At 67.3% G+C, this 56,250-nt stretch carries 53 protein-coding genes (2 of these 53 cut by a window edge); 23 read left to right on the top strand and 30 right to left on the bottom strand.

All coding sequences use genetic code 11. The features are described from left to right. On the top strand, nucleotides 1-226 hold the end of the coding sequence (gene kynU, locus ASD71_RS27245; RefSeq protein WP_056571938.1) for a kynureninase. Its footprint begins 1,025 nt before the window's first position; the window shows 226 of its 1,251 coding nt (coding positions 1,026-1,251); its start codon lies off the left edge, out of view; it ends in the stop codon at nucleotides 224-226. Between the two features lie 79 nt (nucleotides 227-305). Then, nucleotides 306-1,712, top strand: a complete 1,407-nt coding sequence (locus ASD71_RS27240; protein WP_056571897.1) for an amino acid permease — start codon at nucleotides 306-308, stop codon at nucleotides 1,710-1,712. A gap of 42 nt (nucleotides 1,713-1,754) precedes the next feature. Here ASD71_RS27240 and ASD71_RS27235 read toward each other — a convergent pair whose 3' ends face one another. The 4 genes from ASD71_RS27235 to ASD71_RS27220 all read right to left on the bottom strand — a co-directional run bounded on the left by ASD71_RS27235 (nucleotide 1,755) and on the right by ASD71_RS27220 (nucleotide 4,493). Next, nucleotides 1,755-2,171, bottom strand: coding sequence for a VOC family protein (locus ASD71_RS27235; RefSeq protein WP_056571894.1), 417 nt, complete (start codon nucleotides 2,169-2,171; stop codon nucleotides 1,755-1,757). A gap of 69 nt (nucleotides 2,172-2,240) precedes the next feature. Then, on the bottom strand, nucleotides 2,241-2,930 hold the full coding sequence (locus ASD71_RS27230) for a YafY family protein (RefSeq protein ID WP_056571893.1): 690 nt from the start codon (nucleotides 2,928-2,930) through the stop codon (nucleotides 2,241-2,243). Between the two features lie 94 nt (nucleotides 2,931-3,024). Next, nucleotides 3,025-3,879: a hypothetical protein gene (locus ASD71_RS27225; RefSeq protein WP_056571890.1), complete on the bottom strand. Its 855-nt coding sequence runs from the start codon at nucleotides 3,877-3,879 to the stop codon at nucleotides 3,025-3,027. Between the two features lie 146 nt (nucleotides 3,880-4,025). Continuing rightward, nucleotides 4,026-4,493 carry a CopD family protein gene (locus ASD71_RS27220; RefSeq protein ID WP_056571886.1) on the bottom strand — a complete coding sequence of 156 codons (468 nt, stop codon included), beginning with the start codon at nucleotides 4,491-4,493 and terminating at the stop codon, nucleotides 4,026-4,028. Nucleotides 4,494-4,676: 183 nt separating this feature from the next. On the opposite strand from ASD71_RS27220, the gene ASD71_RS27215 reads away from it, so the two are divergent. The 9 genes from ASD71_RS27215 (at nucleotide 4,677) to ASD71_RS27175 (ending at nucleotide 14,206) form a co-directional block, all read left to right on the top strand. After that, the gene (locus ASD71_RS27215) at nucleotides 4,677-5,186 is read left to right on the top strand and encodes a sigma-70 family RNA polymerase sigma factor (RefSeq protein ID WP_056571883.1); all 510 of its coding nucleotides are present in this window, start codon (nucleotides 4,677-4,679) and stop codon (nucleotides 5,184-5,186) included. Next, nucleotides 5,165-6,175 carry a FecR domain-containing protein gene (locus ASD71_RS27210; RefSeq protein ID WP_056571880.1) on the top strand — a complete coding sequence of 337 codons (1,011 nt, stop codon included), beginning with the start codon at nucleotides 5,165-5,167 and terminating at the stop codon, nucleotides 6,173-6,175. Before ASD71_RS27215 ends, ASD71_RS27210 begins: the two co-directional genes overlap by 22 nt. 160 nt (nucleotides 6,176-6,335) lie before the next feature. Beyond that, the gene (locus ASD71_RS27205; protein ID WP_056571877.1) at nucleotides 6,336-8,960 is read left to right on the top strand and encodes a TonB-dependent receptor; all 2,625 of its coding nucleotides are present in this window, start codon (nucleotides 6,336-6,338) and stop codon (nucleotides 8,958-8,960) included. An 82-nt stretch (nucleotides 8,961-9,042) separates the two neighbouring features. Then, on the top strand, nucleotides 9,043-10,089 hold the full coding sequence (locus ASD71_RS27200) for a hemin-degrading factor (RefSeq protein ID WP_056571874.1): 1,047 nt from the start codon (nucleotides 9,043-9,045) through the stop codon (nucleotides 10,087-10,089). A 21-nt stretch (nucleotides 10,090-10,110) separates the two neighbouring features. Beyond that, complete coding sequence (locus tag ASD71_RS27195) at nucleotides 10,111-10,941, top strand: hemin ABC transporter substrate-binding protein (RefSeq protein WP_056571871.1); 831 nt, start codon at nucleotides 10,111-10,113, stop codon at nucleotides 10,939-10,941. 22 nt (nucleotides 10,942-10,963) lie between these two features. Then, nucleotides 10,964-11,938 carry a FecCD family ABC transporter permease gene (locus tag ASD71_RS27190; RefSeq protein WP_369819011.1) on the top strand — a complete coding sequence of 325 codons (975 nt, stop codon included), beginning with the start codon at nucleotides 10,964-10,966 and terminating at the stop codon, nucleotides 11,936-11,938. Beyond that, nucleotides 11,938-12,723: a heme ABC transporter ATP-binding protein gene (locus ASD71_RS27185; protein ID WP_082579085.1), complete on the top strand. Its 786-nt coding sequence runs from the start codon at nucleotides 11,938-11,940 to the stop codon at nucleotides 12,721-12,723. The genes ASD71_RS27190 and ASD71_RS27185 overlap by 1 nt, the downstream gene beginning before the upstream one ends. Nucleotides 12,724-12,799: 76 nt before the next feature. Beyond that, complete coding sequence (locus tag ASD71_RS27180; RefSeq protein WP_056571865.1) at nucleotides 12,800-13,282, top strand: YajQ family cyclic di-GMP-binding protein; 483 nt, start codon at nucleotides 12,800-12,802, stop codon at nucleotides 13,280-13,282. A gap of 18 nt (nucleotides 13,283-13,300) precedes the next feature. Continuing rightward, the gene (locus ASD71_RS27175; protein ID WP_056571861.1) at nucleotides 13,301-14,206 is read left to right on the top strand and encodes a LysR family transcriptional regulator; all 906 of its coding nucleotides are present in this window, start codon (nucleotides 13,301-13,303) and stop codon (nucleotides 14,204-14,206) included. Between the two features lie 22 nt (nucleotides 14,207-14,228). Here the strand turns inward: ASD71_RS27175 and ASD71_RS27170 are convergent, their stop codons facing one another. Beyond that, nucleotides 14,229-15,674: an AlkA N-terminal domain-containing protein gene (locus ASD71_RS27170; protein WP_056571858.1), complete on the bottom strand. Its 1,446-nt coding sequence runs from the start codon at nucleotides 15,672-15,674 to the stop codon at nucleotides 14,229-14,231. Nucleotides 15,675-15,820: 146 nt separating this feature from the next. Between ASD71_RS27170 and ASD71_RS27165 the strand changes: the two genes are divergently transcribed. From ASD71_RS27165 to ASD71_RS27155, 3 genes are all read left to right on the top strand, one after another. Continuing rightward, on the top strand, nucleotides 15,821-16,381 hold the full coding sequence (locus ASD71_RS27165; protein ID WP_082579084.1) for a methylated-DNA--[protein]-cysteine S-methyltransferase: 561 nt from the start codon (nucleotides 15,821-15,823) through the stop codon (nucleotides 16,379-16,381). Between the two features lie 83 nt (nucleotides 16,382-16,464). Then, complete coding sequence (locus ASD71_RS27160) at nucleotides 16,465-17,550, top strand: tartrate dehydrogenase (RefSeq protein ID WP_056571855.1); 1,086 nt, start codon at nucleotides 16,465-16,467, stop codon at nucleotides 17,548-17,550. A gap of 305 nt (nucleotides 17,551-17,855) precedes the next feature. After that, the gene (locus ASD71_RS27155; protein WP_056571853.1) at nucleotides 17,856-18,836 is read left to right on the top strand and encodes a tripartite tricarboxylate transporter substrate binding protein; all 981 of its coding nucleotides are present in this window, start codon (nucleotides 17,856-17,858) and stop codon (nucleotides 18,834-18,836) included. 64 nt (nucleotides 18,837-18,900) lie between these two features. Here the strand turns inward: ASD71_RS27155 and ASD71_RS27150 are convergent, their stop codons facing one another. The 7 genes from ASD71_RS27150 to urtA form a co-directional block, all read right to left on the bottom strand. Then, on the bottom strand, nucleotides 18,901-19,506 hold the full coding sequence (locus tag ASD71_RS27150) for a phosphatase PAP2 family protein (RefSeq protein ID WP_056571850.1): 606 nt from the start codon (nucleotides 19,504-19,506) through the stop codon (nucleotides 18,901-18,903). Between the two features lie 306 nt (nucleotides 19,507-19,812). Beyond that, a complete protein-coding gene (gene arsC / locus ASD71_RS27145) occupies nucleotides 19,813-20,241 on the bottom strand; it encodes an arsenate reductase (glutaredoxin) (protein ID WP_056571847.1) in 429 nt (142 codons plus the stop codon). An 84-nt stretch (nucleotides 20,242-20,325) separates the two neighbouring features. Further along, complete coding sequence (gene urtE / locus ASD71_RS27140) at nucleotides 20,326-21,024, bottom strand: urea ABC transporter ATP-binding subunit UrtE (protein WP_056571844.1); 699 nt, start codon at nucleotides 21,022-21,024, stop codon at nucleotides 20,326-20,328. 2 nt (nucleotides 21,025-21,026) lie between these two features. Next, nucleotides 21,027-21,866 (bottom strand): urea ABC transporter ATP-binding protein UrtD, encoded by an 840-nt coding sequence (gene urtD, locus ASD71_RS27135; RefSeq protein ID WP_056571840.1) that lies wholly within the window; start codon nucleotides 21,864-21,866, stop codon nucleotides 21,027-21,029. Continuing rightward, a complete protein-coding gene (gene urtC / locus ASD71_RS27130; RefSeq protein ID WP_056571837.1) occupies nucleotides 21,863-22,990 on the bottom strand; it encodes an urea ABC transporter permease subunit UrtC in 1,128 nt (375 codons plus the stop codon). Before urtC ends, urtD begins: the two co-directional genes overlap by 4 nt. Next, entirely contained in the window at nucleotides 22,987-24,618 is a 1,632-nt protein-coding gene (gene urtB / locus ASD71_RS27125) for an urea ABC transporter permease subunit UrtB (RefSeq protein WP_056571834.1), read from the bottom strand. Before urtB ends, urtC begins: the two co-directional genes overlap by 4 nt. A 36-nt stretch (nucleotides 24,619-24,654) precedes the next feature. Then, nucleotides 24,655-25,908: an urea ABC transporter substrate-binding protein gene (gene urtA / locus ASD71_RS27120; protein ID WP_056571831.1), complete on the bottom strand. Its 1,254-nt coding sequence runs from the start codon at nucleotides 25,906-25,908 to the stop codon at nucleotides 24,655-24,657. A gap of 371 nt (nucleotides 25,909-26,279) precedes the next feature. Here urtA and atzF point away from each other — a divergent pair, with 371 nt between their 5' ends. From atzF to ASD71_RS27105, 3 genes are read left to right on the top strand one after another with little or no spacing between them, the layout of a single operon-like run. Continuing rightward, on the top strand, nucleotides 26,280-28,112 hold the full coding sequence (atzF, locus tag ASD71_RS27115) for an allophanate hydrolase (protein ID WP_056571828.1): 1,833 nt from the start codon (nucleotides 26,280-26,282) through the stop codon (nucleotides 28,110-28,112). A 50-nt stretch (nucleotides 28,113-28,162) separates the two neighbouring features. After that, on the top strand, nucleotides 28,163-31,801 hold the full coding sequence (uca, locus tag ASD71_RS27110) for an urea carboxylase (RefSeq protein ID WP_056571824.1): 3,639 nt from the start codon (nucleotides 28,163-28,165) through the stop codon (nucleotides 31,799-31,801). Next, complete coding sequence (locus tag ASD71_RS27105) at nucleotides 31,798-32,526, top strand: GntR family transcriptional regulator (RefSeq protein WP_082579083.1); 729 nt, start codon at nucleotides 31,798-31,800, stop codon at nucleotides 32,524-32,526. The genes uca and ASD71_RS27105 overlap by 4 nt, the downstream gene beginning before the upstream one ends. 16 nt (nucleotides 32,527-32,542) lie before the next feature. On the opposite strand, the gene ASD71_RS27100 is transcribed toward ASD71_RS27105, so the two are convergent. The 12 genes from ASD71_RS27100 to ASD71_RS27045 form a co-directional block, all read right to left on the bottom strand. Further along, nucleotides 32,543-33,358, bottom strand: a complete 816-nt coding sequence (locus ASD71_RS27100; protein WP_056571821.1) for an anti-sigma factor — start codon at nucleotides 33,356-33,358, stop codon at nucleotides 32,543-32,545. After that, on the bottom strand, nucleotides 33,355-33,885 hold the full coding sequence (locus tag ASD71_RS27095) for an RNA polymerase sigma factor (RefSeq protein ID WP_056571818.1): 531 nt from the start codon (nucleotides 33,883-33,885) through the stop codon (nucleotides 33,355-33,357). The genes ASD71_RS27100 and ASD71_RS27095 overlap by 4 nt, the downstream gene beginning before the upstream one ends. A gap of 24 nt (nucleotides 33,886-33,909) precedes the next feature. Further along, nucleotides 33,910-34,278 (bottom strand): hypothetical protein, encoded by a 369-nt coding sequence (locus tag ASD71_RS27090; protein WP_056571815.1) that lies wholly within the window; start codon nucleotides 34,276-34,278, stop codon nucleotides 33,910-33,912. Nucleotides 34,279-34,379: 101 nt separating this feature from the next. Continuing rightward, entirely contained in the window at nucleotides 34,380-34,844 is a 465-nt protein-coding gene (locus ASD71_RS27085; protein ID WP_056571812.1) for a GNAT family N-acetyltransferase, read from the bottom strand. 95 nt (nucleotides 34,845-34,939) lie between these two features. Continuing rightward, a complete protein-coding gene (locus ASD71_RS27080; protein ID WP_056571810.1) occupies nucleotides 34,940-36,316 on the bottom strand; it encodes a DUF1501 domain-containing protein in 1,377 nt (458 codons plus the stop codon). Further along, nucleotides 36,313-37,863 (bottom strand): DUF1800 family protein, encoded by a 1,551-nt coding sequence (locus ASD71_RS27075; RefSeq protein ID WP_056571807.1) that lies wholly within the window; start codon nucleotides 37,861-37,863, stop codon nucleotides 36,313-36,315. Before ASD71_RS27075 ends, ASD71_RS27080 begins: the two co-directional genes overlap by 4 nt. Before the next feature lie 130 nt (nucleotides 37,864-37,993). Beyond that, entirely contained in the window at nucleotides 37,994-38,698 is a 705-nt protein-coding gene (locus tag ASD71_RS27070) for an SDR family oxidoreductase (RefSeq protein WP_056571804.1), read from the bottom strand. 83 nt (nucleotides 38,699-38,781) lie between these two features. After that, entirely contained in the window at nucleotides 38,782-40,098 is a 1,317-nt protein-coding gene (locus ASD71_RS27065; protein WP_056571801.1) for a sorbosone dehydrogenase family protein, read from the bottom strand. Between the two features lie 9 nt (nucleotides 40,099-40,107). After that, on the bottom strand, nucleotides 40,108-40,536 hold the full coding sequence (locus tag ASD71_RS27060) for a universal stress protein (protein ID WP_056571798.1): 429 nt from the start codon (nucleotides 40,534-40,536) through the stop codon (nucleotides 40,108-40,110). Between the two features lie 9 nt (nucleotides 40,537-40,545). Beyond that, nucleotides 40,546-40,971 (bottom strand): universal stress protein, encoded by a 426-nt coding sequence (locus tag ASD71_RS27055; RefSeq protein WP_056571794.1) that lies wholly within the window; start codon nucleotides 40,969-40,971, stop codon nucleotides 40,546-40,548. 87 nt (nucleotides 40,972-41,058) lie between these two features. Further along, on the bottom strand, nucleotides 41,059-41,877 hold the full coding sequence (gene murI / locus ASD71_RS27050) for a glutamate racemase (protein ID WP_056571791.1): 819 nt from the start codon (nucleotides 41,875-41,877) through the stop codon (nucleotides 41,059-41,061). Between the two features lie 86 nt (nucleotides 41,878-41,963). After that, on the bottom strand, nucleotides 41,964-42,884 hold the full coding sequence (locus ASD71_RS27045; protein ID WP_056571788.1) for a LysR substrate-binding domain-containing protein: 921 nt from the start codon (nucleotides 42,882-42,884) through the stop codon (nucleotides 41,964-41,966). A gap of 136 nt (nucleotides 42,885-43,020) precedes the next feature. On the opposite strand from ASD71_RS27045, the gene ASD71_RS27040 reads away from it, so the two are divergent. From ASD71_RS27040 to ASD71_RS27030, 3 genes are all read left to right on the top strand, one after another. Then, nucleotides 43,021-43,599: a chromate transporter gene (locus tag ASD71_RS27040; RefSeq protein ID WP_082579082.1), complete on the top strand. Its 579-nt coding sequence runs from the start codon at nucleotides 43,021-43,023 to the stop codon at nucleotides 43,597-43,599. Further along, nucleotides 43,596-44,120: a chromate transporter gene (locus tag ASD71_RS27035; protein WP_056571782.1), complete on the top strand. Its 525-nt coding sequence runs from the start codon at nucleotides 43,596-43,598 to the stop codon at nucleotides 44,118-44,120. Before ASD71_RS27040 ends, ASD71_RS27035 begins: the two co-directional genes overlap by 4 nt. Before the next feature lie 69 nt (nucleotides 44,121-44,189). Further along, a complete protein-coding gene (locus ASD71_RS27030) occupies nucleotides 44,190-44,942 on the top strand; it encodes a DUF1345 domain-containing protein (RefSeq protein ID WP_200949495.1) in 753 nt (250 codons plus the stop codon). Between the two features lie 32 nt (nucleotides 44,943-44,974). Here the strand turns inward: ASD71_RS27030 and ASD71_RS27025 are convergent, their stop codons facing one another. After that, entirely contained in the window at nucleotides 44,975-45,733 is a 759-nt protein-coding gene (locus ASD71_RS27025; protein ID WP_056571779.1) for an SDR family oxidoreductase, read from the bottom strand. A 163-nt stretch (nucleotides 45,734-45,896) separates the two neighbouring features. Between ASD71_RS27025 and ASD71_RS27020 the strand changes: the two genes are divergently transcribed. From ASD71_RS27020 to ASD71_RS27010, 3 genes are all read left to right on the top strand, one after another. Further along, nucleotides 45,897-46,835, top strand: a complete 939-nt coding sequence (locus tag ASD71_RS27020) for a GlxA family transcriptional regulator (RefSeq protein WP_056571923.1) — start codon at nucleotides 45,897-45,899, stop codon at nucleotides 46,833-46,835. A gap of 223 nt (nucleotides 46,836-47,058) precedes the next feature. Then, the gene (locus tag ASD71_RS27015; RefSeq protein WP_056571778.1) at nucleotides 47,059-48,297 is read left to right on the top strand and encodes an MFS transporter; all 1,239 of its coding nucleotides are present in this window, start codon (nucleotides 47,059-47,061) and stop codon (nucleotides 48,295-48,297) included. Nucleotides 48,298-48,312: 15 nt separating this feature from the next. Next, complete coding sequence (locus ASD71_RS27010; RefSeq protein ID WP_056571775.1) at nucleotides 48,313-49,557, top strand: arsenic transporter; 1,245 nt, start codon at nucleotides 48,313-48,315, stop codon at nucleotides 49,555-49,557. 88 nt (nucleotides 49,558-49,645) lie between these two features. On the opposite strand, the gene ASD71_RS27005 is transcribed toward ASD71_RS27010, so the two are convergent. The 5 genes from ASD71_RS27005 to fdhF form a co-directional block, all read right to left on the bottom strand. Continuing rightward, nucleotides 49,646-50,770, bottom strand: a complete 1,125-nt coding sequence (locus tag ASD71_RS27005; protein ID WP_056571773.1) for a class I SAM-dependent methyltransferase — start codon at nucleotides 50,768-50,770, stop codon at nucleotides 49,646-49,648. Nucleotides 50,771-50,910: 140 nt separating this feature from the next. Further along, nucleotides 50,911-52,578 carry an OFA family MFS transporter gene (locus ASD71_RS27000; protein WP_056571770.1) on the bottom strand — a complete coding sequence of 556 codons (1,668 nt, stop codon included), beginning with the start codon at nucleotides 52,576-52,578 and terminating at the stop codon, nucleotides 50,911-50,913. A 128-nt stretch (nucleotides 52,579-52,706) separates the two neighbouring features. Beyond that, the gene (locus tag ASD71_RS26995) at nucleotides 52,707-52,964 is read right to left on the bottom strand and encodes a formate dehydrogenase subunit delta (protein WP_056571767.1); all 258 of its coding nucleotides are present in this window, start codon (nucleotides 52,962-52,964) and stop codon (nucleotides 52,707-52,709) included. 18 nt (nucleotides 52,965-52,982) lie between these two features. Next, entirely contained in the window at nucleotides 52,983-53,804 is an 822-nt protein-coding gene (gene fdhD, locus ASD71_RS26990; RefSeq protein ID WP_056571765.1) for a formate dehydrogenase accessory sulfurtransferase FdhD, read from the bottom strand. Between the two features lie 26 nt (nucleotides 53,805-53,830). Continuing rightward, nucleotides 53,831-56,250, bottom strand: partial view of a formate dehydrogenase subunit alpha gene (gene fdhF, locus ASD71_RS26985; RefSeq protein WP_056571762.1) — the 3' portion only. Its footprint extends 457 nt past the window's final position; the window shows 2,420 of its 2,877 coding nt (coding positions 458-2,877); its start codon lies beyond the right edge, outside the window — the gene reads right to left on this strand; its stop codon occupies nucleotides 53,831-53,833.

Below are 56,250 nucleotides of genomic sequence, written 5' to 3'. Positions count from 1 at the left end.
CAGCCATGTCAGCTTCCGTCATCCCAACGGCTTCGAGGTCATGCAGGCGCTGATCGCGCGCGGCGTGATCGGCGATTACCGCGAGCCCGAAGTCCTGCGGTTCGGCCTGACGCCGCTGTATTTCGGCTACGCCGATGTCTGGGACGCGGTCGACATCCTGAAGGACGTGCTGGACACCCGCGCGTGGGACAAGCCCGAGTTCAAGCAGCGTTCCGCCGTGACCTGATTCCGGGTTCAACCCCTCATCGCGCCGGCCCCGCAAGGGGCCGTACATCACACAACAATGCGCAATACAGGAGGAGACAATGCAACAACAGAAAGGGTTCGGCCAGATTGCCGAACGCGAACAGGGGCTCAAGCGCCGGCTGACGCCCGGCCAGATGAGCATGATCGCCATCGGCGGGGCCATCGGCACGGGCCTGTTCCTGGGCAGTAAATTCGCCATCGGCTTTGCCGGGCCCAGCGTGCTCATCAGCTATGCCATCGGCGGCTTGATCACGCTGCTGCTCATGGCCTGCCTGGCCGAAATGACCGTGGCGCATTCCACGTCCGGCTCGTTCGGCGCCTACGCCGAGCATTACATCAGCCCGCTTGCGGGCTTTTTGGTGCGCTATGCGTACTGGTCCTGCGTGGTGCTGGCGGTGGGCACGGAGGTCACGGCGGTGGCCAAGTACATGGCTTTCTGGTTTCCCGGCGTGCCGGGATGGCTCTGGGTGTGTATCTTTTCCGCGGCCCTCATCCTGATCAATGCGCTGAGCGTCAAGGCGTTCGGCACGATCGAATACTGGTTCTCGACCATCAAGATCAGCGCCATCATCGGATTCATCTTCCTGGGCGCCTATGTGGTCTGGGGCAGTCCGCAGTACGGCACCGTGAACTACACCGCGCATGGCGGATTCTTTCCGAACGGCATGTGGGGCATGTGGATCGCGGTCGTGATCTCGATCTTCAGCTACCTGAGCGTCGAGATGATCGCCGTGGCGGCCGGCGAAGCCGAGGATCCCGAGCGCGCCGTCAAGCAGGCGTTTCGCGCCACCATCGTCCGGCTCGTCGTGTTCTATCTGCTGACGCTTGCGCTGATCCTGGCCATCGTGCCGTGGGACCAAGCCGGCAAGGGCGACAGTCCCTTCGTGCAGGTAATGCTGGTGCTTGATATTCCGGGCGCGGCGGGCGTCATCAACTTCATCGTGCTGGTGGCCGCGCTGTCCGCCATGAACAGCCAGCTCTATATCACCACGCGCATGATGTTCAGCCTGTCGCGCGCGGGCCATGCGCCGTCGGCGATGGGCCGGCTGTCCAGCAATGGCACGCCGCTGAACGCGCTGCTGCTGTCCACCAGCGGCATTGCCATCGCCACGGTGCTGAACGTGCTGTATCCCGAGACGGCCTTCACGCTGATGATGGCCATCTCGATGTTCGGCGCGCTCTTTACCTGGATGATGATCTTCGTGACGCACTACTTCTTCCGCCGCCGCTGGGTGCGCGAAGGCGGCGCGAAGCTGTCGTTCCGCATGCCGGGCTTTCCGGTGCTGACGCTGCTGGGCGCGGGCGTGATGCTGGCAATTTTGCTGACCACGTACTTCACCGCCGTCTTCAAGCTGACGCTGGTGTTCGGCGTGCCGTTTCTGCTGTTGCTGGTGGCGGCGTACTACCTGCTGTTCAAGAAGCGAGGCGAAGCGGTCGCCATGAACGCGCGCCGGCAGCGTGCGTGACGCGTGATCAGCGGCCGCGCCCCTCGGCGCGGCCGCTTGTTGTCAGACGGCGGCGACGGCGCGTTCCGTCCGCGGCGCGGCCGGCACCGGCGCCGGCGCGGGGGCAAATACGCGCAGGCGATGGCCGTCGGGGTCCAGTGCGACAAAGGTGCGGCCAAAGTCCATGTCGGTGGGCGGCTGCAAGATGGGCAGGCCCCGCAGGCTCCAGTCCACATGGCGCTGGTTTACCGCGGCGGCGTCCGCCACCGTGAACGCCAGCTCGGACGCACCGCCGCGTCCAGCCGCCGCAGGCGCCACCGTGTAGCGCGACCACAAACCCAGCATCAACCCGGAGTCCAGCGCAAACAGCGCAAACGTGGGCGACGATTCGATGGGCGGACGCTGCAGCAGCGCGCTGTAGAACGCGGCGCTGGCCTGCGGCTTTTCCACATACAGGATGACGAAATTGGTGTCTGACATGATGCGCTCCGGGGGATAGACGCGCTCATCATAGGCAGGGGTACTGTCAGTTTTTGGCAGTAGTGAACGTCAGTCCTTGCGCGCCTCGTGATCCAGCGCGCGCCACTCCTTGAGCAGGATGTGCCGCCGTTTGGGATACCTGGCGCCGATGGCCAGGGTGGCGATGCGGTCGGTGCGGAAATGCCGGAAGTCGCCGCGCAATTCACACCAGGCCATCACCAGCCGCACGCTGTCGAAGAAGCCCAGCGCGAACGGCCAGATGACACGGCTGGAATCGGACCCTTTGTCATCGCGGTACGTGATTTCCAGCTTCTGTTCGCCGCGGATGGCCTGGCGGATCAGCGCCACGTCGACCCGGTCAGTGACGGCCACGGCGCTGGGGGCAACCAGCAGCGGGATGGCGTCGAGCTCGTCGCGCAGTTCCTGCGGCAGCACCGCGCCGATCTTGGCCAGCGCATTGCGGGCGGCCAGCCCTAATCGCTCGTCGGAGCGGCGGGCCACCCAGCGCGTGCCCAGCACCAGCGCTTCGATTTCTTCGGTGCTGAACATCAGCGGCGGCAGCATGAATCCGGGCCGCAGCACGTAACCCACGCCGGGTTCCCCCTCGATCTCCGCGCCCTGGCATTGCAGCGTGGCGATGTCGCGATACAGCGTGCGCAGGCTGACGCCCATCTCGGCCGCGAGCCGATGCCCGCTGACGGGCAGGCGGTGGCGGCGCAGGGTCTGGAGCAGATCCAGGAGACGTTCGGTGCGGGACATGGGGGCAGGCGGAGGGCGGACGCCGCAATACTGCCATGGAATGGCAGCATGCGGCGATGGCCCTGCTTGTGATTCGAGCCCCGGATCCTCGATGCTACTTGGCGACCGGTTTGCCCGACGCCACGTCCAGCACCGACCCGTCTTCCAGGCTGACGCGGTAGATCTCGCGCACCACATTGCCTGCGAAGCCGATTTCCACGATGGAGACGTCCTTGAACGTCGTCTCGATGCCGTCGGGCAGCACGGCGTTGAACTTGTCGGATTCTGCCTTCATGGCGTCCTGCAGCCGCGCGTCGTACGGCGTCATGCTGTAGACCAGCGTGGTGTGCGGATTGTGCGCGCGCACTTCCTTGCCGTCCTGCATGACGTTCACGCCGCTCACGCCCAGTGTCTTGACCAGTTCCTTGCCGGCGTCGCCCATCTTGGCGTACACAGGGCCGGTCACGCGCGGCAGCGGGCCGTCGCGCAGCGGGGCGAGGGCGCCGGTGGCCACGGTGTTGTAGCGCATCATGTCCTCGAAGCCCTGGCCGCTCTTGACCACGCCCAGGTCCAGCCACCACGGATGGCCCGCGCCCTTGGCGGCCTCGGTGGGATAGAAGGTCTTGAGCGTTACCCGCAGCGGCGCCGGCGGTTTGGGCAGCGCCTTGAGCATGCGCGCCGGCGTCTGCGGATCGGCATTGTGGATGTGAACCACGGTGACGTGCGGCAGATTGGGCGTGTCGGCTTCGGTCTTCAAGCCGAGTTTGATCAGATCTTCCTTGAGGACGCCGTTGACCTTGGCGTCAAGCACGGCGTTCACCTCGGCCGGCAGGCGGTAGACCACGCCGTAGGTGGCCTTGTGCGCGCGGAACTCGGGCTGGCCGATGGCGCTGTTGTCGATAGAGGAGGCCTGGGCGGCGCCGGCGGCGAAGAGGCCGGAAGCGGCCAGATGCAATGCACGTTTGATCATGGGATTTCCCTGTTGTCGTTGACGTGACCCGCGAGAGTCATCCGCAGTGTGGCCAGCGCGGATGTACGGCGTATTGCATCAAGGCCAAGATTTCCGATAGCAACCGGCGATTGTCCGATCGGTCGGGGCACCGGCCTGTCCCTTCGCTAGCCCAGAAACATGACGGCCACGATGGCGATTCCGAGCAGCAGGTTCACGCCCACCCAGCGCCGGATGCCGCCCATCGCCTGACCGCCCGCGGGCCAGTCGGACGCCGCCACCGCTGCGGCCAGCCGCTTGAACAGCGCGAACCGGATGTGGCCGAAGATCGCGATCATCACGATGCCGCCGCTGGCCATCAGCGTCCAGTTGCGAGGCATGAAGAACGAGCCGCCCGTCTGCGCGGCCTGGCTGGCCGACGAGCCGATCATCCACGCGCCGGTCACCAGGATCAGGACGATGGCTGCCAGCACGGCGTTCAAAAAAGGCCCCAGCACCGAGGCCAGGAGCCGCAACCGCACGGGGGGTTCCAGTTTCGCGGCCGCCGGCCGCAGAAAACAGTGGGCGAACAGCATGCCGCCCACCCATAGGATCACGGCCATGACATGGAGAAATTGCAGGACGGCGTAGAGCATGGGATCAGCCTGTGGAAAGCGCCGCCGCGGGAGGCGGCGGACGTCGTACGGATGATATCTCCGCAAGCCCGACGCGCGAATTTGACCAAAATCATGGTTTTGCATTTAGAATGAGAACGATTGCTATTTGTAGTTATGAATTTTTAGTTGTGCTTGTTGTAGTTGAGAGTCAGGGAGCCGTCCGTGCCGAATTCCGTGCTCGCCTCGGGCGACGCCGTCAACATGCTGTATCGCACCCATCACGGATGGCTGCACGGCTGGCTGCGCGCCAAGCTGGGCAACAGCTTCGATGCCGCCGATCTTGCGCAGGACACCTCCGTGCGCGTGCTGCGGCACCGGCACGAACTGGACGCACTGCGCGAGCCGCGCGCCTACCTCACCACCATCGCCAAGCGCCTGCTGCTGAACCACCATCGCCGCCGTTCGGTCGAGCAGGCCTACATGGAAGCGCTGGCGTTGATGCCCGAGGCGCTTGCTCCTTCCCCGGAACAGCGGCTCATCATCCTGGAAACGCTGCAGGAGATCGAAGAAATGCTGGCCGGCCTGTCGCTGCCTGCCCGCCAGGCGTTTTTGATGGCGCAACTGGAAGGGCTGAGCCATAACGAGATCGCCGACAAGCTCGGCGTGTCGCTGCGCACCGTGCACCGCTACATCACCAAGGGATACGAGCAATGCATCATGGCGGTGATGTGAGCGCGCAAGCCGATCCGCCTGGCGAGCTGCCGGCTGTTGAGCGCAACGTCGCGCGCGAAGCCGCGCGGTGGCTGTTGCGGCTGAGCTCGGGACGGGCCACGGACGCAGACGTGCACGCCTGCGACCAATGGCGCGCCAGCAAGGCCGAGCACGAACATGCCTGGCAGCGGGCGCAGCGCGTGAATGCGCGCTTCGGCCTGATTCCGTCGGCGCTGGGCATGGCGACGCTGAATCGGCCGGACCTCAAGAGCCGCCGCGCCGCGCTGAAGACGCTGATTGCCCTGATCGTGGCTGGGCCGCTTGGCTGGGCCGCATGGCGGGCCGATCCCCTGGACTGGAGCGCCGACTACCGCAGCGCCGCGGGCGAGCGGCGCGACGTGATGCTGGCAGACGGTTCCACGCTGCACCTGAATACCTCCAGCGCCGTCGACGTGCTGTTCGACGAAGCGACACGCCTGTTGCGCCTGCGCGCCGGCGAGATCGCCGTTCATGCGGTGACGGACCCCGCCAGCCATCCGCGTCCGTTCATCGTGCGCACGCGGCTGGGCGATATCGAAGCGCAGGCCTCGCGTTTCTGTGTGCGCGAGGAGGGCGGACGCTGCCAGCTCAGCGTGCAGGAAGGACGCGTGCGCGTCAGTAGCGCCGGGCAGCCGGGACGCTACGTGGACGTGGCGGCTGGCGAGCAAAGCAGCCTGTCGCCCGATGGCGCCGGCGCGGCGTCGCCCGCTGACCCGCATGCCAGCGACTGGCTGCGTGGCGTGCTGTACGCCAGCGCACTGCGGCTGGACGCCTTCGCGGCCGAGCTCGGCCGCTACCGGCAGGGCATCCTGCGCTGCGATCCCGAGATCGCGCACCTGCGCATCTCTGGCGCGTTCCAGTTGCACGATACGGATGCGGTGCTGGCTGCGCTGCCCGCGACCTTGCCCGTGCAGGTGCGCTATCGCACGCCGTACTGGGTGACGATCGCGCCCCGCGCCGCTGCGGCGTAAGGCCGCACGCCAGCATGGCAGGCCACATTCACGGAGTTGCCGCGCATTTTTTGGGCGCGTTGAAAATATTTTTGCAAATGCTGTCCGGTTTTGATTTCACGAGGGTCATGGTCTGTATAGGCACACGGATGCCGATACCTGTTGGATCCAAAGGACGACCATGGCTTACTACCCCGCCGGCCGCGCAAGCGGCGCCCGACCAGCCCGAGGCACGCAATGCCAGCTGACCCGTCTTACCGCTGCCGTGCACGCGGCGCTGGCCCTGTCCGCCGCATCCGCCGCGATGCTGCCGATCTCTGCCGCGCAGGCGCAGGGTGCCGCGGTGACGCAGGCCGGCGCGCGCGGCTACAGCATCCCGGCGGGATCGCTGGCGGATGCGCTGCCGCGATTTGCGGACAGCGCCGGCGTCACGGTGCTGTTCGATGCGGCGCTGGTTGGGCAACGCCGCACCGCGGGATTGCAGGGGGCGTACTCCGTGCATGAAGGGTTCTCGCGGCTTCTGGCGGGCAGCGGGCTGGGGGTGCAGGAACGCAGCGCCGGCGTCTTCGTGCTGCAGGCGCTGCCGCAGGGCAGTGTGACGCAGCTTGCGCCCGTGCAGATCGACGGCGAGGCCGCCGTCGTCACGCCGGCCTGGGAAACGAGCACCGATCGCCGCCGCATGGACGATCTGCAGATCCGGAACTGGACCGACCTCAGCCGGCGCGCGGAACCGGGGGTGAACTTCAATCGCACGACCAACAGCATCAACATCCGCGGCCTGGACCAGGACCGCGTGCTGACCCGCGTGGACGGCATCCGCCTGCCGTGGCTGGACGACGGCGCGCGCGGCGTGAAGGGCGGCCTGGAAGCCGTGGACTTCAACAGCCTGTCGCGCCTGGACATCGTGCGCGGCGCGGACGCCACCGGCGGCGGCTCGGGCGCGATTTCGGGCATTGCCGACCTCCACACTCTGAATCCGGCGGACCTGCTGGGCGGCGGCAAGACCTTCGGCGCGCTGGCCAAGACCGACTTCGACTCCGCGGACAACAGCTGGGGCGCCAACGCGGCGCTGGCCGGGCAGATCCACAGCAACACGTTCTGGCTGGTGCAGGCGGGTGTGCGCAACGGTCACGAACTGGACAACCGCGGCGACGTCGGCGGCTACGGCGCCAAGCGCAGCGAGCCCAGTCCCGAAGACTACGACCAGCGCAGCTTCCTGATGAAGCTGCAGCAACGGGTGGACGGCGCGCATCTGTTCGGTCTGACGGGCGAATACTTCAAGCGCAATGCCGACATCGACAACATGTGGGAGCAGGGCCCGGGCACCAGCTACCTCATCGGCCAGAACAGCACCCGCAAGGAAACCGAGCGCGAGCGCGTGTCGTTCGACTACACGTACACGGCGCCGGATTCAGGCGGACTGATCGACACGGCCAACGCGGTGGTGTACTGGCAGCGCGTGCGCCTGGACAACTCGCTGGACGGCATCCGCGGCGTGGACGCGCGCGCCCGCATCATTCCGGGCGACCCATTCCGCTACGGTTTTCCCAACGGCCCCTACGGCCGCAGCAATTCGATCCAGCAGACGCTCTTTGGCGCCAGCACGGAATTCACCAAGCGCATCGCGGGCGCGTCGGTGTCGCAACTGTGGTCGTTCGGCGGCGAGTGGTACGGCAACAAGACCGAGCAGAACTCCAGCGGCTATGACAACTGCCCCGTGATCCGTCCCGGCATGCCCGCGCCATTCGGCCCGCGTGCGTGCGACATGCTGCACACCAACCAGGCCGACGTGCCGCAGTCCAAGGGCAACCAGTGGGCGCTGTGGGTGCAGGACGAGTTCAGCTTCGCGGATGGGCGCTACACGCTGGCGCCGGCGCTGCGCTATGACCATTACGAACAGAGGCCTCAGTCCACTGCCGGCTACGAAAGCAATCCCAACGCGGCCGCGCTGCCGCCCAGCAACAGCGGCAGCCGCTTCTCGCCGAAGCTGCTGGCCACGTGGCGGGCGGCGGACCAGCTCAGCCTTTACGCGCAATACGCCTACGGCTTCAAGGCGCCCAGCGCCACCCAGCTCTACACCAACTACGGCGGCCCGGGCACCTATCTGCGCGTGGGCAACCCGTACCTGAAGCCCGAAACCAGCAAGGGCTGGGAGCTGGGCGCCAAGCTCGGTTCCGATGACCTCGGCGGTGCGGTATCGTTCTTTGATAATCGTTATCAGAACTTTATCGATGGCGATGTGCCGCTGAATGCCAGCCCGCCGCAGTGGCAGCCCGGTTGGGCGGGGCAGTATCCGCTGGGCGTGACGGGCAACGTCAACCGCGCCAAGGTCCGCATCTACGGCGCCGAGGCCAGCGCGCACTGGAAGTTTGCGCCGGGTTGGCGCACGTGGGGCTCGCTGGCTTGGGCGGTGGGCAAGGATGAGGGCACGGGGCAGTACCTGAATTCCGTGGCGCCGTTGAAGGCGGTGCTGGGCTTGGGGTATGGCCGCGACGTGTGGGGCGTGGACGCGATGCTCACCACGGCGATGCAGCGCAACAAAGTCGAGTATCCCGATGCGTCGGCCGACGCGCCGAATCCCGACTTCAAGGCGCCGGGCTATGGCGTGGTGGACCTGATGGGCTACTGGCGTCCGGCCGCGGTGAAGGGCTTGCAAGTGCAGGCGGGCGTGTTCAACCTGTTCGACAAGAAGTACTGGGAGGCCATCAACGTGCCGACCGCGGGCGCCACCGCGATCCCGCGTGCGGTGGATTGGTACACGGAACCGGGACGCAGCGTGCGCGTCTCACTGACTTATCAATATTGAGTTCGGTCCGCCGCCATTCGGCGCTGACCGGACCGGCGGCGGTTTTCTGCAGTGTTTTTTTGCACCGGCCGGAGGGCCTACGATGACGAATACCGATTTCTCGACCCGCGCTGAGCAATTGCGCGCCCGCAACGAAACGCTGGCGGCGTCGCAACCCGGGCTGCGCGCCCGCAACCTTGCGGAAGCGCTGGGCGTGTCCGAGGCCGAGTGGGTGGCCGCGGGCTGTGGCGGCGTGAAGGCGACGGCGCTGCATGGCACGCCGCAGGAGATCTTCCGCGAACTGGGCACGCTGGGTGAAGTGATGGCGCTCACGCGCAACGACTGGTGTGTGCACGAGCGTCACGGCATGTATGAGGACATCCAGGCCGACGGTCCGGTAGGCCTGGTGCTGGGACCGGACATCGACCTGCGCGTGTTCTTCACCGCGTGGAAGTCGGCCTGGGCGGTTGAGCAGGATGGCCGCCAAAGCCTGCAGTTCTTCGACGGCGCGGGCGTGGCGGTGCACAAGGTCTACCGCACCGACGGCACGGATGCCGCCGCGTGGGACGCGCTGGTCGCGCGGTTTGCGGGCGAGTCGCAGTGGCCGGTGGCCGAAGCCTATGCGCCGTCCGCCGACGCCGAACAGGTCGAGGACGCTTCCGCCTGGCGCGAAGCGTGGCTGGGCATGAAGGACACGCACGAATTCTTCCCGCTGCTGCGCAAGTTCAAGGTGTCGCGTCTGGCGGCCCTGACGGCGGCCGGCGAAGATCTGGCGCAGCCGGTGCCCGCCGACGCGGTCGAGCGCATGCTGCAGGCGGCGTCGGAATCGGGCCTGCGCATCATGTGCTTCGTGGGCAACCGCGGCATGATCCAGATTCACTCCGGTCCGGTGCAGTCGCTGCGCCGCACGGGCCCGTGGTTCAACGTGCTGGATCCCAAGTTCAACCTGCACCTGAACACCACGGCCATCGCGTCGGCATGGGTGGTCAACAAGCCGACGACCGACGGTTGGGTCACCTCGCTGGAGGTGTACGCCAGCACGGGCGATCTGATCGTGCAGTTCTTCGGTGAACGCAAACCCGGTCAGCGGGAAATCCCGCAATGGCGCGACCTGATGGTCGGCCTGTGCAGCGCGCCGCTGGCCGCTTGAGCGCATAAGGAAACGAAAGCGATGAAGAAATGGTTGGCAGTGGCGGCATGGTTCCTGGCAGCTGGCGCACAGGCGGGCCCGCCCGAACTGGTGGTGACGCTGGGCGGCAGCGTGACCGAGATCGTGTATCAGCTCGGGCAGGGCGGCAAGCTGGTGGGAGACGATCTCTCCAGCCTGTACCCGGAGGCCGCGACCAAGCTGCCGCGCGTCGGCTATTACCGTGCGGTGCCGGTGGAGGGCGTGCTGGCGCTCAAGCCCGATCTGGTGCTGGCGTCCGAGCAGGCCGGTCCGCCCGACGCGCTCAAGCGCCTGGGTGACGTCGGCGTGCGCATCGTCACCGTGCCGGACGCGCCGTCGGTGGATTCGCTGAAGGCGCGCATCCGCAACATCGCCGAGGCGCTGGACGTGGCCCCGGCGGGCGAAACCCTGGTGACCGAGATCACCCGCGACCTGAAGGCGGTCGAGGCGATTCCGGTCACCGGCGCGCGCGCCATTCTGGTAATGAACCGCACCGGCACGCTGCAAGGCGCGGGTAGCGGCACGGCGGCCAACGAAGTCATGACGATGGCGGGTCTGGCGAACGTGCTCAAGGACCAGCAGGGCTACAAGCCGCTCTCGGCCGAAGCGGTCAGCGCGCTGGCACCGGACCTCATCGTGGTGACGCGCACTTCGCTGGAAGCGTCCGGCGGCGTGGACAAGCTGCTGGCGCTTCCTGGACTGGCGTCCACGCCCGCCGCCGCGCGCAAGCGCGTCATCGTCATGGATGACCTGCTCCTCTTGGGCATGGGCCCGCGCCTGCCGTTGGCGCTGACCGAACTCAAGCGGGAGGCGGCCGGTGTCATGGGGCGCTAGCGCAAAGCGCGTCTCCGCGCCGCTGGCGCTGGCAGTTTTGGGCGCCGCGCTGGTGGGGGTGGCGCTGGCCGCCAGCAGCAGCGGCGCGGTGCAGATTCCGCTGCGCGACATGCCCGGGCTGCTGTTCGGCGACCCCGCCGCGTCAGATGCGCTGTGGCGCAACGTGCTGATCGACATCCGGCTGCCTCGGGTGCTGTTTGCGATGGTGGCGGGCGCCGCGCTGGCCATCACGGGCGCGGCGATGCAGGCGCTGTTTCGCAATCCGCTGGCCGAGCCCGGCCTCATCGGCATTTCGGCGGGCGGCTCGCTGGGCGCGGTGGCCGCCATCGTGCTGACCTCGGGCGGTTTCTGGGTGCTGGCGCCGGCCGCCTTCGCGGGCAGCCTGCTTGCCACTTTTTGCGCGTACACGCTGGGGCGGCGCGTGCCCGGTATGGCGGGACTGCTGCTCGCGGGCATTGCCATCAACGCGGTGGCGGGCGCCATGATTGGTCTGTTCACATTCGTGGCCAATGATGCGCAATTGCGTGATCTCACTTTCTGGACGATGGGCAGCCTGGCAGGCGCCAACTGGACACTGCTGGCGTTCCTGGGGCCGTGGGTGCTGCTGATGTCGTGGTGGCTGATGCGCCAGTGGCGCGTCATGAATGCCTTGCTGCTAGGCGAGCGCGAAGCGCAGCACCTGGGCTACGCGCTCAAGCGCGTGCGCGCGCAGCTCGTGCTGGCGTGCGCACTGATCGTCGGACCACTGGTCGCCGCTACCGGCGGCATCGGCTTTGTCGGCCTGGTGGTGCCGCATCTGGTGCGCATGACGCTCGGCGCGAACCACCGCTGGCTGCTGCCCGCCTGCGTGCTGGGCGGCGCGTTGGCGCTGACGCTGGCCGACTGGCTGGCGCGTGTCGCCGTCGTGCCGGCCGAGCTGCCGATCGGGCTGGTGACCAGCCTGGTGGGCGGACCCTTTTTCTTGTGGCTGCTGGCGCGCGGCCGGAGGCACGGTTGATGCTTGCAGCCGACGATCTCGTTTTGACGCGCGGGGGCAACCGCATCCTGGACAAGGTGTCGCTGGCGGTGCGGCCCGGCGAGGTGGTGGGCCTGTTGGGCGCCAATGGGGCGGGCAAGTCGACGCTGCTGGGCGCGATGTCCGCCGAACTGACGCCCGATGCCGGCACGGTCCGTCTAGGCGATGCCGACGTGCAGCAACTGGCGCACCGCCAGCAGGCCCGCCTGCGCGCCGTGCTGCCGCAAAAGCCCGGACTCAGTTTCGATCTGGACGTGCGCGACGTGGTGGCGATGGGGGCGTACCCGTTTCCGGAACTGTCGCCCGCGCAGGTGGACGCGCTGGTGGATCAGGCGCTGGGCTGGGCCGACGTGTTGCATCTGAATGCGCGCCGCTATCCCGAGCTGTCCGGCGGCGAGCAGCAGCGCGTGCAGTTCGCACGGGTGCTGGTGCAGTGCAAGGCCGCGCGCACGCAGGGGGAACCGCGCTATCTGCTGCTGGATGAGCCCACCGCCAGCCTGGATCCCAAGCATCAGGGCGACCTCTTGCGCGTCGCGGCGGGCCTGGCCCACGACGGCGATACGGGGGTACTGGTGATCCTGCACGACATGAACCTGGCGGCGCGCTGGTGCGACCGCTTGCTCCTCTTGTGCGGCGGCCGCGGCATTGCGGCCGGCACGCCGGCAGAGGTGCTGACGCCGAAGAACCTGTTCCTGGCCTATGGCATCGACGCCTACGTCATGCCGCACCCGCTGCAGCCGGAGCGACTGCTGGTCGTCACCACATGACGGCGTGACGCCGGGCGCGGGGCCGGTAAAATGGCGGGCATTGCATTTTTCGCCAATTTTTACAGGATCCCGTGTCATGCCTACTTTTGACGTCGTCTCCGAAGTCGACAAACACGAACTGACCAACGCCGTCGACCAAGCCAACCGCGAGCTGTCCACGCGCTTCGACTTCAAGGGCACCGAAGCCAAGTTCGAACTCGAGGGCTATGTCGTGACCCAGGTCGCTTCCAGCGCGTTCCAGCTCAAGCAGATGCTGGACATTTTGCGCGGCCGCCTGTCGGCCCGCGGTATCGACGTGCGCTGCCTGGACGTGGCCGACCCGCTCGAAAACCTGGGCGGCGCGCGCCAGAAGGTCACCATCAAGCAGGGCATCGAACAGCCCGTGGCCAAGAAGCTCATCGCCGCCATCAAGAACGCCAAGCTCAAGGTCGAATCGCAGATCAACGGTGACAAGCTGCGCATCTCAGGCAAGAAGCGCGACGATCTGCAAACCGCCATCGCGCTGCTGAAAAAGACCGACGTCGAGCTGCCGCTGCAGTTCGAAAACTTCCGCGACTAAGCCGCGCGAGCCGCACAGATGGGGCATTCCAGCGAACTGCTCCTTGTCGTTGAACTTGCGCGCGCGGGCGGCATGTCGGCCGCGGCGCGTGAGCTTGACGTCACGCCCGCCGCCGTCAGCAAGCGGCTGGCGCAGATCGAGGCGCGTCTTGGCGTGCGGCTCTTTAACCGCAGTACCCGGCGCCTGAGCCTCACCGCCGAGGGCGAGGTCTATCTTGAGAACGCCCGGCGCATCCTGGGCGAAATCGACGATCTGGACGCGCTCATCGCCAGCCGTCAGGCGGCCCCGCGCGGCCTGCTCAAGGTCAATGCGCCGCTGGGATTCGGCCGCAGCTACATCGCGCCCGCCATCGCGGAGTTCGCGCAGCAGTATCCCGAGGTCTCGCTGCAATTGCAGCTGACCGACCGGCCGGCCGACTTCGTGCGCGAGGCCTTCGACGTCGCCGTGCGCTTTGGTGATTTGCCGGACACGAGTCTCATCGCCCGCAAGATCGCGCCCAACCGGCGCCTGGTCTGCGCGTCGCCCGGCTACCTGAAAAAGCATGGCACGCCGGCCACGCCGCACGACCTGGCGCGGCACCAGTGCATCGTGCTGCGCCAGAACGAGGCCGCCTATGGCCTGTGGCGGTTCACCAAGGGCCGGCGCAGCGAAACCGTGAAAGTGCGCGGCAACCTCAGCAGCAATGATGGGGAGGTCACGCTGACCTGGGGACTGGCCGGCCTGGGCATTCTGCAGCGCGCGGAATGGGACCTGGCACGTTACCTGCGCAGCGGCCGGCTGGTGCAGGTGCTAGAGGACTACGCGTTGCCGCAGGCGGACATCTACGCCGTCTTTCCCGAACGGCACCACCTGTCCGCCAAGGTGCGGGTGTTTGTGGACTTCCTGGTGGCGTACTTTGGCGAGGGGTCGGAAGGGCGGTGGTGACGAGGCCGCTGACCGGCCGCGCTCACGACGTCCACAGGTGCTGCGCCGCGTAGGCGCGCCACGGCCGCCAGGCCTCGGACCGCGCCAGAAGCTGTGCGGGCGTGTAGGGCCGCGACTCCAGTTTTTCCAGCGCGCGGATCAGGCCGATATCCGCATGCGGAAACGCATCCGGCTCGCGCAACTGACGCAGCGCTATGTATTGCGCCGTCCATTCCCCCACGCCCCGTATCGTGCGCAGCCGCCGCACGGCGTCTTCCAGATCGGCGGCGGCGTCAAAGAGATGCGGGTCCGCGACGGCTGCCGCAGCCACAGCGGACAGCGTCGCGGCGCGGCTGCGCGGCATGCCCAGCGAGGCCAGTTGGGCGGCGGCCACCGCCTCCGGCTCGGGGAACACGTGCGTCAGCGCGCCGTCCGGCTGCGCCAGCGGCTTGCCATGCGCCGCGACCAGCTTGCCGGCCAGCCGGATGGCCGCGGCCACCGTGATCTGCTGTCCCAGCACCGCCCGCATGGCCAGTTCAAACCCGTCCCACGCGCCCGGCACGCGCAGCCCCGGCCGCGCCTGCATCAACGCCGTCATGATCGGATCCGCCGCAAACTGCGCCGCGATTGCCGCCGGGTCGCTGGCCAGATCGAACACGCGGCGTAAACGCGCGATGATCGCCGGCAGCGACTGCAGGCGAGGAAAGCGCACCGTCACTTGAAGCGCGTCGCCCGCGCCCGGCCGGACCGTGACCGTGCCCTGCACGCCGTCCAGGCTGACGGTGCGCGCATAGGTGTCGCCAATCACAGACTCGACGCCGGGGATGGCGCGCAGCCGCAGGAAGGCCAGCATGGCGTCCCAGTCGTAGGGCGGGCGGTAGCGCAGGAGCAGTTTGATTTCCCCATCTTGGCCCGCCGGCACCTCCGGCTTGCCTGAACGCCGTAGTTCGCCGGGCGCCCGGCCGAACAGGTCCAGAAACACCTCGTTGAACCGGCGGATGCTGCCGAAACCCGCGGCAAACGCGATCTCGGCCATGGGCAACTGCGTTTCATGGATGAGCTGCTTGGCCAGCAGCACGCGCCGCGTCTGCGCAAACGCGACGGGCGAGGCGCCCAGGTGCTGACGGAACTGGCGGCGCAACTGCCGCTCGCCGACGCCCAGGCGCTGCGCCAGCGCATCGACACCTGCCTCGTCCAGCGCGCCCAGCTCGATGCGCTGCAACGCGCGCGCCACGCTGGCCGGCAACTCATGGCCAGGGCCGACCTCCGGTGCGGTTTCCGGCCGGCAGCGCAGACAAGGGTGGAAACCGGCTTCCTGCGCGGCCGCAGCCGTCGTGAAGAACGTGACGTTTTTCGACAGGGGCGTGCGCGCCGGACAGACCGGGCGGCAATAGATGCGGGTGGTCTTGACGGCCGTGAAGAAGCGGCCGTCGTAACGGGCGTCGCGCACCTGGATGGCGCTGTAGCAGGCATCGTGGTTCAGGTTCATGAAGCGATGCTACCGCCCTCCGGCGGGCAAGATCTAGCGGTTTTCGGACAGGGTTGTGAATGTCACACTGCTGTCCGAAAACCGCCAGCGCCCGGTCCGGCGGCGGGTCTATATTGGCGGCTTGCACACCTATCCGGAGCGACATCATGCCGGTACACACTTTTTTGCTGGAACGCGTGCCCACGCCCATCGGCCGGATGCTCGTGCTGACGGATGCGCAGGACCGCCTGCGCGCCGTGGACTGGGAAGACTACGAACCCCGCATGCACCTGCTGTTGCAGCGGCAGTATGGCCGGGGCGTGGTGCAACTGCAGGACGCTTCGCAGCCCTCGCAGGCAAGCCGCGCGCTGCAAGCGTATTTCGACGGCGACGTGGACGCCATCACGGATCTTCCGGTCGCCTTCGGCGGCACGCCATTCCAGCAGCAGGTCTGGCACGCGCTGCGCGGCATCGACGGCGGCTGCACCGTCAGCTACGGCACGCTTGCGGCGCGGATTTCCCGGCCGACTGCCGTGCGCGCGGTCGGGCTGGCCAATGGCGCCAATCCCGTGGGCATCGTCATCCCCTGCCATCGCGTGATCGGCGCCAACGCCGCGCTGACGGGCTACGGCGGCGGTCTGCACCGCAAGCGCTGGCTGCTGGCGCACGAGGCCGGCTGGCGCAGCGCGCAGCCGCCGACCCATTCCGCACTTTCAACTGCAGGTTGAAAATGTTGTGAATTTGGGCGCGTGCGCTGCGCGCCGCGCTCGGTACAGTGCCAGCAGACTCATCCGCACGGAGCGCTGGCACCATGAAGACCTATCGTATTGCAACCATTCCCGGCGACGGCATCGGCAAGGAAGTGATTCCCGCCGGCCAGCGCGTCATGCAGGAACTCGCGGCCCAGGGCGGTCTGCGGTTCGAATTTGAAGATTTCGACTGGGGCGGCGACTACTACCGCAAGCATGGCGTCATGATGCCGTCCGACGGGCTGGACGCGCTGCGCGACAAGGACGCGATCCTGTTCGGCTCGGCCGGCGATCCCGACATCGCCGACCACATCACCTTGTGGGGCCTGCGCCTGAAGATCTGCCAGGGTTTCGACCAGTACGCCAACGTGCGTCCCACGCGCATCCTGCCGGGCATCGACGCGCCGCTCAAGCGCTGCACGCCCGAGCAACTGAATTGGGTGATCGTGCGCGAGAACTCCGAAGGCGAGTACTCGGGCGTCGGCGGCCGCGTGCATCAAGGCCATCCCATCGAGGCCGCGACCGACGTGTCGATCATGACGCGCGCCGGCGTCGAGCGCATCCTGCGCTTCGCATTCAAGTTGGCGCAGTCGCGGCCACGCAAGCTGCTGACGGTCGTCACCAAGTCCAACGCGCAGCGCCATGCCATGGTGATGTGGGATGAAATCGCCGTGCAGGTCAGCCGCGAATTCCCCGATGTGACCTGGGACAAGGAACTGGTCGACGCCGCCACCGCCCGCATGGTCAACCGGCCCGCGACCTTGGACACCATCGTTGCCACCAACCTGCATGCGGACATCCTGAGCGACCTGGCGGCCGCGCTGGCGGGCAGCCTGGGCATCGCGCCGACCGGCAACATCGACCCCGAACGCCGCTATCCGTCCATGTTCGAACCCATTCACGGCTCCGCCTTCGACATCATGGGCAAGGGACTCGCCAATCCGGTCGGGACGTTCTGGTCGGTGGTGATGCTGCTTGAGCACCTGGGCGAAACCGAAGCGGCAGCACGGCTGATGCAGGCCATCGAAAGCGTCACCGCCGATCCCGCGCTGCACACCGGAGACCTGGGTGGCCGCGCCACGACCGAGCAGGTGACCAAGGCGGTCTGCGCGAAGCTGGCGGAATCGGCGCAGGCGAAGGCGGCGTAGCGGGATTCCGGGCGCAGACACCGTGCACCGATGTCGGTGTCTGACACCCTGGGGAGAGGATGGTCGGCTTGGCGCAGTGCTTCAGCGGGTGTCAGACACCTGGCGATGAGTGTTTCAACGCATGCGTAGGTGTCTGACACCCTATTGAGAAAATGGTCGGCTTGGCGCAGTGTTTCAACGGGTGTCAGACACCTGGAGATACGACATTGGCAGCCCCCCGGCGCAGGTACGAGGACTTCAGATCCGACGCCTGCGCCCGGCATCACAACAACAAGCGAAGTTCATTCGTAGTCAGGAGACAAATCATGCATAAGAAAGCGATGACCGCGCGCGCCTTGGCGTTCGCCTGCCTGATCGGCGTTTCGTTCGCGGGCGGCGCGCAGGCGCAGTCCTATCCCGCGCGTCCTGTGAACCTGATCGTGCCGTTTCCGGCTGGCGGCACGACGGATGTGCTGGCGCGTGCGCTGGGACAGGAATTGGCCAAGAGCCTGGGCCAACCGGTAGTGGTCGAGAACAAGCCCGGCGCCGGTTCGACGCTGGGCGCGGATTATGTCGCCAAGGCCGCGCCCGACGGCTACACGCTACTGATGGGCGCGGTTCATCACACCATCGCCACCAGCGTCTACAAAAGCCTGCACTACGACTTCCAGAAGGACTTCGCGCCGGTCACCACGGTGGCGCTGGTGCCCAACGTGCTGGTCGTCAATCCGAAGGTGCAAGCCAAGGACGTGGCGTCGCTGTTGAAACTGGCGCAGGCTTCGCCCGGCAAGCTGACCTACGGCTCCAACGGCATGGGCACGGGGCAGCACCTGATCGGCGCGCAGTTCGAACGCGCGGGCCATGTGCAGTTGCTGCATGTGCCGTACAAGGGCAGCGGACCGTTGACCACCGATCTGCTGGGCGGTCAGATCGACATGTCGTTCGACACCATCACGCCGGTGCTCGCACACATCCAGAGCGGCAAGCTGCGCGCGCTGGCCGTCACCACCAACCAGCGCTCGGCCGCGCTGCCGGACGTGCCGACGATGGAAGAGGCCGGCCTGAAGCCCTTCAACATGGGCACGTGGTTCGGCGTGCTGGCGCCGGCGGCGGCGCCCAAGGAGGTGGTCGACCGGCTGAATGCCGAGATGGTGAAGATCATCCGTTCGCCGGACTTCACGCGCCGCATGGCCGAGATCGGCGCGGTGCCGATCGGCGATACGCCCGCGGAGATGAAGGCGCGCATCGGCGCGGATACCGCGAATTACGCGAAGCTGGTCAAGGAAGCGAAGGTCGCGGTGAATTGAGGCGGCAAGGCGGGGAAGGGCACGGCCTTCGCGGCCGCTGCCGCCCCGGGCGTCGCGTCCGCCGTCACGCCCGAATCCATCCTCGCGCAATCGGCAGGGCCAGCACCTTGCGATACAAGCCCTGCGTCACGGCGGTCAACGGTGCGCCCGCACGGCGCCAGACGGGAATCGTAACGGCGGCGGCAACAGGCGCCAGCAGCAACCCGCCCGCGATATCCAGCGGAAAATGCACGCCCAGATAGACGCGCGACGTTCCCACGAGCACGGCGCCCGCCAGCGCCAGCCAGCCCCATCCGGCCCAGCGCCGGTCCAGGATCAGCGCAAAGGCGAAGGTCGCGATGATGATCGTGTGATTGCTGGGAAAGGACGAGGTGGCCTTGTGCGTGAAAAACGCGTGCCCCAGACCGGCGACGAAGGGCCGCGGATGCGGCCACAGCACGCCGCACAGATAACTGACGCCCAGCGCCACGGTAATGCTGGCCAACGCCTTGAGCATCAGGCTGCGCTGGGCTTCCTTGCCCCATAGCCATACGATGGCCATGACGCCGGGCACCAGCAGGATGAGCTTGTTCGCCACCAGCATGGCGGCGTGGATCTGCCAGACCGGCGTGGCGGGGGCGGCGTTGATCAGTAGAAATAGGGACTGGTTGAGGGCTTCCAGGGAATTCATGACACGTCATCGCGCTGTAATAACTTGCTTGCTGCGATGGTAGTTCGACTTCCCTTCAGTTTCCTTGCAGAGGCGGCGAATTGGCCTTCCGAATGGGCTTTTTTGTATGCGATATGGGCGATTCGCCAAAACTTCACCAAAGACCGTGAATTCCGATTCCGTTGCCCACAAATGCGGCGACGTTAGCCCCTGTTTTGCGGGCCAGGATCATGGCTATAGAGTGGTCGGCCGGTTGGAATTTCAATAGCGCAGCGTAAAGAATCGCTGCCCCTTCGTCGTTGCCAAGTCTGAGTTGCGCGCCCGCGTCTACTTCTGGATGCGATTGCCTTGCGCGTCGATAACCGGCTCGCCACTTTCCTTCGAGAAGGCACCCTTCTGCGGCGACGGAAGGATGTCCAGCACCAGCTCACACGGCCGGCACAGCTTCGCGCCCAGCGGCGTCGACACAAAGGGGCGGTTCAGAAGGATCGGATGCTGTTCGATCGCATCCAGCAGCGCGTCATCCGACAGCGACGTGTCGTCCAGGCCGAGTTCCGCATAGGGCGTGCCCTTTTCGCGCAGCGCGTCACGCACGCTGATGCCAGCCTGCTTGAACAGCGCCTTGAGCGTGTCGCGCGAAGGCGGCGTTTCCACGTACAGCACGACCTGCGGCTCGATGCCGGCATTGCGGATCAGGCCCAGCGTGTTGCGGGAGGTGCCGCATTTGGGGTTGTGATAGATGGTGACGTCGGACAAGAGGGCTCCTGTTTTGGGTTTGGCGCAATGCAAAACCGGAGCATAGTCCATTCGCGGCGCCGTACCGTGGCCCGGCGCCAAGCATCACACCGACAGATGACGCCGCACGTCCTCGCCGTCTATGGCATCGCGCCCGCCGCTTGCCACCACTTCACCGCGCGACAGCACCACGAACTGATCCGCGAGTTCGCGCGCGAAATCGAAATACTGTTCGCACAACAGGATCGCGATGTCGCCGCGCTGGCGCAGCATGTGGATAACCCGCGCGATGTCCTTGATGATGGACGGCTGGATGCCTTCGGTGGGCTCGTCCAGGATGATGAGCTTGGGTTCGGCCACCAGCGCCCGCGCGATGGCCAACTGCTGCTGTTGCCCCCCCGATAGATCGCCGCCGCGCCGCGACAGCATGCTTTTCAGCACCGGGAACAGCTCGAAGACTTCCTCCTTGATGCGGCGTGCGCGGGCCGCGGGCTTGGTCGCCATGCCCATCAGGATGTTTTCTTCGACCGTCAGCCGCGCGAAGATGTCGCGGCCTTGCGGCACATAGGCCATGCCGCGCGCGGCGCGCTGGTGCGGCGCGAGGCGGGTGATGTCGGCGCCGTCGAAGGCGATACCGCCGCGCGCCACGGGCAGCACGCCCATGACGCACTTGAGCAGGGTGGTCTTGCCCACGCCATTGCGGCCCAAGAGCGCCAGGCACTCGCCTTGCCGCACCGACAGCGACACGCCGCGCAGGGTGTGGCTGCCGCCGTAGTATTGGTCGATCGTGCTTACGTCCAGCATGTTCAGCGCCCCAGATAGACTTCGATCACGCGCGGGTCGGCCTGCACGCGGCTCATCGGGCCTTCGGCCAGCACCGACCCCTCGTGCAGCACCGTCACCTTGCCATCGCCCGCGATCTGGTTCACGAAGTCCATGTCGTGTTCCACCACCATCAGGGAATGCCGGCCACGCAATTCGTTCAAGAGTTCGCCGGTGCGTTCGGTCTCGGCGTCGGTCATGCCGGCCACGGGTTCGTCCAGCAGCAGCAACTGCGGCTCCTGCATCAGCAGCATGCCGATCTCCAGCCACTGCTTCTGACCGTGAGACAAGAGGCCAGCGGGCCGCCAGACCTCGGGCCGCAGCCGGATCAGGTCGAGCGTCTCGCCGATCCGGTCGGCCTGTTCGCCGGACAGCCGCGAGAACAGGGTGGGGCGGACGCGCTTGTCCGTCTTCATCGCCAGCTCCAGGTTCTCGAACACCGTGTGCTGCTCGAACACCGTGGGGCGCTGGAACTTGCGGCCGATACCCGCGTGCGCAATCTGCGCCTCGCTCAGCGTCGTCAGGTCGATGCTCTGGCCGAAGTAGGCCGTGCCCGCCGTGGGCCGCGTCTTGCCGGTGATAACGTCCATCATCGTGGTCTTGCCCGCACCGTTCGGCCCGATGATGCAGCGCAGTTCGCCCACGCCGATGTCCAGCGTCAGGTCGTTCAGCGCCTTGAAGCCGTCGAAGCTGACCGTGATGCCTTCCAGGTACAGGATGGCGCCGTGGCTGGTGTCCAGGCCCTTGGGGCTGACGCGGCCATAGCCGGCGTCGCCGCTCGGGCCGCCGTCCAGCGTTGCCGATTCGGTGTGCGTGGTGGTCATGCCTTCTTCTCCTGGATGCGGGCCGCGATGCGGCGGGCAAGACCGACGATGCCGGTTGGCAGGAACAGGGTCACCAGCACGAAGATGAGGCCCAGCGCATATAGCCAGTATTCCGGCAGCACGCTGGTGAACCAGGTCTTCAGCCCGTTGACGGCGCCCGCGCCGATGATGGGACCGATCAGCGTGCCGCGCCCGCCGGTCGCCACCCAGATGACCATCTCGATGGAGTTTTCGGTGGACATCTCGCCGGGATTGATGATGCCGACCTGCGGCACGTACAGCGCGCCGGCGATGCCGCAAAGCAAGGCCGACAGCGTCCACACGAACAGCTTGAAGCCCAGCGGGTCGTAGCCGATGAAGCGCACGCGGCTTTCGGCGTCGCGCACGGCGGTCAGCACACGGCCCAGCTTGCTTTGCGTAACCATGCGCGCCACGATCAGCGCGCCGGCCAGCGCCGCGAGCGTCACCCAGTACAGCGTGGCGCGTGTGCCCGGCGCGGTGATGTCAAAGCCCAGGATGCGCTTGAAGTCGGTAAAACCGTTGTTGCCGCCAAAGCCCGTGTCGTTGCGAAAGAACAGCAGCATCGCGGCAAAGGTCAGCGCCTGCGTGATGATCGAGAAGTACACGCCCTTGATGCGCGAGCGGAAGGCAAAGTAGCCGAAGACGAAGGCCAGCACGCCGGGCACCAGCACCACCAGCAGCATCGCGTACCAGAAGTGTTCCGTGAAGGACCAGTACCAGGGGTAGGTCTTCCAGTCCAAAAACACCATGAAGTCCGGCAGGTCGCTTTGGTAGACGCCGTCGCGGCCGATGGCGCGCATCAGATACATGCCGTGCGCGTAGCCGCCCAGCGCAAAGAACAGGCCGTGGCCCAGCGACAGGATGCCCGCGTAGCCCCACACGAGATCCAGCGCCAGCGCCGCCATGGCGTAGCACATGAACTTGCCCAGCAACGCCACGGCATAGGCGGACACATGCAGCGCATGGCCGGGCGGGAACCACAGGTTCATCAGCGGCAGAAGGGCCAGCAGGACGACGCCCGCGGCCAGCGCGGCCCACACCCGGCCCGAGAAGATCGGGCGGCGCGCCAGCAGGGTGAGGTCGGTCAGCGCGTTCTGTTTCATTCGACGCTCCGGCCCTTGGGGGCGAACAGGCCTTGCGGCCGCTTTTGGACAAACAGCACGATGAGCACCAGGATGGTGATCTTGGCCATGACAGCTCCCGCGTAAGGCTCCAGGAATTTATTCACGCCGCCCAGGCCCAGTGCGGCGATGACGGTGCCGGCAAGCTGGCCCACGCCGCCCAGCACTACCACCATGAACGAGTCGACGATGTAGCCGCGGCCCAGATCCGGTCCCACGTTGCCCAGTTGGGACAGCGCCACGCCCGCCAGCCCGGCGATGCCGGAGCCCAGGCCGAAGGCCAGCATGTCGACGCGGCCGGTGGGCACGCCCACGCAATCGGCCATGCGCCGGTTCTGCGTGATGGCGCGCACGAAGAGGCCAAGCCGCGTGTGGTTCAGCAGGGCCCACACCAGAAACACCACAAAGAAGGCAAAGCCGATGATGACGAGCCGGTTGTACGTCAGCACCAGCCCGCCCAGCACGGTCACGCCGCCCGACATCCAGCTGGGGTTGCCGACCTCCACGTTCTGCGCGCCGAACAGCGACCGCACGCCCTGCATCAGCATCAGGCTGATGCCCCAGGTGGCCAGCAGCGTTTCAAGCGGGCGGCCATATAGCCAGCGGATTACCGTGCGTTCCAGCGCCATGCCCACCAGCGCCGTCACCACGAAGGCAAGCGGCAGCGCGGCCACGACATACCAGTCCAGCCATCCCGGTAGCCAGGCGCGGAACACGGTCTGCACCACGTATGTAACGTAGGCGCCGATCATCAGCAGCTCGCCGTGCGCCATGTTGATGACGCCCATCAGGCCGAAGGTGATCGCAAGGCCCAGCGCGGCCAGCAGCAGCACGCTGCCCAGGCTGACGCCGTAGAAGAGATTGCCGGCCCATTCGATCGTGGCCAGGTGCCGGTCGATCTGCTTCACTGCGTTGGCGGCCGCCTCGCGCACGCCGGCATCAGTTTCCGCGTAGGCGCCGTCGCGCTCCTGCGTCAGCGCCGCCAGCGTCGGCCGGAAGGCAGCATTCTTCGTGTCGCCCAGCACCTGCACCGCGTGGCGGCGCTTGGCGGCGTCTTCGCTTTTCAGTTCCAGATTGGCCTGCGCGATCAGCAGCGCGCCGCGCACGGCCTCGTTCTTTTCCGCCGCCAGCGCCTTGTCGAGCATGGGCAGGCGCGCGGGGTCGCCGGTCTGCTGCAGCCGCCGGGCCGCGGCGAGGCGCTCGTTGGCGTTGTCGGAAAACAGGCGGGAACCCGCCAGCGCGGCCTCGATGGCGCGGCGCAGGCGGTTGTTGATGGAGATGGTGCCCGCGCCGGCGGGCAGGTCCACCACAGCCCCGGTGGTCGGATCGGTGGCGCGCGGCCCGCCGGTGCCGATCAGCACGCGGCCGTCGGCGGTGGCGTAGAGCTGGTCGTTGCCCAGCGCCTGCAGTACCGCTGCGGCGCCGGGGTCCGGCAGTTGGCCCAGCGCGGCAATCGCTTGCAGCCTGGCGTCGGTGTCGTCGCCGGCCAGCGGCGCAAGCAGGGCCTGGTCCACGCCGGCGGCGGCCGCGGGAGCGGCCAGCGCCGGCACGGCGATCAGCCATGCCAGGAGGAAACGACGCAAGAAGTGTGCGATTGCCGCGATGCGCATGGCTGCCTTTTCCTTGGGGCGGGTTGAGACTGGGGACTAGAGACCTTGCTTGCCTTCGTTGCCCGGGATGTACGGACTCCAGGGCTGGGCGCGGATCGGACCCTTGCTCTTCCACACCACGCTGAACTGGCCGTCCGCCTTGATCTCGCCGATGTAGACGGGCTTGTGCAGGTGGTGGTTGGTCTTGTCCATCTCGATCGTGTAGCCGTCCGGCGCGTTGAACTTCTGCCCGCCCATCGCGGCGATGACCTTGTCCACGTCGGTGGTCTTGGCCTGTTCAACGGCCTGCTTCCACATATGGATGCCGATGTAGGTGGCTTCCATCGGATCGTTCGTCACGACCGTGTTGGCGTTGGGCAGGTTCTTGGCCTTGGCGTAGGCCTTCCACTTTGCGATGAACGCGTCGTTGACGGGGTTCTTGACGGACTGGAAGTAATTCCACGCGGCCAGGTGGCCGACCAGCGGCTTGGTGTCCACGCCGCGCAGTTCCTCTTCGCCCACGCTGAACGCCACAACCGGCACGTCGGTGGCCTTCAGGCCCGCGTTGCCGAGCTCCTTGTAGAAGGGCACGTTCGAGTCGCCGTTGATGGTCGAGATCACGGCCGTCTTGCCGCCGGTGGCGAACTTCTTGATGTTCGCGACGATGGTCTGGTAGTCGGAGTGGCCGAACGGGGTGTAGACCTCGTCGATGTCGCTGTCCTTCACGCCCTTGGAATGCAGGAAGGCGCGCAGGATCTTGTTGGTGGTGCGGGGGTAGACGTAATCCGTGCCCAGCAGCACGAAGCGCTTGGCGCCGCCGCCGTCTTCGCTCATCAGGTATTCCACGGCGGGAATGGCTTGCTGGTTGGGCGCCGCGCCCGTGTAGAACACGTTCTTCTCCAGCTCTTCGCCTTCGTACTGCACGGGGTAGAACAGCAGACCGTTCAGCTCCTTGAACACCGGCAGCACCGACTTGCGCGACACCGACGTCCAGCAGCCGAAGACCACGGCCACCTTGTCCTGCGACAGGAGCTGGCGCGACTTCTCGGCAAACAGCGGCCAGTTCGACGCGGGGTCGACGATCACGGCCTCGAGCTTCTTGCCCATCACGCCGCCGTTGGCGTTGATCTCTTCGATGGTCATCAGGGCCACGTCCTTGAGTGACGTTTCCGAGATGGCCATCGTGCCCGACAGCGAATGCAGGATGCCGACCTTGATGGTGTCCTCGGCGGCGTGGACCTGCGGCATCCATCCGGTCATGGCCAAGAGGCTCGCGGCGGTCAGTTGCTTAAGGGCTAGTCTGCGTTTCATGGTGACTCCTGGATGGAAGGTGCCGGCCTGGCCGGCGAGAGAACGTTCTGAAAAAGCAGTCGCACAGGGAGTCAAAAGCAAAACGCGTGCCAAGTTCTGGCAGGCATGCGGCTGCTGTATGAAGCGGGCGGGTTTACGCGAAGGCGTGTGGCGATGGCTGCGCCGCGCGGGCGTGATCAGAACGGTGCCGGCTGCACAGAATCGGTGCGCGATGCGCGCGATGATGGTGCGGCGTGCACGCCGCAGCCATCGCATGCGAAGGCCGCGGGCGCGCGGTCCTGCCGCGTTTCAGAGGGAAAGCGCCGCGCGCCGCCAACATGGCACGCACTTTGCTTGGGAATCCGTACTTGTATACAAGAAAGGATTCCAGCATGAATGCCGCAGCAACGCAGAAGCACTCCGCCGGTTGGACGATCGCGCAATGGCAGGCCGCCTACCGTGACGGTGCGCAGCCTGAAGGCTTGTTGGCCGGCTACGCGGCCGCCCCGGACGACGCGGAGGACAACGCCTGGATACGGCGCGTGGACTGCGTGCAGCTAGACGAACAACTCGATGGTCTGCGCCTGCTGCTGGCCGCGGCAGGGGGCGACATCTCGCGCCTGCCGCTGTATGGCGTGCCTTTCGCCATCAAGGACAACATCGATGCGGCGGGCTGGCCCACGACCGCGGCGTGCCCCGAGTTCGCGTACACGGCGCAGGAAGATGCGACCGTCGTGCGGCGTCTGCGCGCGGCCGGCGCCATCCTGATCGGCAAGACCAATCTGGACCAGTTCGCGACCGGCCTGGTGGGCACGCGCTCGCCGCATGGCGCCGTGGCCAACACGTTTGATCCCGCCTACGTCAGCGGCGGCTCCAGCTCCGGCTCCGCGTCGGTGGTTGCGCGCGGCATCGCGGCGTTTTCGCTAGGCACCGATACGGCGGGCTCCGGCCGCGTGCCGGCCGGCTTCAACAATATCGTCGGGCTCAAGCCGACCAAGGGTTGGCTCAGCACCGCAGGCGTGGTGCCCGCGTGCCGCACGCTCGATTGCGTGTCGATCTTTGCGCTGACCGTGGACGACGCCGACAAGGTGGCGCAGGTGGCGGGCGGTTTTGATGACGCAGATCCGTATTCGCGCGCCATGCCGGCGGGCGCGTCGCTGCCGTGGCCGAAGGCGCCGCGCCTGGCCGTGCCCGCGTCGCTGGAATTCTTTGGCGACACGCAGGCCGCCGCCGTGTTCGACGACGCGGTGCGTGCTTTGCGCGCGGATGGCGCCCAGGTCGAGCCCATCGACTTCGCCCCGTTCAGCGAACTGGCCGCGCTGCTGTACCAAGGACCGTGGGTGGCTGAACGCTTTGCCGCGGTGGAAGCGTTGTGGAACGAAAACCCTGGCGCCATCAATCCGGTGGTGCGCGGCATCGTCGAGCAGGCCGCGAACTACAGCGCGCTGGACGCGTTCAAGGCCGAGTACCGGCGCGCCGAGCTGACCCGCCAGATCCATCGCGCGCTGGAAGGCTTTGACGCGCTGGTCGTGCCGACCTCGCCGTCCATCTACACCATCGCCCAGCTTGAGGCAGACCCGGTCACGCTCAATTCCCGCCTGGGTGTCTACACCAACTTCGCCAATCTGGCCGATCTGTCCGCGCTGGCCGTGCCGGCCGGCATGCGCGCCGATGGGCTGCCGTCCGGCATCACGCTGATCGGCCTGGCGTGGCAGGACCGCGCGCTGGCGCAGTTCGGCAAGCAATGGCAGGCGCGGCGCGGGCTGCCGTTGGGCGCGACCGGCATGCCGCTGCCCGCGCTGGCGACGGATGGCGCACCGTCCGCGGACACCGTGCGCGTGGCGGTCGTGGGCGCGCATCTGACCGGCATGCCGCTCAACCATCAACTGACGTCGCGTCACGCGGTGTTTGTCGAAAAGACGGCGACGGCGGGCGACTACCGCCTCTTCGCGCTGGCCAACACGACGCCGCCCAAGCCGGGGCTGGTGAAGATGGAAAGCGGCGCCGCCATCGAGGTCGAGCTTTGGGACGTGCCGGTGACGGCGTTCGGCGCGTTCGTGGCCGAGATCCCCGCGCCGCTGGGCATCGGCACGCTGGAGCTGGCGGACGGCCGGCTGGTCAAGGGCTTTATCTGCGAACCGCGCGGCCTGGACGGCGCGCGCGACATCACCTCGTTCGGCGGCTGGCGCGCCTACCTGGCCAGCGTGAACGCCGCCGCCCGCTGACTACCCGCTACCCATCCGATAACCCCGCCCTCACATCAGGGAGTCGCACCGTGTTCGATACCGTTCTGATTGCAAACCGCGGCGAAATCGCCGTCCGCGCCATCCGCACCCTCAAGCGGCTGGGCATCCGCAGCGTGGCCGTCTATTCCGATCCGGACCGCAATGCCGCGCACGTGCGCGAGGCCGATGTGGCTGTGGCGCTGGGCGGCGAGAAGGCGGCCGACAGCTACCTGCGCATGGACCTGCTGCTGGCCGCCGCGCGCGAACAGGGTGCGCAGGCGATCTACCCCGGCTATGGCTTTCTGTCTGAAAGCGCCGAGTTCGCCGACGCCTGCGAGGCCGCGGGCGTCGCCTTTGTCGGTCCCACGCCCCTGCAGATCCGCGAGTTCGGCCTGAAGCACCGTTCGCGCGAGCTGGCTGCCGAGGCCGGTGTGCCGATGACGCCGGGCACCGGACTCCTGTCCAGCCTGGGCGAGGCGTTGTCGCAGGCCGAGCGCATCGGTTATCCGGTGATGCTCAAGAGCACGGCGGGCGGCGGCGGCATTGGTCTCTCGCGCTGCGAGAACGAGGCGGAGCTGACCGTGGCGTTCGACAGCGTGCAGCGCATGGGCGAGCACTTCTTTCGCGATGGCGGCGCGTTCATCGAACGCTATGTGGACAACGCGCGGCACGTCGAGGTGCAGATATTTGGCGACGGCGCGGGCCGCGTGCTGGCGCTGGGCGAACGCGACTGCTCGGTGCAGCGCCGCAACCAGAAGGTCATCGAGGAAACCCCCGCGCCGCAGTTGCCGGCCGCCACGCGCGCCGCGCTGCTGGAGGCCGCCGTCAAGCTGGGCGAATCGGTGAACTACCGCTCCGCCGGCACCGTGGAGTTCATCTACGATCCGGCGCGCGACAGCTTCTATTTCCTGGAGGTGAACACGCGCCTGCAGGTCGAGCATCCGGTGACCGAAGCTGTCACCGGCCTGGATCTGGTGGAGTGCATGTTGCGTGTGGCAGCAGGCGAGCCGCTGGATTTCACGGCGATGTCGCGCGCGCCGCAGGGCGCATCCATTGAAGTGCGCCTGTACGCCGAGGATCCGCTGCGTCAGTTCCAGCCTTCGCCCGGCGTGTTGACCGAGGTGTCGTTCCCTGAGGGCGTGCGCGTCGACGGCTGGGTCGAGACCGGCACGGACGTGCCCGCGTTTTACGACCCGATGCTGGCCAAGCTGATCGTGCATGCGGACACGCGCGAGGCCGCGCTGGACAAGCTGGCCGACGCGCTGGCGCGCACGCGGCTGCACGGCATTGCGACCAACCTGGATTACCTGCGCCAGATCGTGGCCGACGCGCGCTTTCGCGCGGGGCAGCTGTCCACGCGCTTTTTGGAAAGCTTTACGTACCGCCCCGCGGCGATCGAGGTCGTGGAAGCCGGCACCTACACCAGCGTGCAGGATTATCCCGGCCGCGCGGGCTACTGGGACATCGGCGTGCCGCCGTCCGGTCCCATGGACGACTACGCGTTTCGCGTCGCCAACCGCATCGTCGGCAACGCGCCCGATGCGGCCGGTATCGAGACCACGCTGGTCGGGCCCACGCTGCGCTTTCACGGCGACGCCGTCGTGGCGTTGACCGGCGCATCGTGCGCCGCAACGCTGGACGGCGAGCCGGTGCCGATGTGGCAGCCGATCTTCGTGAAGTCGGGGCAGGTGTTGGCCACAGGCCGCGCACTGTCGGGTTGCCGAAGCTACCTGGCGGTACGCAACGGCCTGGACGTGCCGCTCTACCTAGGCAGCCGGTCCACGTTTGCGCTGGGCCAGTTTGGCGGGCATGCCGGCCGCACGCTGCGCGTGGGCGACATGCTGCCCGTGATCCGCCCCGAGCTGGCGGGCGCCAACGCCGCCCCGCCCGAAACCCTGCCGCAGGCCGCGCCCGCGGCACTGATCCCCGAGTACGGCAGCACCTGGGAGATCGGCGTGCTGTACGGGCCGCATGGCGCGCCAGATTTCTTCCTGCCGGAGGCCATCGACGCTTTCTTCGCGACCGACTGGGAGGTTCACTACAACTCCAATCGCCTGGGCGTGCGCCTGATCGGACCCAAGCCCACCTGGGCGCGCGAAAACGGCGGCGAGGCGGGGCTGCACCCGTCCAACATCCACGATTGCGAGTACGCGATCGGCAGCATCAACTTCACGGGCGACAGCCCCGTGATCCTGACGCGCGACGGCCCCAGCCTGGGCGGCTTCGTCTGCCCGGTCACGATTGCCCGCGCCGAACTGTGGAAGGTGGGGCAGGTCAAGCCCGGTGACCGCATCCGCTTCGTGCGCATCGACTACCCGCAGGCCGTGGCGCTGGAGGCCGCGCAGGACCGCCGTATTGCCGACCTGGCGCCGGCGGTTCCCGCTGCGACCGAACCGGCGCCCGTGCCCGCGACCGTCTCCGAGACCATCGTGGCCGCGCTGCCCGCCGAAGGATCGCGCCCGTCGGTGTCGTACCGGCAGGCGGGCGACGGCTACCTGCTGCTGGAATACGGCGACAACGTGCTGGACCTGGCGCTGCGCATGCGCATCCACCTGCTGATGGAAGCGTTGCACGCCAACCCCGTGGCCGGCGTGCTGGAACTGTCGCCGGGCGTGCGTTCGCTGCAGATCCGCTACGACAGCCGCGTGATCCTGCAGGGCGCGCTCATCGCAAAGCTGCTGAAGATCGAGGAAGGGCTGGCCGACGTCGCCACGCTGAAGGTGCCCACGCGCGTCGTCTACCTGCCCATGGCCTTCGAAGACAGCGCCACGTTGGGCGCGGTGCAGCGCTATCAGGAGACCGTGCGGGCCAGCGCGCCCTGGCTGCCGAACAACGTGGACTTCATCCAGCGCATCAACGGCCTGGATTCGCGCGACGAGGTGCGCCGCATCGTCTTTGACGCCAGTTATCTCATCATGGGCCTGGGCGACGTCTACCTGGGCGCGCCGTGCGCGGTGCCGATCGACCCGCGCCACCGCCTGCTGACGTCCAAGTACAACCCGGCGCGCACCTTTACCGCCGAGGGCACGGTGGGTATCGGCGGCGTCTACATGTGCATCTACGGCATGGATTCGCCCGGCGGCTATCAATTGGTGGGACGCACGCTGCCCATCTGGAACAAGTTCCTGAAGAACCCCGTGTTCCAGGACGGCAAGCCATGGCTGCTGCGCTTTTTCGATCAGGTGCGGTTCTATCCCGTCACCGAGGCGGAACTGGACGTGCTGCGCGAGGACTTCCGGGAAGGCCGCGCCACGGTCCGCATCGAAGAAGAGATGTTCGACTTCGCGGCGCATCAGCGCTTTGTGGCCGAGCAGGCGGATAGCATTGCGGCTTTCCAGGCGCGCCAGAAGACGGCCTTCGATGCCGAGGTGGCGCTGTGGAAGAACGAGGACGTGGCGTTGGAGGCGCACGCCGCGCAGCCCGAGGCCGAGACCGTGCTGCGCGACGGCGAACGTCTGGTCAGCGCCGACATGTGCGGCAACATCTGGAAGATCCCGGTCCAGGTGGGGCAGAGCGTGTCGGCCGGCGACACGCTGGTGGTGGTCGAGGCCATGAAGATGGAGCTGTCCGTCATCGCGCCGGCGTCAGGCACGGTGTCCGCGATCCGCTGCGTGCCCGGCAAGCCGGTCAACGCGGGCGATCCGCTCGTCGTGATCACCGAAGACGCCACGTGCGTCGTGACCGGATGATGCGGCTGGAAGCCGTCCAGGCGGGCCCGGCCATCCGTCCGTCGCCGGCGCTGGCCGGCTCGCTGGCCGACCAGGTCTACCAGCGCATCAAGGACGACCTGTTCGGCTTCCGGATGCTGCCCGGCGAACGCTTCACCGAGGCCGATCTGGTGGCGCGGCTGGGAGTGAGCCGCACGCCGGTACGGCTGGGCCTGGCGCGGCTGGAACGCGAAGGGTTTGTGCTGGCACGGCCGCGCAGCGGCTGGCAGGTGCGGCCCTTCGACTTCGAGCGCTTCGAGGCGTTGTACGACGTGCGCGTGGTGCTGGAACTGGCGGCGGTGGACAAGCTGTGCGCGCGGCAGGACATGGATCAGGCCGGGATGCTGGGCGCATTGACCGACGTGTGGCTGGTGCCGCCTTCGCAGCGCATTCTGGACGGCCGGCTGGTGGGGCAACTGGACGAGGCGTTTCATTGCGCGCTGGTGGCCGCAGCCGGCAATCCCGAGATGGCGCAGATCCACCGCGACGTGACGGAAAAGATCCGCATTGTGCGGCGGCTGGATTTCACCAAGGACTTCCGTGTGGATGCCACCTATGACGAACACGCGGCCATCCTGCGCGCGGTGCTGGCGCGCCGCACCGACGAGGCTGCGCGCCTGCTGCGGTCCCATATCGACATGAGCAAGGCCGAGGTACGCAAGATCACGCTGCACATGCTGCACGAAGCGCGGGCGCGCGCCGGTTGAAAGGCAGGCCCTGTCCTCAGCCCTGAAGCTGCCGATAGACTTCTTGCGACACGCGCTGCAGCTCATCACGGCTGACGGCGCCCGACAGCGCGTAGCCGAACTCGCCCTCGACCCAATAGAAGACCCGCACCGGCCCTTCCTGCGTGAACTGGAAGGCGGTCTGGCCGCCGGCCGCTTCCCGCGTCACGTACAGCGTCAGGCGCTGGCCGTCGGCCGCGCCGTACATGAATTGCGCGACGGGGCCCGCGCCGCCGGGCAAGAGGCGTCCGCCGATCAGCTCGTAACCCGACTTCGATAGCGACGGCGCGCGCATCGGCGCGCCCATGCGCTTGGTCAGCCAGGTCACCAGCGCCTTTTCGTTGTCGCCGCCGACTTCCACGGGCCGGCCCATGTCGGGCGCAAAGACGGCATGGGCGATGGCGGCGCGCTGGGCATAGCCGCCCGCCGCGCGTTCGGGGCTGGCGGTGGCCAGCGCAGCTTGCAGATGGCGCGCGTCGACGGCGCCGCGCGCGAACCAGGCCAAGCTGGCGCTGACCGCGGCAATCGCCACGCTGGCCGCCATCGCGCGCCACGGCCACGTCCGCGCCGGGGCGCGCAGCGGCAGGCGCAGCGGCAACGGTTCGTCCAGCACGGGATCCAGCAAGGCATGCAGCGCGCGCCGTTGCGCCTGCCAGTCGTCGACCCGGGTCTGGTCCTGCGGATGCGCGGCCAGAAAGGCGGCCACCTCGGCATGACGCGCGGCGGACAGCTGGCCGTCCGCGTAGCCGTGCAGATCGGCTTCGGTGATCGGCGTGCCTGCGGCGGGAACCGGATGGAGGCGTTTGTCGGTCATGGCATTTCACGCGGGGTGGGAACGGGCCGCAGGCGCGGGGCGGTATCGCGGCCCCGCATCAGCGCGCCGAGCTTCTCGCGGGCGCGCGACAGGCGCGACATGACGGTGCCGATGGGCACCGACAGGATGCGGGCGGCCTCCTGGTAGGAAAGGTCTTCGACGGCGATCAGCAAGAGGACCTCGCGCTGATCGGCCGGCAGGGCTTGCAGGCAACGGTCCAGGTCGCGCACTTCAAGCTGATCGGTCTGGGTGGCGCGCACCGGCGCGTCGGGCAGGTCGCCCGGCGCCGTCTGGTCGGTGCGCCGGCTGGCGGCGCGCACGCCGTCGATGAAATGGTTGTGCATGATGCCGAACATCCAGGCACGCAGTTCGCCGCGCCGCTGCCAGCGAGAGTAGCGGCTCCATGCGCGCTCCAGCGTGTCCTGCACCAGATCGTCGGCCCGGTCGGGGTCGCCCGTCAGCCCGCGCGCGTAACGCCGCAAGCTGGGGATGCAGGCCAGGATCTGGGCTTCGTCTTCGGCGCGCATGGTCTGATCGGGCAGGTGTCCGGATCAGGGTTTGACGACGTGCCAGATTTCCTTGAAGTTGTCGCCGGTCTTGTCGCCCGGCTTGGTGTCCTTGGCGAACAGGTACAGCGGCTTGTTCTTGTAGGCCCATTGCTTGCTGCCGTCGGGGCGGGTGATGACCGTCAGGTCGCCCATCGGCTTGGCGTCGCCGGCGGCCATGGCGGGCGGCCAAGCCTTCGCGCACGCGTCGACGCAGACGCTCTTGCCCGCGGAGTCCTTGTCGAAGGTGTACAGCGTCATGCCGGCGTTATCGACCAGGATGCCGTTCTGGGTCTTGACGGCCTGGGCGTGGGCGCCGGCCGAGAACAGGGCGGCGCAGGCGAGAGCCAGGGCCGCGGCGGTGTGTTTGCGCATGTTGTGCCTCGTAGAAGGGAAGGATTGGGGGACTGCCCTCTACGGACGCCGGCCGGGGCCGCTTTATTCCAGCGGTCCGGAAAAAAGCTGCCGCGAAGGGTTCAAGCGCCCGGCCGGACTGCGCCGGGGTCATACCGCATTTCATGCTCCAGCTCGGTCTCCTTCACAGATGTGAAGCCCAGCGCCTCGTAAAGCCGCCGGGCGGGATTGCCTTTCAGGACACTCAGGGTGACGGGCGCACCTTCCTTGTCCGCCCGGTCCAGCACCTTGGCCAGCAGCCTGCGGCCCAGCCCCTGGCCCTGGAAATCGGGATCGATCTGAATCTGCACGATGCGCCAGCCGGCCGGATCGCGGTAATGCTTGAACAAGCCGGCGGGACGGCCGGCCAGCCAGACGATCTGGGCATCGTCGAAGTGGTAATGGATGCGCGCCAGGTGATGGTCATCGTCATGCGGCGCGCCTGCGCGCTGCAGGTGCGCAGTCATCGTGCGCTTGCGCAGGGACAGCAGGAACGGCACGTCTTCTTCGGTGGCGGGTTGCAACGCCAGATCGGGGGTGAGGCTCATGTTGCGGTGCGATGGGAAGGAGGAAACGCGAGCGCCGCCGGATGGCGGGTGGGTTGCCTGACGTTATAGATCGGTTGCGGGGTGGGCGCTAGTGCCTAACCCTTCAACATCCCCAACGGCTCCGGCCCGAAATGCCGCAAATTCGGGAACACCGTCCGCAGATCGTCCCGGCTGGCGCCGAACCACGCGCCCAGGTCCGCGCCCAATTGATCCACCGACGTGGTGGGCAGCAGCCGGCCGTTGTCCACGAAGCCGGGCCCGTTCAGCGCGATTTCCGGGTGGGCCCCGTAGCAGCGGCCGCCGTTGACCGCGCCGCCCAGCACGAAGTGGTGCGAGCCCCAGCCGTGATCCGAGCCGTTGCCGTTGGAACCCAGCGTGCGGCCGAACTCGGAGGCCGTGAAGGTGGTGACCTGATCCGCCACGCCCAGTTCCGACAGGGCCTTCTGGAACGCGGCCAGCGCCTGGCCCATTTCCTTGAGCAACGCCGGATGCGCGTCGTTCAGCCCTGTGTGGTTGTCGTAGCCGTTCTGCGAGACGAAAAACACCTGACGCCGCGCGCCCAGCGTGTCGCGAGCGGCGATGATGCGCGCCACGATCCGAAGCTGCTGTGCGAGCGGCGACGAAAAGTCTCCCGGTACGGCGACGCCCTCCAGCGCGGCCCGCAGGCGCGTGTCGGCGGAGATGGACTGCGCGGCGATGCGCGACATCTCGCGTTCCATCAGGTGTTCGCGCGGCTCGGTGATCAGTTCGCGCAGCAGCGCGGTGCAGGCGCTGGATCCGTAAATGTCGCGATGCAGCAGGTCGATTTGCGTCGAGCCGTTGATGCCCACCCGATAGCCCGCCACCTTGCGCCCGGCCAGCAGCACCGTGCTGCCGCCCGCCGTGATGCCGGTAAACGTGCGCTGCGCGTTGGCGCCCGCGAAAAGATCCGTCAGGCGGCCGGCCCAGCCCGAGGACGCGCCCTCCGGCGCCAGCGCCTGCCAGACCGATTGCTGATCGTTGTGGGAGAACAGCTTGGGCGGCAGGGGCACACGCGCGCCGATGTATTCGGCCTTGGTTGTGGGCACGATCAGCGGTCCCACGTTGAGCAGGGCCGCCATGTCGCCGCGTTCGTACAGCGGCGCCAGCGGCGCGAGCGCGGGAGCCAGGGCGAACTGCATGCCGCCCTGTGTGTCGGCCTTGCCGCGCAGCAGCGTGGCGCGTAGCGGGTCGCGGGGCAGGGCGATGTCGCTGCGGGCCGTGGAGTACGCGCGGTACGACGACGGATCGTACGGAACCAGCGTGTTGTAGGGATCGTTGCCGCCGTACAGGAAGACGCACACCAGCGCCTTGTAGGAGGGCGGGGCGGATTGCGCGGCGGCGGCGCCGATGGCGGCCAGGTTCAGCGCCAGCGGCGCGGCAGCGCGGGTCGCGCCCAGCGCAAAGGCGCGCAGCAGAAAGGCTCGGCGGTCGAGGTCGCGGCGGTCTGTCATTTCTGCACCAGATACTCAGGGGTCGCCGCCACCAGCATGATGGCGGCGCGAACCCGGTCGCGCGGGCGGTCCGGCGGCAGCGTGGCCACCGCTTTGGCAATGGACACCGCCGTGCGCGCGCTGAAAGCATCGCCCGCCAGCAGCAGCACGACGCGCGCCACCAGGGCCTCAGGGGCCTTGGCCAGCGCGATCTCGGGCGTGTAGCTGGTCTGCAGATCCTCCCAGCCGCGGTCCGCGTAGATCGCCAGGAAATTCAGGTAGCCCGCGATGCTGGTCTCGTCCGTGATCTGCAGTTCCGGCGCGACCAGATGGCGGCGGGCCAGTTCCGTGACCGGCGGCACGTAGCGCGGCCGGAAGAAGTTGAACACCGTGGCCGACCGCATGGGGCTCTGCGCCAACCGGATCGTGTTGTCCGTCGTGTCCGGCATGGCCCATTCGCCATTGGTGGAAGTGGCACCGAACGCGCGGGCCCAGCCCGAGAAGCGCAGGATGGGCTCGCGCACCTTGCCCCAATGCGGCGAAGAAAGGTCCGGCTGTCGCGCCTCGGGATCCAGCAGAATGGCCCGCACCACAGCCTTCAGATTGCCGCGCTGGCCCTTGCCGTCGTCGTTGAACACGGCCGACACGCGGCCTACGTACGCGGGGCTGGGATTGCTGGTGACCATGCGCTGGATCAGCTGCATGCCGATGAAAGGGCCGACGTTGGGATGGGCGCTGATGACCTCCATGGCGCGCTTGAGCGACAGGTGGCCGTCCGTGCCAGGTGGGATGACCGCGCCCAGGAAGCGCTTTTCCGCCATCGAGTGCAGCGCGTTGTTCAGCGCCATGGGACGGCGGTGGAACTCCACGTTCGTCTCGGGGCCGTTGATGTCCCAGCCCGTGAAGACCTTGGCCAGCCCCTGCACGTCGGCGTTGGTATAGGTTTCCACGGGGGCGCCGTTGACCATTTTCACCGTGCCGTCCTGTTCCAGCACCAGCAGCCCGATGCTGAACAGCTGCATCACCTCGCGCGCATAGTTTTCGTCGGGGTGGCGGCCGGTCTTGGGATCTTCCTTGCGGTTGCCGCGATAGGTCAGCATGCAGCCCATCGACAGGTTCTGCGTCACGGCGGTCAGCAGGTCCTGGTAGTTGCCCAGCGCATGCTCGGCCAAGAGGTCCATGAAGCCCGCCGCGCCAAAAAGCGGCCACGACGCGGTGATGGACGACACGCCAACGACGAAGATTTCGGACAGCGAAAACGCGACCCGCGTGCGCACCTGGTCGGGCGCGCTGATGAACTTGCGCCACAACGTGGATTCCAGCGGCGCGTTGATGCCGTTTCCCTTGAAAGCCTCGGTGTTCCGGTTCTTTTGCAGCAGCCAGTCGAAGTGCGTCTGCGACGGCGGCATCGCCAGCTGCGCGTCGAGCCACGCCGCGTAGCCGACGCGCACGACGGCGTCGATGTCGGCCGGCGTCGGGCCGAACGTCGCCTGCGCCAGAAAGCGCGAGGCCTGGCCGGGGGTAGGGGATGCGGACTGCTGCGCAGCCGCTGACGGCGTAGCGGTCATGCGCCGGGCACCTCGTCGATTGCAAAAACCTACGGTACTAAAAGCCCGCCGGGGGCTTCAATACCGTCATTCGGACGAGGGACTAGGCCAAACGCATGAGATCAGGGGGATATGACGCGTCGCGTGCGCGTCACACGGAGCGCGTGATGCCGCCGTCGATGCGGATGTTCTGGCCGGTGATGTAGGACGACGCGCTCGACGCCAGGAACGCGATCAGGTCGGCCACCTCTTGCGCCGTGCCGTAGCGGCCCATCGGAATGCGCACGCGGCGGTCTTCCTTTTCGGGCAGGCTGTCGATGAAACCGGGCAGCACGTTGTTCATGCGCACGTTGTGCTGCGCGTATTCGTCGGTGAACACCTTGGTGAAGGCGGCCAGGCCTGCGCGGAACACGCCCGACGTCGGAAACAGCGCTTCCGGCTCGAAGGTGGCGTAGGTGGAAATGTTGACGATGGCGCCGGACTGCTGCTGCTTCATCACCGGCGCGACCAGGCGAGTGATGCGCACCACGTTCAGCAGGTAGAACTCCATGCCCAGGTGCCAGTCGTCGTCGCTGATCTCCAGCAGCGGGCCCTTCGGACCATGGCCGGCGCTGTTGACCACCGCATCGACGCGGCCCCACTTCTGCAGGGTGGCTTCAACCAGCCGGGACAGGTCTTCGGTCGAGCGGTTGGACCCGGTGACGCCCAGGCCGCCCAGCTCCTGCGCCAGCGCCGCGCCCTTGCCGGACGAGGACAGGATGGCCACACGGTAGCCGTCCGCCGCCAGCTTGCGCGCCGCCGCCGCACCCATGCCGCTGCCGGCCGCCGTTAGGATCGCCACTTTTTCCGTACTCATGCTCGCTCCAGTCTGGAATTCGGGAGCGGCCATTGTAGGGGCGGGCAGCGCCCGGTCCAAGACGATGGAGGGGGCGCCAGCGCCTACGGTTTGGGCGCCACGCGCCAGATCACGTTACCCACGTCGTCCGCCACCAGCAGGCTGCCCTGCGCGTCGATGGCCACGCCGACCGGGCGGCCCTGCGCCTGGCCCGCGTCGTTGAGAAATCCGGTCAGCACGTCCAGCGCCGGTCCCGCGGGCTGGTTCTGGTCGAACGGCACGAAGATCACCTTGTAGCCGCTGCGCGGATCGCGGTTCCATGAGCCGTGCTGGCCGACGAACATGCCGTGGACAAAGGGCGCCGGCAGCTTGGACCCGCCCGACCACGCCAGGCCCAGCGAGGCGGTGTGCGGACCCAGCGCATAGTCGGGCACGATCGCCCGCGCCACCAGATCGGGCCGCGGCGGCGTCACGCGCGTATCGACGTGCTGGCCGAAATAGCTGTACGGCCAGCCATAGAAGCCGCCGTCGCGCACCGACGTCATGTAGTCCGGCACGAGGTCGCTGCCTAGTTCGTCGCGTTCGTTGACCGCCGTCCACAGCGTCTTGCCGTCCGGCCCCCACGCCATGCCGACCGGGTTGCGCAGCCCCGTGGCAAAGAGGCGCTTTTGCCCGCTGGCCACGTCCAGCTCCCAGATGGCGGCGCGGCCTTCCTCGATGTCCATGCCGTTCTCGCCCACGTTGCTGTTCGATCCGACGGACACGTACAGCCGCGACCCGTCCGGGCTGGCGATGAGGTTCTTGGTCCAGTGATGGTTCAAGCCCGCCGGCAGGTCGGTGACTTTCTCGGGGGGGACGGTGATGTGCGTCTGCCCCGGCGTAAAGGGAAAGCGCACGACCGCATCGGCGTTCGCAATGTAAAGGTGATTGCCGACGAGGGCCATGCCGAACGGCGAATTCAGTCCTTCCAGCAGGATGGTTCGCGTTTCGGCGATGCCGTCGTGGTCGGCATCGCGCAAGAGCGTGATGCGGTTTGCGCTGACGGTCTTGGCGCCGGCTCGCTTCATCACCAGCCCCGCGGCCCATTCTTTGATGCCGCCCGGCGCGTCCTCGGGCTTGGGCGGCGCATTGGTTTCGGCAACCAGCACATCGCCGTTGGGCAGCACGTACAGCCAGCGCGGGTGGTCCAGTCCGCTGGCGTAGGCGGTCACGGCCAGGCCGGCGGCGGGAGCCGGCTGCGCGCCGGCTTGCCAGCCCACGGCCTTGGCCGTGTTCACCGTGGGAATGAGCGTGGTGTTGGGCGGCGGCAGTTGGGGATCAGGCCCCATGCCCGCTTCGACAGGAAGCTTGGCGACCTCGCCGCAGGCGCTGAGCAGCGTCAACGTCAGGGCGGCCGCCGGCACGATACGCAGGGCATGCATGATGCGCGCCTACTTCACCAGCGTGACCGGCACATGCGCCAATTGCACGACCTGATTGGCCACCGACCCGATCAGGATGTTGGTCAGCTTGCCGTTGCCGCGCGTGCCCATGACGATGCGCGCGCAGCCGTGATCCTGCGCATAACCCGCGATTTCCGCGGGAGCGTTGCCGAATACCACATGACTGACGTAGTCCACGCCAGCCGAGTCCAGCTGCCGGCGCGCCTCCTCGGACGCTTCGCGGCCTTCGCGGGCATAGAAGTCATTGATCATGTCCTGCGTGATCAGGCGCGACACCCCGGCGCGCCCGCGCGGCGGCGTCTGGATGTTGATGAGGTGGATGCGCGCGGACTGCGCGCCCTGCGCCAGGCGGCGGGCGTACACGACGGCGCGGTCGGCGTTTTCGGAGCCGTCGACGGGAACAAGGATATTCAGCATGGCGGCTCCTTACTTGACCAGCGTGACCGGCAGTTCGGTCAGGGACAGCACGCCCGTGGCAACCGACCCCATGAAAAGCGCCGACACGGAACCCAGGCCCCGCGTTCCCATGAAGATTTCATTTGCGCCGGTTTCTTCGGCCACGCGCGCGATCGTCTCGGCTGCTGCGCCGGCCTGGATGTGGGTCTCGAACGGCACGCCGGCCTGCGTCAGCAGTGCGCGGGCGGCCTCAACCGCGGCCTCGCCTTCCTCCTGGTGATAGGCGTCGATCTCTTCCTGCGACAGGCCGCTGCCGAACGCGCCGGCCTTCAAGGGAATCTGGACTGTCAGCAGGTCCACGCGTTCGACGGGATCGTAGCGGCGGGCGTCGAGCAGCGCTTTGACCGCGTTCAGGGCGGGTTCCGAACCGTCGACGGGAATCAGGATGCGTTTCATGGGCGTCTCCTTGCTGGCCGTAGGGGGGCGTGCGTTCCACTGTATCCCACATTCGCCCCGCCGGCGCCGCCCCGGCGACGCGTCAGATCAAGCGGGCGATGTTCCCCGCCACGCGTTGGGCACCGTGTCCGCCGTCATGGACGTGCCCAGTAGCTGGCTTGCCAGCTGCGCCAGCGCGGAGGCTTCGCCGGTGGTCTGCAAGTGCAGGCCGCCAGGACCGTGCTCAACCAGCATGCCGCGTTCCTGCAGTTGGTGGCGCAGCCAGCGCGCCACCGGCGCGCCTGTTTCCAATAGCGGCACGCCCGGGCCGGCCGCGTCCTGGATGGCGTCGCGCAGAAAGGGAAAGTGCGTGCAGCCCAGCACCAGCACGTCCGCGCCGGCCTCGCGCAACTCGGCCACCGGCGCGCGCACGGCGTCGGCGGCTTCGGGGCCGGACACCACGCCTTGTTCCACCAACCGCACCCACTCCGGGCAGGGCCGCAGCAGGATGCGGACCTCGGGCGCCTCGCGCTGCACGAGCGCGGCGAACTTGGGGCTGGCCAGCGTCCCGGTCGTGGCAAAGACGCCCACCACGCCCGAATGCGTCAGGTGCGCGGCCGGTTTGATGGCGGGTTCGACGCCGATGATGATGAGCTCGGGATGGCGCTTGCGCAGCAGCGCGATCGCGGCGGCGGTGGCGGTGTTGCAGGCCACCACCATGGCGCGGGCGCCTTGCGACACGAAATAATCGGCGATGGCGCAGGCGCGGCGCTCGACGAACGCCTGGGTCTTTTCCCCGTAGGGCACATGCGCGGAGTCGGCCACGTAGAGCAGGGGCTCATGGGGCAGCGCGTCGCGGATCGCGCGCAAGACGCTCAGGCCGCCGACGCCGGAGTCGTATACGCCGATGGGAGATTCGGAAAGCATGGAAAGGCGCTGATCTATGCAGGATGCGGTGGCGGCAAGTGTAGCGCCGGGGCTTACCGGCGTTCTGCTGGCGGGGTTTAGCGGCGCTACTTCGCAAGCGATGCGTCCCGCTGCCGCCGCGCCTCGTCGATCAGCTTGCGCGCGGCGCCCGACAGCGGCGCGTCGCGCCAGATCAGGTTCAGCGGCGCGCGCAGCGCCGCCGGATGCGTCACGCTGACGTACACCACGCCTTCGATGTTCACGCGGCGCAGCGACGCCGGCACCAGCGACACGCCCAGCCCCGCGGCAACAAAACTCAGCGTGGACAACATGCGCGGCGCTTCCTGCGTGACGCGCGGGCTGAAGCCTTCGGCGCTGCAGGCGGTAATGATCGCGTCGTACAGGCCCGGACCGCTGTGACGCCGGTACAGGATCAGCGATTCGTCCGCCAGTTCCGACAGCGCGATGCGCTTGCGCGTGCGGCCCTTGACGGCGGGGTGGTCTGCCGGAAAGGCCGCCAGCATGGCTTCCTCGAGCACGGTTTCCATCTGCACGCCCGGGTCCGCGTGCGCGCCGCGGATGAAGGCGACATCAATGCGCCCTTCGGCCACCGCCTCGCGCAATTCACCGGTGCTGCTTTCTTCCAGCACCAGATGCACATGGGGCGCGCTTTCGCGGAAGCGCCGGATGACCGACGGCACGAACGGATGAAACGCCGCCGACCCCGTGAATCCCACCGTCAAGCGGCCCGCCTCGCCCTGCGACACCCGCCGCACGCCATCCACGGCCTGGTCCACCATCGCGATGATGTTGCGCGCGTCATCCAGCAGCGCGCGGCCGCTTTCCGTCAGCTCCATGCCGCGCGGCAGGCGGTGGAACAGGGTCACCCCCAGCTCGGCCTCCAGCACCCGGATCTGCTGGCTAAGTGGGGGCTGGCGGATCCCCAGCCGGGCGGCGGCCTTGGTCAGGTGGGATTCCTCGGCGACCGCCAGGAAATAACGCAGGAGCCGCAGATCTACGCTTGCCATATGTGTTCGATATGAGTTTTGAACTTGTCATATATTAGACATTAACTAGGGCGAGGAGTAGGCTGCAAGCTCGTTACTCACCTATGGCGCGGTTACCGCGCCAGCCCCCATTGCCGGCGTTGCGCCGGCCGCAAAAATGATGAATGCAGCACTTCCCCTCGATGAGGCCGGCGTACGGCCTCCCCCCACGTGCGGCCAGTTGTTCTACGGTTTCCTCGTGCTGGGCCTGACCGCCTTCGGCGGCGCCTTGCCCCTGGCCCGGCGCATGGTCGTCGAAAAACACCGCTGGCTGACCGGCGCCGAATTCACCGAACTGCTGGGCCTGTGCCAGTTCCTGCCGGGCGGCAACATCATCAACCTGTCCGTCGCCCTGGGCATGAAATTCCGCGGCCCGCGCGGCGCCTTTGCCGCGCTGATGGGCCTGATCCTGGCGCCGTCCATCATCGTCATCATGCTGGGCATGGTCTATGACCGCTTCCAGGACGATCCCGACATCCAGCACCTGTTCGCCGGCCTGGCCGCTGCCGCGGCCGGATTGCTGATCTCGATGGCGGTGAAGATCGGCCTGCCGGTCATCAAGCGCCGCGACTGGCTGGCAGGCGTGGTCGCCACCGCCTGTTTCATTGCGATCGCCGTGCTGCGCATTCCGCTGCTGCCGACCATGGCGGTCCTGACGCCGCTCAGCATCCTGATGGTGTGGAGGCAACGCCGATGATCCATACCCTCGTTGCGCTCGTCCTGATCTTTACCGAGCTGTCCGTGCTGGCCTTCGGCGGCGGCAACACCATCCTGCCGGAGATGCAGCGTCAGGTCGTGCAAGTGCATGGCTGGATGACGGCCGCCGACTTTTCCGCGCTCTTCGCGCTGGGTCAGGCCGCACCGGGTCCCAACCTGATGGTCGTCACGCTGGTCGGCTGGCACGTCGCGGGCCTGCCGGGCGTGCTTGCCACGACCATCGCCAAGTTCGGCCCGTCGTCCATCATCACGGTCATTGCGCTGGGCCTGTGGGAAAAGTTCAAGGACCGCCCGTGGCGCGGCGTCATCCAGGCGGGTATCTTCCCGATGACGGTTGGATTGGTCGCTGCCAGCGCCTCGCTTATTACCGAAGCCTCCGTGCACACGTGGCTGCTCGGCGCCATTACGGCCATCGTGGCGATCCTGGGCAGCGTCACCCGGATCCATCCACTGTGGCTGCTGTTTGCCGGGGCGCTGGCCGGTTTGCTCGGCATCAGTTAGCGTAGGGGCCTGCGCAAGCCCGGCGCGTGCAATGTGCCCGGGGGGGCGCGCTGCGGACAGGAGCCCGCCATGCAGCCGCTTAAAGAGGAAAAAGCTTCAGATAAAAGCGCCCGGGGCAGCGATGCCCCGGATGACCGTGCCGGGCAAGAGACGCCCGGCGATGCCGGCGCGGCGTCGAACGCCGAGCCGCTGCCGTTCTTCGATGCTCATCGCCGTCTGATGTTATGCGCCGGCATGCTGCTCGTCGTCGCGGGCGCGCTATACGCCGCCGGTCTCCCGCCCAGCCTTGCCATCCTGCTTGGCTTTGACGCCGGGGCGCTGGTCTTCCTGATCCTTACCGTGCGCGTGTTCGGCCGCACCAGCGCCGCTTCCATGCGCCTGCACGCCCGCCAGCACGACGTCGGCCGCACCGGCGTCCTGTGGAGCAGCGTCGCGCTGTCCTGCATGGTGCTCGTCGCGCTGTGGGTCGAACTGCACGCGCGGAGCAGCGTCGGCGCGCTGGTGGACACGCTGGCCGCCGCCGCGACCATCGTGCTGTCGTGGCTCTACATGAACATGATCTTCGCGCTGCACTACGCCCACGGGTACTACGGCCATAAGAACGCCATGCACAAGGGCCTGGATTTTCCCGGCACGGACGACCCCGACTATTGGGACTTCGCGTATTTCTCGCTGGTGCTGGGCATGACGTTCCAGGTGTCGGACGTGCAGATCGTCAACCGGCGGCTGCGGCGGATGGCGATGACGCATGGCGTCATCGCGTTCTTCTTCAATGTCTTCATCATCGCGATCAGCGTGAATGTGGCGGCGGGGCGGGCGTAGGGGGAAATCCCGGCGGCGCGCCTTGCGCGGCCTCAGACCGGAATCGGATTGTCGACCAGGCTTTGATTGAACGCGTGCACGAAGGCATGCTCATTCGAACCGGGGTTGTCGCGCAGATCGCGAATGGCGTCGACGAGCACTTCGGGCGCATCGCTCGCCAGCTTCTGCATCGTCTCGGCGATGAAGGCGTCCAGCGGCATGGCCCGCGGATCGCCGCTCTTCTTGATCAGGTCCGTGTCGACCCACGGCGGCGCGATCTCCTGCACCGTCACATTGGTGTCGCGCAGCATGAATCGTTGCGACAGCGCGTACGAATGCAGGGCGGCCTTGGCCGCCGAGTACACCGCGTTGGTGGCGATTGGCACGTAGGCGAGCATCGACGTGTTGTGGATGATCGTCGCGCGCGGTTGCGCCTTCAGATGCTGGATGAGGGCGGACGTGAGGCGGATCGGTCCCAGCAGGTTCGTTTCCAGGATCTGCTGCGACACGGCGTCGTCGACCGTGGACGAGGGATCATCGAACGGCATGATGCCCGCGTTGTTGATCAGCACGTTCAGCGTCGGGTATTTGGCGATCAAGGTCTTGGCGACGCGGTCGATATCCTGAGCATCCGAGATATCGAGCTGAATACCTTCGATACCCGGATGCGCCGCGGCGATCTCGTCCAGCAGTGCCTGCCTGCGGCCGGCGATGATGACCTTGTTGCCCAGGTTGTGAAAAGCGACGGCCAGCGCGCGGCCGATGCCGGAAGTGCCGCCGGTGATGAAGAGGGTGTTTTGCGTCAGTTGCATGTCGGTGCCTCGGTGGGTTGCGGTGTGGTCACTATGAGGCAGTTCGGTTGTGGCTCAAATGTCAATAAAGCGTCGTTTTAGGACATAAGGTATTGATGTTCATTGACGAATGCCGTTTGGCTTGAATAGCCTGTATCCGACATTTACAGACACGGGTTTGAACATGCGCCAGATCGGCCTCATTCTCGAAGACGGTTTCCAGGTCATGGGCCTTGCCGCGCTCGCGGCCTTCGAGTTCGCGAACATCGCGCTGGACCGCGACGGTTACCGCGTCACCATCTTGTCGGAAGGCGGCGGCCTCATCCGGTCCACCATGAACGCCGGCATCGAGACGGTCGCCCTGGGCGTCATGCCCGACACGCTGATCGTTGCGGGCGAACTGTTGCCGGGGCCGATCTCGCCCGGCCTTGCCCGCTACGTGGCGCGCGCCGCCACCGAAGCGCGCCGCGTCGCGGGCGTCTGCACGGGCGCGTTCGTCCTTGCGCAGGCAGGTCTCTTGAACGGCCGCACCGCCACCACGCACTGGGCGCACGCGCGCAGCCTGCAGGAACGCTTTCCCGAGGTGCGTGTCGAGCCCGACCGCATCTTCGTGCGCGACGGCAACATCTGGACGTCCGCCGGCATGTCGGCCGCCATCGATCTGGCCCTTGCCCTGATCGAAGACGACCACGGCGCGGCGCTGGCCCGCGACGTTGCGCGGCGGCTCGTGGTCTATCACCGCCGGCCGGGGGGGCAATCGCAGTTTTCCGCCTTGCTGGAACTGGAGCCGCGCTCTGACCGGGTTCAGCGGGCGCTGGTCTACGCCAAGGAGCATCTGCGCAATCCGCTGACGGTCGAGGAACTGGCCGACGCAGCCAGCCTGTCGCCACGGCAGTTCAGCCGGGTGTTCCGCGAAGAGACGGGGCATTCGCCCGCGAAGATGGTGGAGCTGCTGCGGCTGGAAGCGGCCCGCGCAATGCTGGAAGAAGGGCGGCATTCGCTGGACATCGTGGCGCGGGATACCGGCTTCGCGGACCGCAACCGCATGCGGCGGGCGTTCCTGCGCGCGTATGGCCAGCCGCCGAGCGAGGTCAGGCGCGGGGCGCAACTGGCCGCCACATAACGCGGCATAGTGCGGCATTGCGCCGCTGAATCTGACAGGGCGTTGAACGCCGGCCGCTGTAGCGCAATGTCGCTGACGCCCGAAACGATGTGATCTAAGATGCGCCATTCGCTCGCGGGCACACGCCTGGCGCGCGGCACCGGCGAACGCGGCGAACCGAGGCAAAGGCCTCGCGCCGATTTCAGGCCGGCACCGATCGATATCCACGCTCTCCACGTCTGCCTTGCACTCTCCATCGCCCGCGACGCGTCCTCTCGATTGGCTGAACTTCTTCGTGGCCGATGTGCGGGACGGACTTGGCCCGTATCTCGCCATCTACCTGCTTGCCGTCCATCATTGGCGCCCCGACAGCATCGGGCTCGTCATGACGATATCCGGGCTGGCTGCGCTGGCGGCCCAGACACCCGCGGGCGCGCTGGTGGACCGCGCATCGAACAAGCGCGCGCTCCTGATCGCTGCCGCCGTGCTCGTGACGGTCGCATGCATGGCGGTCCTGGCCAGCCCGAACCTCGCGTGGGTCACGCTGACGCAGGCGGTGGCGGGCGTCGCATCATCGGTGTTCGCGCCCGCCATTGCAGGCATCACCCTCGGGCTGACCACTGCGCACGTCTTCACGGAACGCATCGCGCGCAACGAGTCGTTCAACCACGCGGGCAACGGGGTGGCAGCGCTGCTGGCGGGCGGCCTCGCGTACGTGTGGGGTCCGGTCGCGGTGTTCTACCTGATGGCGGCGATGGCGCTGGCCAGCGTGGCTGCGACGATGCGCCTTCCCGCGCATATCGATCCGGATAAGGCGCGTGGCCTGGAAGCTGGCCACGATTCCGCCGCGCACGGGCAGCCCGTGCCGCTGCGCCAGTTGCTGTCCAACCGGCCGCTCGTGCTGCTGGCCGTGAGTTGCGCGCTGTTTCACCTGGCCAATGCGGCCATGCTGCCGCTGGTCGGGCAAAAGCTTGCCCTGGCAAACCCGGCGCTGGCCACGCCGCTCACCGCCGCCTGCATCGTCGCGGCGCAGTTCGTGATGATTCCCGCAGCGATGGCAGTGGGGCGGTATGCGGACCAGTGGGGGCGCAAGCCGCTGCTGCTGATCGGTTTCCTCATCCTGCCGTTGCGCGGCGTGCTCTACACGTTCTCCGACGATACGGCGTGGCTGGTGGGCGTGCAGCTGCTCGACGGCATCGGCGCGGGCATCTTCGGCGCAGTGCTGCCGCTGATGGTGCTGGACCTGACGCAGGGCACCGGCCGGTTCAATGCGAGCCTGGGCGCCGTCACCACGGTGTTCGGTATTGGCGCATCGCTCAGCAACGGGCTCGCCGGCCTGATTGTGCAGCACGCGGGTTACAGTGCAGCGTTTCTTGCGCTTGCCGGCATTGCCGCGCTGGCCTGCGTGACCTTGCTGGTGTTGCCGGAGACGCGCGGCGCCGCCACGGCGCGCGCGGCATCGGCGTCTTCTTCCCTTCCTTGACCGTCCTCTGAACGCATGTCGCTATCCAATGCCGTGATCTGGTTGATTGCCGCCGCGACCACCATGGCCATCCTCTTTCGTCCGTGGCGGTTGCCTGAATACGTGTGGGCCACGACCGGCGCAGTCGCGCTGGTGGCGCTGGGATTGCTGCCTGCCGCGCAGGCCGGCAGCGCCATCCTCGAGGGCACCGACGTCTACCTGTTCCTGATCGGCATGATGCTGGTGGCCGAGGTCGCCCGACAGGCGGGCCTGTTCGACTGGGTGGCGGTGGCTGCGGCCGATCACGCGGCCGGGTCGGCGCGGCGGCTGTTCGATCTGGTGTTCCTGGTAGGCACGGTGGTCACGGTGCTGCTGTCCAACGATGCGACTGCGGTCGTGCTGACGCCCGCCGTCTATGCGGTGGCGCGCGTGGTCGGCGCGCCGCCGTTGCCTTACCTGTATGTCTGCGCCTTCATCGCCAACGCGGCCAGCTTCGTCCTGCCGATCTCCAATCCCGCCAACCTGGTGGTGTTTGGGGACCGCATGCCCGCGCTGGGGCCGTGGCTGGCGCACTTTGCGCTGCCGTCCGTCTTGGCCATCGGCTCCACGTACGTCACGTTGCGGCTGGTGTTTCGCGATGATCTGCGGCAACCGTTGAAGGCCTCGCCGCCGTTGCCGCCCCTGACGTGGCCGCTGCGCATGGCCGCGCTGGGCGTGGCCATCACCGCCGGGACGCTGCTCATCACGTCAGCGCTGGGTCATCGTCTGGGTCTGCCGACGCTGATCGCCGGCTGCGTGTCGGCGGCGCTGGTGCTGGCGGTTACGCGGTCGGGCCCGCTGCGTCTCATCAAGGGCGTTGCGTGGGGCGTGCTGCCCCTGGTGGCCGGATTGTTCGTGCTGGTCGAAGGCATGGCCGCCAGCGGCGTGCTGCAGGATCTGGCAAATCTGATGCGGGGCTTGTCCGCCGACGCTGCGTTGTGGGCCGGCGGCGTGGGCGCCGCGCTGTCGGGCAACGTCATCAACAATCTGCCGGCCGGGCTGATGGCGGGGACGCTGGCCCGCATGGCCGACCTGTCCAGCGCCACGACCGCCGCGCTGCTGATCGGGATCGACCTGGGGCCCAATCTGTCGGTAAGCGGCTCGCTCGCCACCTTGCTGTGGCTGCTGGCCGTGCGCCGCGAAGGCATGCATATCAGTGCGCTGAGCTTTCTGCGGTTGGGCATTGTGGTGATGCCCCCCGCGCTGATCCTGGCGCTGGGCGCGCTGCACGTCTTCAGTTGACGCGGCATGTCTTGAATTGACGCGGCGCGCGGGCCCGGTGATGGCTCGCGCGCCCGTCCGGTCCCGCGTCAGAACGTGCCGCGGACCGTCAGACGCCGGTTGCGCCCAATCTCCACAGCGACGTCATTTCCTTCGACCGCGCCGCATACAGGGGATCATTCGCGTCCCGCGCCTTGCCGTGCACCGGCCGCGTATCCAGCTTTTCGATCACGCGCAGTCCAGCGGCCTCGATCATTTCCAGCAACTGTTCGCGCGTGCGCAAGCCCAGGTGCTCGGCCAGGTCCGAAAGAATCAACCATCCTTCGCCGTTCGGCGTCAGATGATCCTTCAATCCATTCAGAAACCCGCGCAGCATGCGGCTGTCCGGGTCGTACACGGCATGTTCCAGCGGCGAGCTGGGCCGTGCCGGCAGCCACGGCGGGTTGCAGACGATCAGCGACACGCGGCCGTCGGGGAACAGATCCGTCTGTTCGACGTCCACCTGTCCCGACAAGCCCAGACGTTCCAGGTTCTCGCGCGCGCAGGCGATGGCGCGCGGATCCGTGTCGGTGGCGATGACGCGCTTGCCGCCGCGGCGGGCGATGACCGCTGCGAGCACGCCGGTGCCCGTGCCGATATCAAAGGCCACGCTGCCGCGCGGCATCGGGGTGTTGGCGATCAGATCCACATATTCGCCGCGCACCGGCGAAAACACGCCGTAGTGCGGGTGGATGCGGTTGTTCAGGGCGGCAATTTCAACGCCCTTTTTGCGCCATTCGTAGGCGCCGATCAGGCCCAGCAGTTCGCGCAGCGACGCGACGTAGGGCGTATCGCCCGGCACGTTCGCGGCTTCGCAGGCCAGATGCGCGTCAGGCGCGCGGCGCAAGGGGATGGTGTGGCCGGCGTCGAAGGGAATCAGCAGCATGCCCAGGATGCGGGCGCGCTGCGACTGGACCTGACGATGCTGGTTGAAGGCCTCACGTTGGGTTTCTACCGGTTTGCGCGGACGCTTGTCGACGCGGCGCGTGATGGCCTGCAACAGCTGGCGCGCGTTCTGGAAATCGCCGCGCCACAGCAGGCCGACGCCTTCGCAGGCGTGGCGGTAGGCCATGTCGGCGGTCAAGGTGTCGTCGGCAACGATGACGCGCTTGGGCGGCGTGGCGCCGGTTTCCGAGTGCCAGCGGGCCGAGCGGGCGACGCCGTTTTCTTCCCAGTGCAGTTCAGGCGCGTTCAAGATGTCGCTCCGGTGGGAAAAAGGGGGAAGGGCAGGATCATGGGTGTGGCACATAAAAGATAAGGGCGCGGGCTGCCAATGTAGCAGCTTCGCGCCCTGGGACTGGCGCGCGGCGCTTGCGGCGCCGCGGCATTGTGGGGTCAGTGGAACAGGACGACGGCCTTTTGCAGCGTGATCCAGATGCCCCAGGCCAGCGGGATGCCGACGCAGGCCCACGCAAAGACGATCAGCGCGGGCGGCGTGCGGAAGCTGGACCTGCCCACGCCGTGGGTTTCGGAGGCGACGGCGCGCTCGTGCGCCAGCGCCTTTTCCTTGGCCAGTTCCTCGTCGGTCATGAAGTACTTGGCGTTGACCGGACGGATGGCCAGGTTGCACAGGAATCCCACGACCAGCATGCCGGCCAGGATGTACATGGTGATGTCATACACCTGGGCGCGCGGCACGCCGATGGACAACTGGTACTCGCGAATGTAGTTGACGAGGACCGGGCCGAAAATGCCTGCCGCCGACCACGCGGTCAGCAACCGGCCGTGGATGGCGCCCACCATCTGGGTGCCAAACAGGTCGGCCAGGTAGGCCGGCACGGTGGCAAAGCCCCCGCCGTACATCGACAGGATGACGCAGAAGGCCGCCACGAAAAGCGCCAGGGCGCCGATGTGCGCGGTCCAGGGAATGGCGGCGTACAGGAAGAAACCCAGCACGAAGAAGACGAAGTACGTCATCTTGCGGCCCAGCTTGTCCGACAGGCTGGCCCAGAAGAAGCGGCCGCCGATGTTGAAGAGGCTGAGCAGGCCGGTGAAGCCGGCGGCAATGGCGGCGATGGCCGCGAGCTGGTCCTTGTCGAGCTGGCCGAAACCCAGTTCAGGCTTGTCGATCAGTCCGCCGCCAAACACCTCCTGCAGCAGCGGCGACGCCATCCCGAGAATGCCGATGCCCGCGGTGACGTTCAGGCACAGCGCCCACCAGACCAGCCAGAACTGCGGCACGCCCCAGACGCGTTTCACGTGGACGTGGCGCTGCGTGATCATGACGTTGTTGACCTGCTTGGCGGGCGGCGTCCAGCCGGCGGGCTTCCAGCCGGTGGGCGGCACGCGGTAGCCCAGGGCGCCGGACATCATGAAGATGAAGTACACCAGCGCCATCGTCAGAAAGGTCTGCCAGACGCCCGGCGAGGTTGGTGTCGCGAAGTGGCGCATCAGCAGGTCGGCCAGCGGCGCGCCGATCATGGCGCCGCCGCCAAAGCCCATGATGGCCATGCCCGTCGCCATGCCGCGGCGGTCCGGAAACCATTTGATCAGTGTGCTGACCGGCGAGATGTATCCCAGCCCCAGCCCGATGCCCCCGATCACGCCCGACCCCAGCCACAGCATCCACATCTGGTGCAGGTAGATGCCGATAGCCGAAATGACCAGGCCGCCGCACCAGCACAGCGCCGACACGACGCCGGCCTTGCGCGGGCCGGCGCGTTCCAGCCAGCCGCCCCACAGCGCGGCGGAACACCCCAGCAGCACGAAGAACAGGGTGTACATCCACCCCATCGTCGAGATCTTCCAGTCACAGCTCGTGGTGAAGAGCTCTGCCGCGAGGCTCATGTCGGGCGGGCAGGCCAGGGGTTTCGCGCCGCCCACCACCTTGGACAACGGCAGCCAGAACACGGAAAAGCCATAGGCCATGCCGATGCACAGGTGGATGGCCAGGGCGGCCGGCGGCACCAGCCAGCGCGAGAAGCCCGGCCCCGCGATAGTGCGTTCTTTGTCGAAAAAACCCGGTCTTGAGCCGGGTAGGTCCAGGGTGGCGCTACTTTCCATGATGTCTCCTCAGGGGTGCGGCTTTATAGCGTGCGTCGGCCGGAAAAGCCCGGTGACGCCGCCTCTTTTATGGATCTGTTGCTGTCCTGCCACTTCGGGGTGGGCCGTCATGAGGCGGCCCGGGTGCGCTATGCGACGCGCGCAAGCGGGGTAAGGCGCTTGCGATGTTGGGTGACCGCCTGCAGCACCAGCGGATGCAGTTGTTCCTCGCCGGCATCCCCGTCGGGGCTGCGCGCCAGAAAGTCCAGCAATTCGTTGCGCATGCGGGGCTCCCAAAACTTCTGGATGTGATTGGTGACGCCTTCCAGCGCCTCGGGCCGGTCCGGCATGGCGTCGAAGAACTGGCCGATGCGGTTGGCCATGCGGATCAGGTTGACGATTTCCATTGCTATCTGGCGTCCGGTTCAGGTGAGGATGCGTTCGGGGTGGGTATAGATGGTGGCGTCGCCATCGCGCGTGAAGCCCAGCAGCGTCACGTTGGCGTCGGTGGCCAGGCGGATGGCCAGGGCGGTGGGGGCGGAGACCGAGGCCAGCACGGCGACGCCGGCGGCTGCGGTCTTCTGCACCATCTCGAAGCTGGCGCGGCTGGATACCACGACGATGCCGTCGCTGCCGTTGACCGCCTGCCGCGCCAGGGCGCCGGCCAGCTTGTCCAGCGCGTTGTGGCGCCCCACGTCTTCGCGCACCAGGGCCACGGCGCCGTCGGCGCCCGCCCAGCCGGCGGCGTGCGTGGCGCCGGTGATGTCGTGCAGCGTCTGGCGCGCACGCATGTCGCGCATGGCGGCCAGCACGGCCTCGATGCGCACGGGTGCGCCGTTGGTCACCGGGGCCACCGGCCGCAGCACTTCGGGCAGGGTTTCGACGCCGCACAGGCCGCAGCCGGTGCGTCCGGCCATGGCGCGGCGCCGCGTTTTCAGGCGCATTTCACAGGCGGACGAGATCTCCAGTTGCACGACGATGCCGCCGCATTGCGGCAGCAGATCGATGCCGCGCACGTCGCTGACGCTGCCGACGATGCCTTCGGACAGCGAGAACCCCACGGCAAAGTCTTCCAGGTCTGCCGGCGTGGCCAACATGGTGGCGTGGCTGATGCCGTTGTATTCCAGCGCCACCGGGGTTTCCTCGGCCACGTAGTCGGTCTCGGCGTCGGGGGCGATGGCCCCCGATCGCACGCGGATGACCTCGGTCGGCGTGCAGTCGGGGCGGGCGGTGGTCGGCGTAGGCATGGGATCCCTGGCGTGCTGGCTGTCGGTTACTTCCCGGTCAGCGCCGCCTCGGTCTCGCGTGAGCGTTCGCGCAGGAGCTTTTGCTGGATATCCGCAAATCGCGACCATTGCCGCTGCCATTCCGAAGGCTGCGACACGCGCGTCACCTGCACGGCCGTGACCTTGTACTCGGGGCAGTTGGTCGCCCAGTCGGAGCTGTCGGTGGTGACGACGTTGGCGCCGGACTCGGGAAAGTGGAACGTGGTGTATACCACGCCCGGCTGCACACGGTCGGTCAGCGTGGCACGCAGCACGGTCTCGCCGGCGCGGCTCTGGATGCCGACCCAGTCTCCCTCGGCCACGCCCCGGTCTTCGGCGTCCTGCGGATGGATTTCCAGCACGTCCTCGCCATGCCACATCACGTTGGGCGTGCGGCGGGTCTGCGCGCCCACGTTGTATTGCGACAGGATGCGGCCCGTGGTCAACAGCAACGGGAAGCGGCGCGTGCTGCGTTCATCGGTAGGCACGTACTTGGTGATCATGAAACGGCCCTTGCCGCGCACGAACTGGTCGATGTGCATGATGGGCGTGCCGTCCGGCGCGTCGTCGTTGCACGGCCATTGCAGGCTGCCCAGCTTGTCGAGCTTGTCATACGTGACGCTGGCGAATGTGGGCGTGAGCCGCGCGATTTCTTCCATGATCTCGCGCGGGTGCTTGTAGTTCATGGGGTAGCCCAGCGCGTTGGACAGCGCCACCGTCACTTCCCAATCGGATTTGCCGTTCTTGGGCTCCATGACCTTGCGCACGCGTGAGATGCGGCGCTCGGCGTTGGTGAAGGTGCCGTCCTTTTCCAGGAACGAGGAGCCCGGCAGGAAGACGTGGGCGTACTTGGCGGTCTCGTTCAGGAACAGGTCCTGCACCACGATGCACTCCATCGCCGCCAGCGATGCCGCCACGTGCTGCGTGTTGGGATCGGACTGCACGATGTCCTCGCCCTGGCAGTACAGGCCCTTGAACGACCCGCCCAGCGCGGCCTCGAACATGTTGGGGATGCGCAGGCCGGGCTCGGGCTGCAGCGTGACGCCCCAGTCCTTTTCGAATTGCGCGCGCACGGTGTTGTCGGAGATGTGGCGGTAGCCGGGCAGTTCGTGCGGGAACGAGCCCATGTCGCACGACCCCTGCACGTTGTTCTGGCCGCGCAACGGGTTGACGCCCACGCCTTCACGGCCGATGTTGCCGGTGGCCATCGCCAGGTTGGCGATCGCCATGACGGTGGTCGAGCCCTGGCTGTGCTCGGTGACGCCCAGGCCGTAATAGATGGAACCGTTTCCGCCGGTGGCAAACAGGCGCGCCGCGCCGCGCACGGCCTGCGCGGGCACGCCGGTGATTTCTTCCATGGCTTCCGGCGAGTTCTCGGGCAGCGAGACGAAGTCGCGCCATTCCCGGAATGCCTTTTCCTCGCAGCGCTCGGCCACGAAGTCCTCGGCGATCAGGCCCTCGGTGGCGATGACGTGCGCCAGTGAGGACAGCAGCGCGGTGTTGGTGCCGGGCCGCACCTGCAGGTGGAAGTCGGCCTTGATGTGCGGCGAGCTGACCAGCTCGATGCGGCGCGGGTCGATGACGATCAGCCGCGCGCCTTCGCGCAGCCGGCGCTTCAGGCGCGAGGCGAACACGGGGTGGCCGCTGCTGGGATTGGCGCCCATGACGATGACCACGTCGGTGTGCATGACGGAGTCAAAGGTCTGCGTGCCGGCCGATTCGCCCAGCGTCTGCTTCAGGCCGTAGCCGGTGGGTGAATGACACACGCGTGCGCAGGTGTCGACGTTGTTGGTGCCGAAGGCGGCGCGCACCAGCTTTTGCACCAGCCAGGTTTCTTCGTTGGTGCAGCGCGAGGACGTGATGCCGCCCACGGCATCGCGCCCGTACTGGCTCTGAATGCGGCGGAACTCAGAGGCCGCGTAGTTGATGGCGTCGTCCCAGGACACTTCCTTCCAGGAATCCGTGATGTGCTTGCGGATCATGGGCTTGAGCACGCGTTCCTTGTGCGTGGTGTAACCCCAGGCAAACCGCCCCTTCACGCAGGAATGGCCGCGGTTGGCCTGGCCGTCCTTCCAGGGGACCATGCGCACGACTTCCTGGCCCTTCATCTCGGCCTTGAAGCCGCAGCCCACGCCGCAGTAGGCGCAGGTGGTCACGACCGAGTGCTCGGCCTGGCCCATCATGATGACGGTCTTTTCCTGCAGGGTAGACGTGGGGCAGGCCTGCACGCAGGCGCCGCAGGACACGCATTCGCTATCGAGGAAGGGCTGGTCCTGGCCGGCCGACACGTGCGAATCGAACCCCTTGCCGGAGATCGTCAGCGCGAACGTGCCCTGGGTTTCCTCGCAGGCGCGCACGCAGCGGTTGCAGACGATGCACTTGGACGCGTCGAAGGTGAAGTACGGGTTGGATTCGTCTTTTTCGGCCT

Source organism: Achromobacter sp. Root565, assembly GCF_001427425.1.
Classification (GTDB): Bacteria; Pseudomonadota; Gammaproteobacteria; order Burkholderiales; family Burkholderiaceae_B; genus Achromobacter; species Achromobacter spanius_D.
This window is presented reverse-complemented; position numbering and strand designations above follow the sequence as displayed.

Bases quoted from the DNA above. Each gene is read 5' to 3' on its own strand.
- ASD71_RS27240 (WP_056571897.1), top strand. From the start codon at position 306: ATGCAACAACAGAAAGGGTTCGGCCAGATTGCCGAACGCGAACAGGGG.
- ASD71_RS27235 (WP_056571894.1), bottom strand. From the start codon at position 2,171: ATGTCAGACACCAATTTCGTCATCCTGTATGTGGAAAAGCCGCAGGCC.
- ASD71_RS27230 (WP_056571893.1), bottom strand. From the start codon at position 2,930: ATGTCCCGCACCGAACGTCTCCTGGATCTGCTCCAGACCCTGCGCCGC.
- ASD71_RS27225 (WP_056571890.1), bottom strand. From the start codon at position 3,879: ATGATCAAACGTGCATTGCATCTGGCCGCTTCCGGCCTCTTCGCCGCC.
- ASD71_RS27220 (WP_056571886.1), bottom strand. From the start codon at position 4,493: ATGCTCTACGCCGTCCTGCAATTTCTCCATGTCATGGCCGTGATCCTA.
- ASD71_RS27210 (WP_056571880.1), top strand. From the start codon at position 5,165: ATGCATCATGGCGGTGATGTGAGCGCGCAAGCCGATCCGCCTGGCGAG.
- ASD71_RS27205 (WP_056571877.1), top strand. From the start codon at position 6,336: ATGGCTTACTACCCCGCCGGCCGCGCAAGCGGCGCCCGACCAGCCCGA.
- ASD71_RS27200 (WP_056571874.1), top strand. From the start codon at position 9,043: ATGACGAATACCGATTTCTCGACCCGCGCTGAGCAATTGCGCGCCCGC.
- ASD71_RS27195 (WP_056571871.1), top strand. From the start codon at position 10,111: ATGAAGAAATGGTTGGCAGTGGCGGCATGGTTCCTGGCAGCTGGCGCA.
- ASD71_RS27185 (WP_082579085.1), top strand. From the start codon at position 11,938: ATGCTTGCAGCCGACGATCTCGTTTTGACGCGCGGGGGCAACCGCATC.
- ASD71_RS27180 (WP_056571865.1), top strand. From the start codon at position 12,800: ATGCCTACTTTTGACGTCGTCTCCGAAGTCGACAAACACGAACTGACC.
- ASD71_RS27175 (WP_056571861.1), top strand. From the start codon at position 13,301: ATGGGGCATTCCAGCGAACTGCTCCTTGTCGTTGAACTTGCGCGCGCG.
- ASD71_RS27170 (WP_056571858.1), bottom strand. From the start codon at position 15,674: ATGAACCTGAACCACGATGCCTGCTACAGCGCCATCCAGGTGCGCGAC.
- ASD71_RS27165 (WP_082579084.1), top strand. From the start codon at position 15,821: ATGCCGGTACACACTTTTTTGCTGGAACGCGTGCCCACGCCCATCGGC.
- ASD71_RS27160 (WP_056571855.1), top strand. From the start codon at position 16,465: ATGAAGACCTATCGTATTGCAACCATTCCCGGCGACGGCATCGGCAAG.
- ASD71_RS27155 (WP_056571853.1), top strand. From the start codon at position 17,856: ATGCATAAGAAAGCGATGACCGCGCGCGCCTTGGCGTTCGCCTGCCTG.
- ASD71_RS27150 (WP_056571850.1), bottom strand. From the start codon at position 19,506: ATGAATTCCCTGGAAGCCCTCAACCAGTCCCTATTTCTACTGATCAAC.
- urtE (WP_056571844.1), bottom strand. From the start codon at position 21,024: ATGCTGGACGTAAGCACGATCGACCAATACTACGGCGGCAGCCACACC.
- urtD (WP_056571840.1), bottom strand. From the start codon at position 21,866: ATGACCACCACGCACACCGAATCGGCAACGCTGGACGGCGGCCCGAGC.
- urtC (WP_056571837.1), bottom strand. From the start codon at position 22,990: ATGAAACAGAACGCGCTGACCGACCTCACCCTGCTGGCGCGCCGCCCG.
- urtB (WP_056571834.1), bottom strand. From the start codon at position 24,618: ATGCGCATCGCGGCAATCGCACACTTCTTGCGTCGTTTCCTCCTGGCA.
- urtA (WP_056571831.1), bottom strand. From the start codon at position 25,908: ATGAAACGCAGACTAGCCCTTAAGCAACTGACCGCCGCGAGCCTCTTG.
- atzF (WP_056571828.1), top strand. From the start codon at position 26,280: ATGAATGCCGCAGCAACGCAGAAGCACTCCGCCGGTTGGACGATCGCG.
- ASD71_RS27105 (WP_082579083.1), top strand. From the start codon at position 31,798: ATGATGCGGCTGGAAGCCGTCCAGGCGGGCCCGGCCATCCGTCCGTCG.
- ASD71_RS27100 (WP_056571821.1), bottom strand. From the start codon at position 33,358: ATGACCGACAAACGCCTCCATCCGGTTCCCGCCGCAGGCACGCCGATC.
- ASD71_RS27095 (WP_056571818.1), bottom strand. From the start codon at position 33,885: ATGCGCGCCGAAGACGAAGCCCAGATCCTGGCCTGCATCCCCAGCTTG.
- ASD71_RS27090 (WP_056571815.1), bottom strand. From the start codon at position 34,278: ATGCGCAAACACACCGCCGCGGCCCTGGCTCTCGCCTGCGCCGCCCTG.
- ASD71_RS27085 (WP_056571812.1), bottom strand. From the start codon at position 34,844: ATGAGCCTCACCCCCGATCTGGCGTTGCAACCCGCCACCGAAGAAGAC.
- ASD71_RS27080 (WP_056571810.1), bottom strand. From the start codon at position 36,316: ATGACAGACCGCCGCGACCTCGACCGCCGAGCCTTTCTGCTGCGCGCC.
- ASD71_RS27075 (WP_056571807.1), bottom strand. From the start codon at position 37,863: ATGACCGCTACGCCGTCAGCGGCTGCGCAGCAGTCCGCATCCCCTACC.
- ASD71_RS27070 (WP_056571804.1), bottom strand. From the start codon at position 38,698: ATGAGTACGGAAAAAGTGGCGATCCTAACGGCGGCCGGCAGCGGCATG.
- ASD71_RS27065 (WP_056571801.1), bottom strand. From the start codon at position 40,098: ATGCATGCCCTGCGTATCGTGCCGGCGGCCGCCCTGACGTTGACGCTG.
- ASD71_RS27060 (WP_056571798.1), bottom strand. From the start codon at position 40,536: ATGCTGAATATCCTTGTTCCCGTCGACGGCTCCGAAAACGCCGACCGC.
- ASD71_RS27055 (WP_056571794.1), bottom strand. From the start codon at position 40,971: ATGAAACGCATCCTGATTCCCGTCGACGGTTCGGAACCCGCCCTGAAC.
- murI (WP_056571791.1), bottom strand. From the start codon at position 41,877: ATGCTTTCCGAATCTCCCATCGGCGTATACGACTCCGGCGTCGGCGGC.
- ASD71_RS27045 (WP_056571788.1), bottom strand. From the start codon at position 42,884: ATGGCAAGCGTAGATCTGCGGCTCCTGCGTTATTTCCTGGCGGTCGCC.
- ASD71_RS27040 (WP_082579082.1), top strand. From the start codon at position 43,021: ATGATGAATGCAGCACTTCCCCTCGATGAGGCCGGCGTACGGCCTCCC.
- ASD71_RS27035 (WP_056571782.1), top strand. From the start codon at position 43,596: ATGATCCATACCCTCGTTGCGCTCGTCCTGATCTTTACCGAGCTGTCC.
- ASD71_RS27030 (WP_200949495.1), top strand. From the start codon at position 44,190: ATGCAGCCGCTTAAAGAGGAAAAAGCTTCAGATAAAAGCGCCCGGGGC.
- ASD71_RS27025 (WP_056571779.1), bottom strand. From the start codon at position 45,733: ATGCAACTGACGCAAAACACCCTCTTCATCACCGGCGGCACTTCCGGC.
- ASD71_RS27020 (WP_056571923.1), top strand. From the start codon at position 45,897: ATGCGCCAGATCGGCCTCATTCTCGAAGACGGTTTCCAGGTCATGGGC.
- ASD71_RS27010 (WP_056571775.1), top strand. From the start codon at position 48,313: ATGTCGCTATCCAATGCCGTGATCTGGTTGATTGCCGCCGCGACCACC.
- ASD71_RS27000 (WP_056571770.1), bottom strand. From the start codon at position 52,578: ATGGAAAGTAGCGCCACCCTGGACCTACCCGGCTCAAGACCGGGTTTT.
- ASD71_RS26995 (WP_056571767.1), bottom strand. From the start codon at position 52,964: ATGGAAATCGTCAACCTGATCCGCATGGCCAACCGCATCGGCCAGTTC.
- fdhD (WP_056571765.1), bottom strand. From the start codon at position 53,804: ATGCCTACGCCGACCACCGCCCGCCCCGACTGCACGCCGACCGAGGTC.